47 protein-coding genes and 1 pseudogene (1 of these 48 running past the window's edge) are annotated in these 57,671 nt (G+C 71.5%); 30 read left to right on the top strand and 18 right to left on the bottom strand.

The features are described 5' to 3' along the window. A pseudogene (locus AB0J69_RS05010) lies at positions 1-442 on the top strand (hypothetical protein); the annotation flags it as partial. Positions 443-602: 160 nt separating this feature from the next. Here AB0J69_RS05010 and AB0J69_RS05015 read toward each other — a convergent pair. The 3 genes from AB0J69_RS05015 to AB0J69_RS05025 form a co-directional block, all read right to left on the bottom strand. Next, positions 603-965, bottom strand: a complete 363-nt coding sequence (locus AB0J69_RS05015) for a VOC family protein (RefSeq protein ID WP_364112981.1) — start codon at positions 963-965, stop codon at positions 603-605. A gap of 72 nt (positions 966-1,037) precedes the next feature. After that, a complete protein-coding gene (locus AB0J69_RS05020; RefSeq protein ID WP_364112983.1) occupies positions 1,038-1,766 on the bottom strand; it encodes a YafY family protein in 729 nt (242 codons plus the stop codon). A 201-nt stretch (positions 1,767-1,967) separates the two neighbouring features. Continuing rightward, positions 1,968-2,996 carry a PHP domain-containing protein gene (locus tag AB0J69_RS05025; RefSeq protein ID WP_364112985.1) on the bottom strand — a complete coding sequence of 343 codons (1,029 nt, stop codon included), beginning with the start codon at positions 2,994-2,996 and terminating at the stop codon, positions 1,968-1,970. A 102-nt stretch (positions 2,997-3,098) separates the two neighbouring features. Between AB0J69_RS05025 and AB0J69_RS05030 the strand changes: the two genes are divergently transcribed. The 9 genes from AB0J69_RS05030 (at position 3,099) to AB0J69_RS05070 (ending at position 11,299) form a co-directional block, all read left to right on the top strand. Continuing rightward, a complete protein-coding gene (locus tag AB0J69_RS05030; RefSeq protein WP_364112987.1) occupies positions 3,099-3,485 on the top strand; it encodes a hypothetical protein in 387 nt (128 codons plus the stop codon). Positions 3,486-3,489: 4 nt separating this feature from the next. Continuing rightward, positions 3,490-4,635, top strand: a complete 1,146-nt coding sequence (locus tag AB0J69_RS05035) for a glutathionylspermidine synthase family protein (RefSeq protein WP_364112989.1) — start codon at positions 3,490-3,492, stop codon at positions 4,633-4,635. 39 nt (positions 4,636-4,674) lie between these two features. Beyond that, positions 4,675-5,106, top strand: a complete 432-nt coding sequence (locus tag AB0J69_RS05040) for a DUF350 domain-containing protein (protein WP_364112991.1) — start codon at positions 4,675-4,677, stop codon at positions 5,104-5,106. 103 nt (positions 5,107-5,209) lie between these two features. Next, positions 5,210-6,334: a helix-turn-helix domain-containing protein gene (locus AB0J69_RS05045; protein WP_364113403.1), complete on the top strand. Its 1,125-nt coding sequence runs from the start codon at positions 5,210-5,212 to the stop codon at positions 6,332-6,334. A 103-nt stretch (positions 6,335-6,437) separates the two neighbouring features. Beyond that, positions 6,438-7,334: an ACP S-malonyltransferase gene (locus tag AB0J69_RS05050; RefSeq protein ID WP_364112993.1), complete on the top strand. Its 897-nt coding sequence runs from the start codon at positions 6,438-6,440 to the stop codon at positions 7,332-7,334. Continuing rightward, positions 7,331-8,287 (top strand): beta-ketoacyl-ACP synthase III, encoded by a 957-nt coding sequence (locus AB0J69_RS05055; protein WP_364112995.1) that lies wholly within the window; start codon positions 7,331-7,333, stop codon positions 8,285-8,287. Before AB0J69_RS05050 ends, AB0J69_RS05055 begins: the two co-directional genes overlap by 4 nt. 75 nt (positions 8,288-8,362) lie before the next feature. Then, entirely contained in the window at positions 8,363-8,602 is a 240-nt protein-coding gene (locus tag AB0J69_RS05060) for an acyl carrier protein (protein ID WP_364112997.1), read from the top strand. 40 nt (positions 8,603-8,642) lie between these two features. Then, complete coding sequence (fabF, locus tag AB0J69_RS05065; protein ID WP_364112999.1) at positions 8,643-9,875, top strand: beta-ketoacyl-ACP synthase II; 1,233 nt, start codon at positions 8,643-8,645, stop codon at positions 9,873-9,875. Further along, positions 9,875-11,299 carry a carboxyl transferase domain-containing protein gene (locus AB0J69_RS05070; protein WP_364113001.1) on the top strand — a complete coding sequence of 475 codons (1,425 nt, stop codon included), beginning with the start codon at positions 9,875-9,877 and terminating at the stop codon, positions 11,297-11,299. The genes fabF and AB0J69_RS05070 overlap by 1 nt, the downstream gene beginning before the upstream one ends. 101 nt (positions 11,300-11,400) lie before the next feature. On the opposite strand, the gene AB0J69_RS05075 is transcribed toward AB0J69_RS05070, so the two are convergent. Next, a complete protein-coding gene (locus AB0J69_RS05075) occupies positions 11,401-11,895 on the bottom strand; it encodes a DUF3145 domain-containing protein (RefSeq protein ID WP_346111797.1) in 495 nt (164 codons plus the stop codon). Positions 11,896-12,069: 174 nt separating this feature from the next. Here AB0J69_RS05075 and AB0J69_RS05080 point away from each other — a divergent pair, with 174 nt between their 5' ends. The 4 genes from AB0J69_RS05080 (at position 12,070) to AB0J69_RS05095 (ending at position 16,722) form a co-directional block, all read left to right on the top strand. Next, entirely contained in the window at positions 12,070-13,083 is a 1,014-nt protein-coding gene (locus AB0J69_RS05080; protein ID WP_364113003.1) for a S8/S53 family peptidase, read from the top strand. A gap of 71 nt (positions 13,084-13,154) precedes the next feature. Further along, positions 13,155-13,691: a sigma-70 family RNA polymerase sigma factor gene (locus AB0J69_RS05085; RefSeq protein ID WP_364113005.1), complete on the top strand. Its 537-nt coding sequence runs from the start codon at positions 13,155-13,157 to the stop codon at positions 13,689-13,691. Next, complete coding sequence (locus AB0J69_RS05090; RefSeq protein WP_364113007.1) at positions 13,688-14,134, top strand: hypothetical protein; 447 nt, start codon at positions 13,688-13,690, stop codon at positions 14,132-14,134. The genes AB0J69_RS05085 and AB0J69_RS05090 overlap by 4 nt, the downstream gene beginning before the upstream one ends. 65 nt (positions 14,135-14,199) lie before the next feature. Next, a complete protein-coding gene (locus AB0J69_RS05095) occupies positions 14,200-16,722 on the top strand; it encodes a CHAT domain-containing tetratricopeptide repeat protein (protein WP_364113009.1) in 2,523 nt (840 codons plus the stop codon). A 5-nt stretch (positions 16,723-16,727) separates the two neighbouring features. Here the strand turns inward: AB0J69_RS05095 and AB0J69_RS05100 are convergent, their stop codons facing one another. The 4 genes from AB0J69_RS05100 to AB0J69_RS05115 all read right to left on the bottom strand — a co-directional run bounded on the left by AB0J69_RS05100 (position 16,728) and on the right by AB0J69_RS05115 (position 22,643). Continuing rightward, entirely contained in the window at positions 16,728-17,543 is an 816-nt protein-coding gene (locus AB0J69_RS05100) for a sulfurtransferase (RefSeq protein WP_364113011.1), read from the bottom strand. Beyond that, positions 17,540-18,652 (bottom strand): nucleotide pyrophosphatase/phosphodiesterase family protein, encoded by a 1,113-nt coding sequence (locus tag AB0J69_RS05105; protein ID WP_364113013.1) that lies wholly within the window; start codon positions 18,650-18,652, stop codon positions 17,540-17,542. The genes AB0J69_RS05100 and AB0J69_RS05105 overlap by 4 nt, the downstream gene beginning before the upstream one ends. Before the next feature lie 626 nt (positions 18,653-19,278). Further along, positions 19,279-19,869, bottom strand: a complete 591-nt coding sequence (locus tag AB0J69_RS05110; protein WP_364113015.1) for a DUF5998 family protein — start codon at positions 19,867-19,869, stop codon at positions 19,279-19,281. A 113-nt stretch (positions 19,870-19,982) separates the two neighbouring features. Then, the gene (locus AB0J69_RS05115) at positions 19,983-22,643 is read right to left on the bottom strand and encodes a GNAT family N-acetyltransferase (protein ID WP_364113017.1); all 2,661 of its coding nucleotides are present in this window, start codon (positions 22,641-22,643) and stop codon (positions 19,983-19,985) included. A gap of 182 nt (positions 22,644-22,825) precedes the next feature. Here AB0J69_RS05115 and AB0J69_RS05120 point away from each other — a divergent pair, with 182 nt between their 5' ends. Together AB0J69_RS05120 and AB0J69_RS05125 are read left to right on the top strand one after the other, a co-directional pair. Next, positions 22,826-23,719: a sugar kinase gene (locus AB0J69_RS05120; RefSeq protein ID WP_364113019.1), complete on the top strand. Its 894-nt coding sequence runs from the start codon at positions 22,826-22,828 to the stop codon at positions 23,717-23,719. Positions 23,720-23,730: 11 nt separating this feature from the next. After that, the gene (locus AB0J69_RS05125; protein WP_364113021.1) at positions 23,731-26,442 is read left to right on the top strand and encodes an ABC transporter substrate-binding protein; all 2,712 of its coding nucleotides are present in this window, start codon (positions 23,731-23,733) and stop codon (positions 26,440-26,442) included. On the opposite strand, the gene AB0J69_RS05130 is transcribed toward AB0J69_RS05125, so the two are convergent. Next, positions 26,435-28,549, bottom strand: a complete 2,115-nt coding sequence (locus AB0J69_RS05130; protein ID WP_364113023.1) for a RecQ family ATP-dependent DNA helicase — start codon at positions 28,547-28,549, stop codon at positions 26,435-26,437. The two genes, AB0J69_RS05125 and AB0J69_RS05130, sit on opposite strands and share 8 nt — an antisense overlap. Before the next feature lie 134 nt (positions 28,550-28,683). Between AB0J69_RS05130 and AB0J69_RS05135 the strand changes: the two genes are divergently transcribed. Beyond that, positions 28,684-29,514, top strand: a complete 831-nt coding sequence (locus AB0J69_RS05135; protein WP_364113025.1) for a hypothetical protein — start codon at positions 28,684-28,686, stop codon at positions 29,512-29,514. A 3-nt stretch (positions 29,515-29,517) separates the two neighbouring features. On the opposite strand, the gene AB0J69_RS05140 is transcribed toward AB0J69_RS05135, so the two are convergent. Further along, on the bottom strand, positions 29,518-30,339 hold the full coding sequence (locus tag AB0J69_RS05140; RefSeq protein ID WP_364113027.1) for a TauD/TfdA family dioxygenase: 822 nt from the start codon (positions 30,337-30,339) through the stop codon (positions 29,518-29,520). 344 nt (positions 30,340-30,683) lie between these two features. Between AB0J69_RS05140 and AB0J69_RS05145 the strand changes: the two genes are divergently transcribed. Further along, positions 30,684-33,182 carry a DNA topoisomerase IV subunit A gene (locus AB0J69_RS05145; protein ID WP_364113029.1) on the top strand — a complete coding sequence of 833 codons (2,499 nt, stop codon included), beginning with the start codon at positions 30,684-30,686 and terminating at the stop codon, positions 33,180-33,182. A gap of 107 nt (positions 33,183-33,289) precedes the next feature. Further along, entirely contained in the window at positions 33,290-36,340 is a 3,051-nt protein-coding gene (locus tag AB0J69_RS05150; protein ID WP_364113031.1) for a glycoside hydrolase family 3 N-terminal domain-containing protein, read from the top strand. A 177-nt stretch (positions 36,341-36,517) separates the two neighbouring features. On the opposite strand, the gene AB0J69_RS05155 is transcribed toward AB0J69_RS05150, so the two are convergent. Beyond that, positions 36,518-36,889: a VOC family protein gene (locus AB0J69_RS05155; RefSeq protein ID WP_364113033.1), complete on the bottom strand. Its 372-nt coding sequence runs from the start codon at positions 36,887-36,889 to the stop codon at positions 36,518-36,520. A gap of 34 nt (positions 36,890-36,923) precedes the next feature. On the opposite strand from AB0J69_RS05155, the gene AB0J69_RS05160 reads away from it, so the two are divergent. Next, positions 36,924-37,487 carry a thioredoxin family protein gene (locus AB0J69_RS05160; RefSeq protein WP_364113035.1) on the top strand — a complete coding sequence of 188 codons (564 nt, stop codon included), beginning with the start codon at positions 36,924-36,926 and terminating at the stop codon, positions 37,485-37,487. A 494-nt stretch (positions 37,488-37,981) separates the two neighbouring features. Here AB0J69_RS05160 and AB0J69_RS05165 read toward each other — a convergent pair whose 3' ends face one another. Then, positions 37,982-38,296 carry a hypothetical protein gene (locus tag AB0J69_RS05165; protein ID WP_364113037.1) on the bottom strand — a complete coding sequence of 105 codons (315 nt, stop codon included), beginning with the start codon at positions 38,294-38,296 and terminating at the stop codon, positions 37,982-37,984. A gap of 138 nt (positions 38,297-38,434) precedes the next feature. On the opposite strand from AB0J69_RS05165, the gene AB0J69_RS05170 reads away from it, so the two are divergent. After that, positions 38,435-38,929: a carbonic anhydrase gene (locus tag AB0J69_RS05170; protein ID WP_364113039.1), complete on the top strand. Its 495-nt coding sequence runs from the start codon at positions 38,435-38,437 to the stop codon at positions 38,927-38,929. Between the two features lie 599 nt (positions 38,930-39,528). Here AB0J69_RS05170 and AB0J69_RS05175 read toward each other — a convergent pair. Beyond that, positions 39,529-41,595 (bottom strand): DNA topoisomerase IV subunit B, encoded by a 2,067-nt coding sequence (locus AB0J69_RS05175; RefSeq protein ID WP_364113041.1) that lies wholly within the window; start codon positions 41,593-41,595, stop codon positions 39,529-39,531. Between the two features lie 247 nt (positions 41,596-41,842). Between AB0J69_RS05175 and AB0J69_RS05180 the strand changes: the two genes are divergently transcribed. Both AB0J69_RS05180 and AB0J69_RS05185 read left to right on the top strand, forming a co-directional pair. Then, positions 41,843-42,073 carry a hypothetical protein gene (locus AB0J69_RS05180; RefSeq protein ID WP_349451734.1) on the top strand — a complete coding sequence of 77 codons (231 nt, stop codon included), beginning with the start codon at positions 41,843-41,845 and terminating at the stop codon, positions 42,071-42,073. Between the two features lie 346 nt (positions 42,074-42,419). Continuing rightward, on the top strand, positions 42,420-43,160 hold the full coding sequence (locus tag AB0J69_RS05185; RefSeq protein ID WP_364113043.1) for a peroxide stress protein YaaA: 741 nt from the start codon (positions 42,420-42,422) through the stop codon (positions 43,158-43,160). 563 nt (positions 43,161-43,723) lie between these two features. Here AB0J69_RS05185 and AB0J69_RS05190 read toward each other — a convergent pair. The 3 genes from AB0J69_RS05190 to AB0J69_RS05200 all read right to left on the bottom strand — a co-directional run bounded on the left by AB0J69_RS05190 (position 43,724) and on the right by AB0J69_RS05200 (position 48,567). After that, a complete protein-coding gene (locus AB0J69_RS05190) occupies positions 43,724-45,385 on the bottom strand; it encodes an RNA polymerase sigma factor (RefSeq protein WP_364113405.1) in 1,662 nt (553 codons plus the stop codon). Between the two features lie 242 nt (positions 45,386-45,627). Further along, positions 45,628-47,721 (bottom strand): SpoIIE family protein phosphatase, encoded by a 2,094-nt coding sequence (locus AB0J69_RS05195; RefSeq protein ID WP_364113045.1) that lies wholly within the window; start codon positions 47,719-47,721, stop codon positions 45,628-45,630. Between the two features lie 276 nt (positions 47,722-47,997). Further along, positions 47,998-48,567 (bottom strand): HhH-GPD-type base excision DNA repair protein, encoded by a 570-nt coding sequence (locus tag AB0J69_RS05200; RefSeq protein WP_364113047.1) that lies wholly within the window; start codon positions 48,565-48,567, stop codon positions 47,998-48,000. Between the two features lie 154 nt (positions 48,568-48,721). On the opposite strand from AB0J69_RS05200, the gene AB0J69_RS05205 reads away from it, so the two are divergent. From AB0J69_RS05205 to sthA, 7 genes are all read left to right on the top strand, one after another. After that, on the top strand, positions 48,722-48,946 hold the full coding sequence (locus AB0J69_RS05205) for a hypothetical protein (RefSeq protein ID WP_345387711.1): 225 nt from the start codon (positions 48,722-48,724) through the stop codon (positions 48,944-48,946). 202 nt (positions 48,947-49,148) lie between these two features. After that, positions 49,149-50,639 (top strand): hypothetical protein, encoded by a 1,491-nt coding sequence (locus AB0J69_RS05210; RefSeq protein ID WP_364113407.1) that lies wholly within the window; start codon positions 49,149-49,151, stop codon positions 50,637-50,639. Between the two features lie 19 nt (positions 50,640-50,658). After that, on the top strand, positions 50,659-51,429 hold the full coding sequence (locus AB0J69_RS05215; RefSeq protein ID WP_364113049.1) for a thioesterase family protein: 771 nt from the start codon (positions 50,659-50,661) through the stop codon (positions 51,427-51,429). A 22-nt stretch (positions 51,430-51,451) separates the two neighbouring features. Beyond that, on the top strand, positions 51,452-52,207 hold the full coding sequence (locus AB0J69_RS05220; RefSeq protein ID WP_364113051.1) for a 5-oxoprolinase subunit PxpA: 756 nt from the start codon (positions 51,452-51,454) through the stop codon (positions 52,205-52,207). Next, entirely contained in the window at positions 52,204-52,821 is a 618-nt protein-coding gene (locus tag AB0J69_RS05225; RefSeq protein ID WP_364113053.1) for an allophanate hydrolase subunit 1, read from the top strand. Before AB0J69_RS05220 ends, AB0J69_RS05225 begins: the two co-directional genes overlap by 4 nt. After that, the gene (locus AB0J69_RS05230) at positions 52,818-53,657 is read left to right on the top strand and encodes a biotin-dependent carboxyltransferase family protein (protein ID WP_364113055.1); all 840 of its coding nucleotides are present in this window, start codon (positions 52,818-52,820) and stop codon (positions 53,655-53,657) included. Before AB0J69_RS05225 ends, AB0J69_RS05230 begins: the two co-directional genes overlap by 4 nt. A gap of 70 nt (positions 53,658-53,727) precedes the next feature. Next, positions 53,728-55,143, top strand: a complete 1,416-nt coding sequence (gene sthA, locus AB0J69_RS05235; RefSeq protein ID WP_364113057.1) for a Si-specific NAD(P)(+) transhydrogenase — start codon at positions 53,728-53,730, stop codon at positions 55,141-55,143. Between the two features lie 17 nt (positions 55,144-55,160). Here sthA and AB0J69_RS05240 read toward each other — a convergent pair whose 3' ends face one another. Further along, a complete protein-coding gene (locus tag AB0J69_RS05240) occupies positions 55,161-57,008 on the bottom strand; it encodes a ricin-type beta-trefoil lectin domain protein (RefSeq protein WP_364113059.1) in 1,848 nt (615 codons plus the stop codon). Between the two features lie 127 nt (positions 57,009-57,135). After that, positions 57,136-57,671 carry the 3' portion of a LacI family DNA-binding transcriptional regulator gene (locus tag AB0J69_RS05245; protein WP_364113061.1) on the bottom strand. 532 nt of this gene lie beyond the right edge of the window, so the window shows 536 of its 1,068 coding nt (coding positions 533-1,068); the start codon falls outside the window, past its right edge — the gene reads right to left on this strand; its stop codon occupies positions 57,136-57,138.

Raw genomic sequence — 57,671 nt, forward strand, 5'->3', positions numbered from 1 at the left:
GGTGGGGCGGGGGGCCCCGGCCGGGTGGGCGCCCTGGTGGCCGCGCCGTATGCTCTCCGTGGGGGGGGGGCCCCGGGCCGCCCCCGCGCGGGCGCTCGGCGTCGACCCGGAGATCCCGGCGGGAACGGCGATCGACGGCATCGAGGAGTTCCTGCACAACCTGCCGTACGCCGCCTGGGTCACCCGGCCGCTGGCCGAGCTGGGCGTGGAGGGGGCCACGATCCACCTCCACGCGAGCGACACCGACGGCGAGTGGACGATCACGCAGGGCCCCGCCGGGAAGATCACCTGGACCCGCGGCCACGCCAAGGGCGACGCCGCCGTCCGGGGCCCGGTGAGCGACCTGCTGCTCCTGCTCTACGGCCGCCGCTCCCCCGACGGGCTTACGGTGCACGGCGACCGCGCGCTGCTGGAGCGCTGGCTCGCCACGGCCGCCTTCTGACCCTGTCGTGAAGGTGCCCTGGACGCGCCGCCGCTCGGCGATCGGCGGCGAGTCCAGGGCGAGGGGGTGAACCGCTCCGGGGATCTGCCCTCGGGAGCGGCCCGCTCGCCTGCCGGGGTGTTCGCGGGGAAGGCGCATGCCCCGGCCGGCGAGCGGGTGATCACCTGCGGTGGAATACGCCGAAGACGCTGCCGGAGACGTCGTGGATGTAGGCGAAGTCGGTGCCGGCGCCGTCGTCGATCACCTTCGTGATCACCTTGCCGCCCAGCGACTCGCTCTTGGCGCAGGCCTCCTCGACGTCGGCCACCTGCACGTGGAAGATCGCGTGGTTGGGGAACTCGCCCTTGGTGTTGAAGAGCCCGCCGGCGGGCTGCTCCCCGCCCGGGTAGCCGATCATCCGGTAGTCGAGCGGGCCATCGTCGCCACGGTCGAACGTCCAGCCGAACAGCCCGCCGTAGAAGTGCTGGGCGCCTTCGGGGTCGTCGGTCGCGACCTCGAACCAGGTCACCGTGTTGTCCATCATCGTCTCCTCTTTCTAGAACAAGACAACGATGTATCTCTATGGCGACAACCCTATGTCGGTGTTTCCCCATCATTAATCGAGCAAAGTTCCGTGAACGACCATCTCGGGCACGTCGGTGGCGAAGCCTTCGAGCGGCCGGTCGGGGCAGCGCTCGGCGGTGACGGTGGCGGCCGCGATGCGATCGAGGCGGAAGACGCGCACGTCGTCGCGCAGCCGGCACCACGCCACGAGATACCAGAAACCGCCGCGCCCGCCCAGGAACACCCCGGGCTCCACGTCGCGCGAGGTCAGCGCGCCCTTGGCGTCGGCGTAGTCGAGCCTGAGCACGCGGCGGCGCAGCAGCGCCTCCTCGATCGCCCGCGAGATGCCCTCGCCGCCCAGCGGCCGGATCTCGCCGCCCGGCTCGGGTGGCAGGCGCACGAGCTGCACGCGCCGGGCCAGCTCCCTGGCCAGCTCGCCCTCGGGCCCCGGCATCGCGGCCACGACCTTGCGTAACGCGCTGCGGGCCTGCCGGCCGAACGGCTGGTCGCCGGCCCGGCTGAGCGCCACCGCGATGGCCACGGCCTCGGCGGGGGTGAAGTTGAGCGGGGGCAGCGACATCTTCTTGTCGATCGCGTAACCACCCTTGCGTCCCGGCTCGGCGTAGATCGGCACGCCCGACTCCTGCAGGGCGGTGATGTCGCGCTCGATCGTGCGGACGCTCACCTCGAACCGCTTGGCCAGCTCGCGGGCGGAGCGGCAGCGGGGCGAGATGGCGCGCAGGTCCTCGACTAACGCGTAGAGCCGGTCGGTACGGTTCACAGCCGAGACGCTACGCCGTGCCACCGACAATCGCGGGGCGCCCGGCAGCCCCGGGACACCCAGGTAACCGCGCGGCCACAGGGGTCTCACGCTTCGGTCACTGCCCCAGGGCCCTCTGCCGGGGAGAGTACGCCGAGGCGGGCTTTCCCGCCACGCAACGACGGCCGCTTTTTCCTGACTTGGACGGGAGGTGCCGGGATCTCACCGGGCGGCGCCGATCCAGCCCAGCAGCCGGTCGAGCGGCCAGGTGTTGACGATGCGTTCGGCCTCGATCCCGCACCGGGCGGCGCGCTCGCACCCGAACCGCTGCCAGTCGAGCTGCCCGGGGGCGTGCGCGTCGGAGTCGATCGCGAACACGCACCCCATCTCGTACGCCAGCCGCATCAGCCGCTTGGGCGGGTCCAGCCGGTCCGGCCGGGAGTTGATCTCGACCGCCACCCCGAACCGCCGGCACGCCTCGAACACCAGCTCCGCCTCGAAGTCCGACTCCGGCCGCTTCACCCCGCGCTTCCCGCCGGCCTGCACCACCCGCCCGGTACAGTGGCCGAGCACGTCCACCAGCGGGTTGGCGATGGCGGTGACCATCCGCCGGGTCATGTCCTCCCCGCCCATCCGCAGTTTGGAGTGCACGCTGGCCACCACCACGTCCAGCCGCTCCAGCAGCTCGGGCTCCTGGTCCAGGGAACCGTCCAGGTTGATGTCCACCTCGATCCCGGTCAGGATCCGGAACGGCGCCAGCCGCTCGTTCAGCTTGGCCACCACCTCGAGCTGCCGCTCCAGCCGCTCGGCCGACAGCCCCTTGGCCACGGCCAGGCGCGGCGAGTGGTCGGTCAGCGCCCAGTACTGGTGCCCGAGCCCGATGGCCGCCTCCGCCATCTCCTCGATCGGCGAGCCCCCGTCCGACCAGTCGGAGTGGCTGTGCAGGTCCCCCTTGAGCGCGGCGCGCAGCTCGGCGGTCTCGGCGTCCAGCTCGATGCCGGCAGTTGCCCGCATTCTCCGCAAGTACGTAGGAACCAGCCCATCAAGGCTTTCGTTTATCACAAGGGCGGTGACCTTGCCGATGCCGGGAAGGTCGCCGAGCCCGCCACCGCGGGCCAGCCGGACGAGCTCCTCCTCCGGCAGGTCGTCGACGACCGCGGCGGCGCGGCGGAATGCACGCACGCGGTACGTGGGCTCGCCCGCGCGCTCGAGCAGAAAGGCGATCTCGCGCAGGGCCTCGACCGGTTCCATGCGTCCATTCATACCCAAGAGAACCGCAACCACAGGGGCATACACATTGAACGGGGACAAGGGCCACCGCTAGGCTGATCGGCCCAGGAAAGCAGGAGTTTGATGGCAAATCCGGCGCAGGCGCCCAACGAACCGCCGCGCAAATCGTCGAAGATCGTCCCGTTGGTCGTACTCGGTGTGCTGTCGGTCATGGTGGTCGGCTACTGCGCGGCCGTGCAGGACGACGACGACGTCACCGCCGACTGCGTCGTCCGGCTGGACGACGGCACGTACGAGGTCGTGGACGAGGACTACTGCGACGACGACGGCACCAGGGTCTACTACGCGGGATCCCGGGGAGCCTACTTGTGGTACTACGGCGGGCGGAGAGTGGGCAACCGCGTCGAGGGCGGCACCACGCTGCGCCCGTCCGACACGAACATCACCAGCCGGGGCGGCAAGGAGATCCAGCGGGGCGGCTTCGGCCGCAGCTGGAGCGGCGGGAGCTGACGAGATGCGCCGCGAACACGGCACTCCCAGGAACGACTGGGAGAAGACGATCGAGAGCCAGGGGCTGGCCTACCACCGTGCCGCCCACCCGTCCGGGCTGAGCCGCCCGTACTGGGACGAGTCCGTCCACTACGTCTTCTCGATGGACGAGGTCGAGGAGCTGGAGACGCAGGTCGAGGAGCTGCACGGCATGTGCCTGCGGGCCGTCGAGCACGTGGTCTCCGCCGGGCGCTTCGCCGACTTCGCCATCCCCGAATGGGCGTGGGAGGAGGTGGCGCGCTCCTGGGAGCGCCGTGACCCCTACGTGTACGCCCGCTTCGACCTGCGCTACGACGGCACCGGCCCGGCCAAGCTGCTGGAGTACAACGCCGACACGCCCACGTCGCTGGTGGAGGCGTCGGTCGTGCAGTGGTTCTGGCTGCAGGACGTCTTCCCCGACGACGACCAGTGGAACTCGCTGCACGAGCGGCTCATCGACCGCTGGCGCGAGCTGCGGCTGCCGCCCGGCCCCACGCACTTCGCGTTCACCAACGCGGACGAGACGGGCGAGGAGGCCATGACGGTCGCCTACCTCCAGGAGACCGCCGAGCAGGCGGGCCTGCAGACCGTCGCCGTGGCCATGGAGGACATCGGCTGGGACGCCCTCAACCGCCGCTTCGTCGACGTCGAGGAGCGCGTGATCCGCTCGGCGTTCAAGCTCTACCCGTGGGAGTGGATGCTGACGGACGACTTCGGGCGCCACGCCGTACGGCACGCCACGTGGATCGAGCCGCTGTGGAAGACGCTGCTGTCGAACAAGGCGCTGCTCGCCGTTCTGTGGGAGCTCGACCCGGGCCATCCGAACCTGCTGCCCGCCTACCTCGACGGCCCCCGCGACCTCACCTCCTACATCGCCAAGCCGCTGCTCGGCAGGGAGGGCGCCTCGATGCGTATCGTCACCCCGGAGGGCACCCAGGAGACGCCGGGGATCTACGGCCGGGAGGGCTACGTATTCCAGGGCTTCGAGGCGCTGCCGGCGTTCGAGGGGCAGCGGCCGGTGCTCGGCGCCTGGGTCGTCGCCGACGAGGCCGCCGGGCTGGGCATGAGGGAGACGACCGGCCTCATCACCGACGACACCTCCTCGTTCGTCCCGCATCGCATTGCTCCATGACCCGTTCCCGACACATGCTCTTCCACGAATGGAACTGACGTGACCCTTCTTGAGACCCTCGCCCGCGGCGCGGGTGCCATCGCCTCCTACGCCGCCGTCGGCGTGATCCTGATGATCGTCGGCTTCTACGTGATCGACTGGGCCACGCCCGGCAAACTGAGCGAGATCATCCGCAGCGAGCGCAACCCGAACGCCACCCTGCTCGCCACCTCCGCCCTGGCCGCCGTCGGTCTGATCGTGGCCGCCTCCATCTGGTCCTCCGGCGGCCGGCTCGCGGAGGGGCTCGCCGGCACGGCGGTGTTCGGCCTGGTCGGCATCGTGGTGCAGACGGTGGCGATGCTGGTGTTCGACCGGGTCGTCGGCATCTCCGTACGCGATCTGGTCAAGGAGCAGAAGCTGCAGCCCGGCTCGCGGCTGCTGGCGGTGACCCATGTCGCGATCGGCCTGATCACCGCCGTGGCCGTGATCTAGGACCGGCGCGAACCGCCGTTCCGGTCATCCGAAGGGACCTGGCACTCTAGGAGGCGTGACAGACCGGACCCGGGAGGACACCACGCGCAGGCTCGAGCGGGCCATGGGCTCGCTCGGCACGGCGGCGATGGCGCGCATGGACGAGCAGCTGCCGTGGTTCCGCGCGCTCAGCGCCGAGGACCGGTCGTGGGTGGGGCTCGTGGCCCAGGCCGGGATCGCGGCGTTCGTCGAGTGGTTCCAGCACGCGGGCCAGGACCGGCCCACCCCCAGCATCGAGTTCTTCGGCACCGCCCCGCGCGAGCTCAAGCGGTCCATCTCGCTCCAGCAGACCGTCGACATCGTCAGGGTCGTGGTCGAGGTGGTCGAGGCCCAGACCCACGAGCTGGCCGCCCCCGGCGGCGAGGACCAGCTCCAGCAGGCCATGTTGCGCTACACGCGCGACGTGGCCTTCGCCGCCGCCCACGTCTACGCCCGCGAGGCCGAGGCCAGGGGCTCGTGGGACGCGAGGCTGGAGGCCCTGATCGTGGACGCCCTCGTCCGCGGCGAGGTGGACGACGGCCTGCACTCCTGGGCCGCCGCGCTCGGCTGGACCTCCTCCCCCGTCGTCGTCATCGCCGGCCACGCGCCCGACGACGACCCGCGCGCGGTCATCGACGGGCTGCGCGAGAAGGGCCGCCGCATCGGCATGGACCTGCTGGCCGGGGTGCAGGCGGACCGGCTGATCGTGATCGTGGGCGGCGCCGGCAGCGTCGACGACGCGGCCAAGCAGGTGGTGGCCCGTTTCGGCGTGGGCCCCATCGTCATCGGCCCCGAGGTGCCCGACCTGCACGCCGCCGCCAGGTCCGCCAGGGCGGCGCTGGCCGGGCTGAAGGCGTCCTCCGGCTGGCCCGACGCGCCCAGGCCGGTGCACGCCGAGGACCTGCTGGCCGAGCGGGCGCTCGACGGCGACGCCGACGCCAGGGAACAACTCATCGAGAACGTCTACCTGCCGCTCGCGGGCACGCCGCTGCTGGACACGCTGGCGACGTATCTGGAGCAGGGCACCTCGCTGGAGGCGACGGCCAGGCTGCTGTTCGTGCACCCCAACACCGTGCGCTACCGCCTGAAGAAAATCACGGAGCTGACCGGATATCAGCCCACCGAGGGCAGGTCCGCCTTCACGCTGCAGGTCGGGCTCATCCTCGGCCGGCTCTCGGAGAGCGCCGTAACGTGGGGTGCCCTAACGTAATGGCGCCGAAATCCCCACTGTAGGATTCCTACAAATCACCCAGGACAAAGTTCGTACGGATCTCCATCCGCGTGTCGGAGTTCTACAGGGCAAGGTGGATTTTGTGCTTGTACTCGTCGCCCCGGGCCAAGGTGCCCAAACACCGGGCTTCCTGACTCCCTGGCTCGAGCTGCCCGGTCTGGCCGACAGACTCGGCGCCTGGTCGGACGTCGTCGGGATCGACCTGGTCGCCTACGGCACCACTGCCGACGCCGACGAGATCCGCGACACCGCCGTCGCGCAACCGCTGCTCGTCGCCGCCGCCCTGGCCTCCGCCGAGGCGCTCGGCGTGACCCCCGACGTGCTGGCCGGCCACAGCGTCGGCGAGTTCGCCGCCGCCGCGCTGGCCGGCGTGCTGACCCGCGAGCAGGCGCTCGGCCTGGTCCGGGCCCGCGCCGAGGCCATGGCCAAGGCCGCCGCCGTCACCGAGACCGGCATGACCGCCGTGCTCGGCGGCGTCGAGGAGGAGGTGCTGGCCGGCATCGACAAGCACGGCCTGACCCCCGCCAACATCAACGGCGCCGGACAGGTCGTGGCAGGCGGCACGCTGGAGCAGCTGGCCGCGTTCAAGGAGGACGCGCCCGCCCGCGCCCGCCTCATCCCGCTCTCGGTTGCGGGCGCCTTCCACACCCACCACATGGCCCCGGCCGTGGAGAGCCTGCGAGAGGCGGCCTGGAGCGTCGTCCCCACCGACCCCGGGACCACGCTCCTGTCCAACGCCGACGGGCAGGCGGTCACCACCGGGGCGGAGTTCCTCCAGAGGCTGGTCAAGCAGGTCAGCAACCCCGTCAGGTGGGATGCCTGCATGGAGACCATGGCGGGCCTCGGCGTCACCAAGATGATCGAGTTGCTGCCCGGCGGCACGCTGACCGGGCTGGCCAAGCGCGGCCTGCGCGGCGTGCAGACCGTGGCGCTGAAGACCCCAGACGACCTCGACGCGGCCAGGGAGCTGACCAAGTGAAGATTCCCGACATCGCCCCGGGCGGCAGGGTGCTGGCCCTCGGCCACTACCAGCCGGCCAACATCGTCACCAACGACGACCTGGCCAAGACCATGGACACCAACGACGAGTGGATCCAGTCCAGGGTCGGCATCAAGGAGCGCCGGGTCGCCCCGCCCGGGGAGTCGGTCGAGGACATGGCGACCATCGCCGGCGGCAAGGCGCTGGCCGCCAGCGGCCTGTCCCCCGACGACGTCGACCTGGTCATCGTGGCCACCTGCACGCTCGAGACCCAGATCCCCAACGCCTCCGCGATCGTGGCGCACCGGCTGGGCATCAAGGCCCCCGGCGCGTTCGACGTCAACGCCGCCTGCGCCGGGTTCTGCTACGCGCTCGCCACCGCCGACGCCGCCGTACGCGCCGGATCGGCCAGGAACGTGCTGGTCATCGGAGCGGAGAAGCTGTCGCAGTGGGTGGACTGGACCGACAGGTCCACCGCCGTGATCTTCGCCGACGGCGCCGGCGCCGCGGTCGTCGGCCCGTCCGAGACGCCCGGCATCGGCCCCGTGGTGTGGGGCAGCGCCGGCGACAAGGCCGACGCGATCTCCATCAAGGACCGCGACAACTACCTCTACCAGGAGGGCCAGACGGTCTTCCGGTGGGCCACCACCGCGCTGCACCCGGTGGCCCTCGAGGCCTGCTCCCGCGCGGGCGTGGACCCGTCGGAGCTGGCGGCGTTCGTGCCCCACCAGGCCAACCTGCGCATCATCGAAGCCATCGCCCGCAAGCTGGGCGCCGACAAGGCGGTGATCGCGCGCGATATCGTCAACGCGGGCAACACCTCCGCCGCCTCCATCCCGCTGGCGCTCTCGCGCATGCTGGAACGCGGCGAGGTCCGCTCGGGCGGTCTCGCGCTGGTGCTCGGCTTCGGCGCCGGGCTGACCTACGCGGGCCAAGTGATCGAGATCCCCTAGGGATCCCGGCACACCATCCAAGCTTGTGCGGCAACGTCCGCACAGAACCCAGAAAACCAAAGGAGAACTAGCGACATGGCTGCCACCGAGCAGGACATCCTCGAAGGCCTCGGCAAGATCATCAACGAGATCACCGGCATCCCGGCCGCCGACGTGACCCCCGAGAAGAACTTCGTGGACGACCTCGACATCGACTCCCTGTCCATGGTCGAGATCGCCGTGGCCGCCCAGGACGAGTTCGGCGTCGAGATCCCCGACGACCAGCTCAAGAACCTGAAGACGGTCAAGGACGTCCTCAACTTCATCCAGAACTGACTCCGACAGACCCCGAACTGATCAGTAAGGAGCGCGAAACGTGAGTGCGAACCGGGTACGTGTCGTCGTCACCGGGCTTGGCGCGACGACGCCCGTCGGTGGAGACGTCACCTCGACCTGGTCGGCGCTCCTCGCCGGTCAGTCGGGCGTCGAGACGCTGACCTCGGACTGGATCGACTCCGTCCCCGTGAAGTTCGCGGGGACGGCTGCGGTCGATCCGACCGAGGTGCTGCCGCGGCCCGAGGCCCGCCGCCTCGACCGCAGCGAGCAGTTCGCCCTGGTCGCCTCCAGGGAGGCCTGGCAGGACGCCGGCTCTCCCGAGGTGGCGCCCGAGCGGCTCGGCGTCGTGGTCTCCAGCGGCATCGGCGGCATCTCGACCACGCTCAGCGCATACGACACGTGGAAGGAGCGCGGCTGGAACCGGCTGTCGCCCTTCACCGTGCCGATGCTCATGCCCAACGGCCCGGCCGCCTGGATCGGGCTCGACCTGGGCGCCCAGGCGGGCGTGCACGCCACGGTGTCGGCGTGCGCCTCCGGCGCCGAGGCCATCGGGTACGCGATGGACATGATCAGGGTCGGCCGCGCCGACGTGGTGGTGGCCGGCGGCACCGAAGCCGCCATCCACGGCCTCAACATGGCCGCCTTCGCCGCGGCGCGGGCCATGTCCCAGCGCAACGACGACCCGCAGGGCGCCTCCCGCCCGTGGGACCGCGACCGCGACGGGTTCGTGCTCGGTGAGGGCGCCGGCATCGTCGTGCTGGAGTCGGAGGAGCACGCCAAGGCGCGCGGCGCGCGGATCTACGCGTACTGCGCGGGTGTCGGCTACTCCGCCGACGCCCACCACATCACCCAGCCCGAGCCCGAGGGCCGGGGCATCATCATGGCCATGACGCAGGCGCTCACCGACGCCGGCATCACCGGGCTCGACGTCAAGCACGTCAACGCGCACGCCACCTCGACCCCCGCGGGCGACGTCGGCGAGGTGCAGGCGGTGGCCAAGGCCATCGGCACCCACCCGCTGGTGACCTCGACCAAGTCGATGACCGGGCACCTGCTCGGCGGCGCCGGCGGCATCGAGTCCGTCTTCACGATCAAGGCTCTCCAGGAGCGGATCGTCCCCCGCACCATCAACCTCGACAACATCGACGACGGCATCGAGGTGGACCTCGTCCACGGCGAGAACCGCGCGCTGCCGCAGGGCGACATCGCCGCGGTCAACAACTCGTTCGGATTCGGCGGCCACAACGTGACCGTCGTCTTCAAGGGGGCTTAATGACGGTGCTCGACAACCGGGTGGTGGGCGAGGGCTCCGATCCGGAGCCCGCCGATCCCCGCGACCCGGTCGTCCGCCTGACAGCGCTGCTCGACGAGGGCTCGCTGCGGCTGATCACTCCTGAGGACAAGAGCGGCGTCCTGGCCGCCATGGGCCGCGTCGAAGGCGTTCCCGTCGTCGCCTTCTGCAGCGACGCCCGCTTCCAGGGCGGCGCGATGGGCGGCGAGGGGTGCGAGCACATCGTGCACGCCTACGACGTCGCCGTCCGCGAACGGGTGCCGGTCATCGGAATCTGGCACTCCGGCGGTGCGCGACTCACCGAAGGCGTTGAGTCGCTGCACGCCGTCGGCCGGGTCTTCGCCGCCATGACCAAGGCGTCCGGCGTCGTGCCGCAGCTCTCCGTGGTCGTCGGGCCGGCCGCCGGCGGTGCCGCCTACGGTCCCGCGCTCACCGACCTGGTCATCCTGGCCGACTCCGGCCGCATCTTCGTCACCGGCCCCGACGTGGTCCGCAGCGTGACCGGCGAAGACGTCGACAGCGCCGCCCTGGGCGGTCCCGAGCCGCACAGCAAGCGCAGCGGCGTCGTGCACATCGTGACGAAGACCGAGACCGACGCGTACGTTCAGGCGCGCCGGCTCGCCACGCTCCTCGGCCACCAGGGCCGCGTGCGCACCGGCGCGATCGAGGAGATCGACTTCTCGACACTGCTCCCCGAGTCCGCGCGCCGGGCATACGACGTCAAGCCGCTGGTCAACGGCCTGCTCGACGAGCCCGGAGTCGAGCTGCACCCCAAGTGGGCGCCCAACATCGTCACGTCGCTGGGCCGCCTCGGCGGCCGGACGGTCGGTGTGATCGCCAACAACCCGATGCGGCTCGGCGGCTGCCTCGACGCCACGTCCGCCGAGAAAGCCGCCCGGTTCGTACGTATGTGTGACGCCTTCGGCGTGCCATTGGTTGTCCTCGTCGACGTACCGGGTTACCTGCCCGGTGTCGGGCAGGAGCACGACGGCGTGGTCCGGCGCGGCGCCAAGCTGCTGCACGCCTTCGCCGAGGCCTCGGTGCCCCGGGTCACGCTGGTCACGCGGAAGGCGTACGGCGGGGCGTACATCGCGATGAACTCCCGCGCGCTCGGCGCCACCAAGGTGTTCGCCTGGCCGACCACCGAGGTGGCGGTCATGGGCGCGGTGGCCGCGGTGCGCATCCTCAAGCGGCGCGAGCTCGCGGCTGCTCCCGAGGAGGAGCGGGCCGAGCTGGAGCAGCGCCTGGCCGAGGAGCACAAGGTGCTGGCCGGCGGCCTGAGCAGGGCCCAGGAGCTGGGCGTCATCGACGAGGTGATCAAGCCCGAGGAGACCCGCGGCGCCATCGCCAAGGTCCTCTCCCAGGCCACCCCGGCCAGGGGCGCCCACGGCAACATCCCGCTGTAAGCACGTTTCACGGCCGACGGGCCCGCACCTTCCTCAGGTGCGGGCCCGTCGGTCATTTACGGACTGGCGCCATCTCGCCCGTCACGGGCGGCATTTCCCCATCAAACGGCCGCGTGCAGCCAGCGGACGGGCGCACCGTCCCCGGCGTACCTGAACGGTTCCAGCTCCTCGTCCCACGGCCGGCCAAGCATCTTGTCCAGCTCGTCCTCCAGCACGCACCGCCCCTGCGCGGCCATCATCATCGCGGCGCGCAGCCGGTCTTCCGGGATCATGATGTCGCCGGCGACGCCGATGACCGCCGTGAAGGCACCGAGCGTCGGCGTGTAGGCATGACGGGAGCCGTCCACTCCCGGCGAGGCGTCCTCGGTGATCTCGAACCTGAGGCGCTGCCAGCCCATGAGAGAGGAGGCGATGGCCGCGGCGATGCCGGCGCGGCCCTCCCACTCCGCCTGTGCCCGCACGACATTGGGCGCGGCGGGTTGCGGAGTCCACGTCAGGTCTACGGGCACGCCAAGGACACCCGCGACTGCCCATTCGATGTGAGGGCACAGCGCGGGCTGAGCCGAGTGGACGTAAAGGACGCCACGAGCAGACACCGGACCTCCCGTTCGGTACGAGGTGCGCCTTCCCCAACGGCCTCGCCACGGGATGATCACAAGTGACTAGGGAGAGACTACCGTCGGTCGCAATCCGACACCAGAGGGGGGCCATACCAAGTTGGTGCGGGAGTGGCGGGTGACAGCTCGCCGAGGGCGGAAACATACCCGCTCATGGAAATCCAATCTGTCGGCGAGGCGTTCATCCGCCCAGGTCAGGTGCTGACCGACCGGACCGCGGTCTCCGCCGCGTCGCGCTGGACCCAGGCGGTCTCGGAGGCGGACGGAGTCTGCGTCATCCACCTGTCGCCCGGCGCCGACCCCTGCGAGATCGCCGCCGAGCTCCGCGAGCAGGGCCTGCGGGCATCGCCCAACCACGTGCTCCGCGGGCAGCCCCTGTTCTTCGGCGGTCCCGCGTCCAGACCCTTCCCCGCCCCGCCCATCGGCTTCAAGCCGGGGCGGGCCCGCTCCGGGGTGGTCGTGGGCCTGCTCGACACCGGCATCGCCAAGCATCCGTGGTGGTCCGGCAGCGACTGGTACTCCCGTCTCGGCCCCGAGGAGGCCGACGCCTCCGAGGGCTCCCAGGCCGGCCACGGCACGTTCATCGCGGGCCTGCTGCTGCGCCGCGCGCCCGGCGTGTCGCTGCGCGTGCGCCGGGTCCTCGACGGCGACGGCCTCGGTGACGAGGCGGCCGTCGTACGCGCCCTCCACCGCATGCGGGAGCGGCCCCCGCAGGTGCTCAACCTCTCGTTCGGCTGCCACACCTTCGACGACCGGCCCCCGCCCCTGCTGAGCGACGCCATCGCCGGGCTGACGGACACGGTCACCGTGGCCTGCGCCGGCAACACCGCCTCCGACCGGCCGTTCTGGCCCGCCGCGCTGCCCTGCGTGGTCGGCGTGGCGGCCGTGGACGCCGGCCAGCAGCGCAGGGCGCCCTACTCCGGCTACGGCACCTGGGTCGACGCGTGCGCCCGGGGTGACTGGCTGACCAGCAGCTATCTCGACGCGGCGGACTACTCGGGGTACGCGGCGTGGAGCGGCACGTCGTTCGCCACCGCCCTGGTCGCCGGCGCCGTCGCCGAGGCGGCCAGGGACGAGCCGGCGAAGGAGTGGACCAGGAGGCTCCTTGACTCCGAGGAGACCCGGCAAATTCCCGATCTGGGAGTTCTCTTCCCGGCGAGTCTGTAGAGTTTACGCTCAGTCCCCGGACAATCACGAGGAGGCATGATCGCCTTCCGTGCCGGACGGAAGGAGGCCGTATGCGCGATCCTCGGGATCCTGCGGAGCTGCTCGAAGCCGCGGCCGACGGCGACCGGTCGGCCTGGGACGAGCTCGAGTCGAGATTCGGGCCGCGCATGTGGGCCGTGGCCCGCGCGTGCGGCCTGAGCCCCGCCGACGCGGCGGACGCGGTCCAGGGCTCCTGGCTGCGCCTGCTCCAGCACCTCCAGAGCATCAGGGACCCGGCGGGAGTGGGGGGCTGGCTCATGACGACCGTACGCCGCGAGGCCCTGCTGCTCCAGCGGAAGGAGCGCTCGGGCGGCTCCTCGTTCGAGGTCGTCGAAGACCCTGATCCCGCCTCCGCCGTCCTGGAGGCCGACGGCCGGCGCCGGCTCTGGCAGACGGTCTCCACCCTGCACGAGCCCTGCCGCTCACTCCTCCAGCTGGTGGCGATCGACCTTGGAAACCAGCAGGTGGCATCACGACTGGGGCTGCCCGCGGGCAGCATAGGCCCGACCAAGGCCCGCTGCCTGGAAAAACTGCGCACTCTGATCTCACTACAGGAGACAGCGCAATGATCAACGACGAATACTTCCTGGCGGCCCTCCGGCTGGCCTCCGGGAACGACCCGATCCCGATGCAGGTGTCCGCCGCAGCACGAGACGCCTACCGGTTCCTGGTCCCCCGGGCGGTGACGGCCGCCTATGCCGAGTCCGCCACCATCCGCAGCGTGCGCGACGACGACAGCTCCCACCTGGTGCGCTTCGTCGCGGCCGGCCTCACCTTCGAGCTGGAGGTGACGGAGGGCGACGGGCTCATCGACGTCGCCGGGCACATTTCCCCCTACCCAGGAGAGGGCGCTCTCGTCGATGTAAGATCCCCCCACCTGACGCTGACCAGGCGCATCGCCCACACCGGCCACTTCGTCGCCACGGGCCTGCCACCCGGCTGGCTCAGCGTGGTGTGCCACCGGCCCGGTCACGCACCCATCCAGACGACCTGGGTGCGCATCCGACCCTGAACCACCAGTGACCGGCCGGGAGAGCGCGTCCTTCTCTCCCGGCTGTCTCCCGACCGAGGCCGGCCATGAGCGCAACATCGGACGAACACGACTCGCCCGGCGACCTCCACCCGCTCGTCAAGGCGGCCGAGGCCGCCATGATGCGTTCGCTGATCGACCCGGACCACGCCATGCGCGCGAGCCGCGTCATCCTCGCGGCCGCCCGCCGCGCCAGAGCTGCCGAGGCCACCGCCGTGGCGCTTAGGTCGATGGCGCTGGCCGCCCGCGAGCTGGGCGACCTGGAGGCCGCCGAACACCACCTCCGCGAGGCCATCGGCACGGCCGGAGCGCCGCCCGAGCGGATCGCCCAGGCGCGGCTGTCCCTCGTCACCGTACGCACCGAGCGCGGCCACCCCCTCCAGGCCCTGCGCGTGGCCGCCCTGGCCTGGGCCTACCTCACGCCGCTCGACCGCGCCAAGCTCGACACCCAGCGCGCGGTCGCCCTGGCCCACCTCGGCCGCTACCAGGAGGCCATCGCCTCCTGCGACCGCGCCCTGCGGGCCCTCGTGACCGCGCCCGGCACCATCGACGACCGCAGGTTCCTGGCCGGCGGGCTGCTCAACCGCGGCCTCATCCACTCCTACCGGGGCGACTGGGACGCCGCCATGCGCGACCTCGCCGCGTGCCTGCAGATCTCCCAGCACGCCGGGCTACGGCACCTGGCCCGGCTGTCCGCCGCCAACCTGCCCTTCCTCGCGGTGCGCCGGGGCGACATCGCCGGGGCGTTCAAGCACTACAGCGAGGCCGAGGACACGCTGTTCGGCTTCCCCGAGCGGCTGGCCACGATGCGGGCCGACTTCGCCGGCGCCCTGCTGGCCGCCCATTTGCCCGGCGAGGCCAGGGCCATGCTGAGCCTGGCCGTACCGGACCTGGAGGCGTCGGGGGCGCGCGCCGCGCTGGCCGAGGCGCGGCTGAAGCTGGCCCAGGTGGAGCTGCTGACCGGCGACCCGCACCGGGCCAGGCAGGTGGCCGAGCAGGCGGCGGGCGAGCTGGCCGCGCAGGATCGGCTCTCGTGGCTGCCGCTGGCCCGGGAGGTCCTCCTGCGCTCGCGGCTGGCCCTCGAACCCGTCACGCCCGAGCTGGTGGCCGAGCTGATCGCATGCGCCGACGACCTGGAGGAGGGCTCCCACCAGGCGGGTGCGGCGGCGCTGCGGCTGGCCGCGGCCGAGGCGGCGCTCGCCGTGGACGACCACCCGACGGCCTCGGCGCAGCTGGCCAGGCTCACCCGGCACGCCGAGCAGCGCGAGCGGTGGATGCCGGACGGCACCCGGCTGACCTCGCTCGCCTCCGAACCGCAGGCCAGGCAGTTCGCGCAGGCCGCGCAGATCCCGGTGCCGGTGCGCCAGCACGCGCTCGCGCTGCAGGCCGCGCTCCAGGAGGACGTGACGGGGGCCTTCCGGGCGATACGCGACGGGCTGGCCGAGGTGAGCGGGCGCGTGGAGGCGTTCGAGGACCCGTCGCTGCGCGCCCACGCGGCCCGGGCCGGGGAGCGGCTGGCGGCGTTCGGGCTGGAGGTGGCGGTGCGCGACGGGAGCGCCAGGGAGGTGTTCGAGTGGGCCGAGCGGTGGCGGGCCGTGGCGGCTCCGGCCCACGCGTGCGCCCTGGTGGACCCCGACCGGGTGCGGGCGGAGCTGGGGCGGGGGGCGCTGGTCGAGTACGTGGCGGACGGCGACGCGCTGCTGGCCGTACTCGTGACCGGAGAGCGCATGCTCCTGCGCCGCCTCGCCGGCGTGCGGCAGGTCAAGGAGGCGATCGTCCAGCTCCGGTACGCGCTGCGCCGCCAGGGCCATCCCCGCGACGTCGAGGCCGCGGCCACCGAGGTCGAACGGCTGGTGCTGCGGCCCCTGGCGGCCGACCTGGCCGACCGCCCCCTGGTGGTGGTGCCGGTGGGCGCGCTGCACACGTTGCCGTGGGGGGCGCTGCCGTGCCTGCGGGAGCGGCCGGTCAGCGTGGCGGCCGGCGCGGCGGCCTGGCTGCGGGCGCGCAAGGCCCGGGGCTCGCGCTCCGGCGGGCCGCCTTCGGTGGTGGCGGCGGCCGGACCGGCGCTGGCGCACGCGTACGCCGAGGTGGCGCACGTGGTGGCCTGCCATCCCGGCGGGCGTCAGGTGCCCGGGCGCATCGGGCCGGTGCTGGAGTCGCTGGGGACGGCCGACGTCGTGCACCTGGCGGCGCACGGGGTGTTCCACGCGCGCAGCCCGCTGGTGTCGGGGATCACGCTGGAGGACGGGTCGCTGATGGCGTACGACCTGCTGGACGTCTCGCGCTCGGCCGGGCTGGTGGTGCTGTCCGCGTGCAACTCGGGCATGTCGCGCACGCCGATGGAAGGGGCGCCGCTGGGCCTGCCCGGGACGTTCCTGGCCAAGGGGTCGTCCTGCGTGGTCGCCGGGCTGGTGCCGGTGGAGGACGAGGCGGCCCGGGCGGTGATGAGCACGTTCCACGAGCTCGTGGCGGCGGGGCAACCGCCGGACACGGCCCTGGCGTGCGCGGCGGCCAAGACGGGCGAGACCGGGTTCGCCTGCTTCGGGGCGGGCGACCAGCCGCTCTATTAGGCGGGTCAGCCGGTGGCGACGGGCCTCGACGGGTCGGCCACCCAGTTGGACCAGGAGCCCACGTACAGTGCCGCCGGCAGGCCCGCCACCGCCATGGCCAGCACCTCGTGCGCGGCCGTCACGCCGGAACCGCAGTAGGCGCCCGCCTCGACCCCTTCCCCCACGCCCAGATCGGCGAAGCGCGCCCGCAGCGCCCCGGGGTCGAGGAACCTGCCGTCGGGTCCGACGTTCTCCGTGGTGGGCGCGCTGACGGCACCGGGGACGTGCCCGGCCACCGGATCGACCGGCTCCACCTCGCCCCGGTAGCGCTCCGCGGCCCTGGCGTCGAGCAGCACGCCCCGGCCGGCCAGCGCCGCCGCCTCGTCGGCCGTCAGCACCGGCATCCCGCCCGGTCGCGCGGTGAAGTCGCCCTCGACCGGCTCGGGTGTCTCCTTCGTGGTCGGCAGGCCGGCCTCGATCCAGGCGGGCAGCCCGCCGTCGAGCACGCGTACGTCCTGGTGGCCGAAGTAGCGCAGCGCCCACCAGGCCCGGGCGGCGACGGTGGACCCGGCGTCGTCGTAGACCACCACCGGCCGCCCGTCCGAGACGCCCAGCCGCCGCATCGCGCCCTGGAACGCCGCCGCGTCCGGCAGCGGGTGGCGCCCGCCCTCTCCCGGGGGCGCCGCGAGGTCCGCGTCGAGGTCGCAGTAGACGGCACCCTCGATGTGGCCCTCGCGGTAGAACTCCAGCCCGGGCGGCCCGCCGAGCCGCCAGCGCACGTCGAGCACCGTCGCGCCGTCGAGCGCGGCCAGATCGGCGGGGGTGATCAGCGGGCTGGTCACGTGTGTACCTCCAGGAGCGGGACGTGCTGTTCGGCCGTCGTCAGCGAGCCGTGATAGCCGGTGAAGAGGGCCTCGATGCGTTGCTTGGTGGGGGCGGTGATGGCCAGGTCGGTGTGCGGCACGGCCACGACGTCGCCGATGCGCTCCAGCCACGCGTCGCGTACGACGGGACCGAACCAGCCGGACTCGACCGCCTCCTGCCTGGACACCACCCACGCCTTGCCGCGCAGGGTCTCGCGCCACGCCTCCAGCACCTGCTTCGCGGCCCCCGGGCGGGCGTAGACGTGCCTGGCCCTGGCCTCGCCGCCGAGCAGCGCGACCCCCTCCGTCAGCTCGGGGACGCTCTCCGCGTCGAGCTTCTCGGTGGCGTTGACCATGCCGTGGTCGGCGGTGACATAGAGGGCGGAGCCGGGCGGCAGGCCCTCGGCGATGCGCCGGGCCATGTCGTCGACGATGGTGAGCTGGCGCAGCCACTCCTCGCTGCCCCAGCCCACCATGTGGCCGGTGGCGTCGAGGTCGCCGTAGTAGACGGTGACGTGGGCGCGCCGCCGCTCGCGCAGCGCCTCGCGGACGCGGGCGACGCGGTCGTCGACGGACTCGGCGGGGACATAGCGTACGCCGCGGTAGACGGCCCTGGTCAGGCCGGTGCCCTCGAACTCGGCGGGGGCGACGTAGACGGGCTCGATGCCGGCCCGGGCGGCGCGCTGGTAGACGGTCGTGGCCGGCTGCCACACCTCGGGGTCCATCGTCAGGCCGTCGGGGAGGGTCCAGCGCAGGCAGTTGAACAGGTGACCGGTGCCCGGCACGGCCAGCATCAGGCCCACCATGCCGTGCTCGCCGGGCGTCAGGCCGGTGCCCAGGGAGCACAGGCTCGTGACGGTGGTGGCGGGGAATCCGGCCGTGAGCGTCCTGCCCGCCAGGCCGGACAGGAAGGGGGCGGCCTCGGGGTGGGCACGCAACATCTCGGCGCCCAGGCCGTCGACCAGGAACAGGCAGACGCGGTCGGCCGGCTCCAGGGCCAGCGCGTTGGGCTCGCGCAGGCCGAGGGCGGCCAGCAACGAGCCAGGCAGATCCACCAGCGACGCGCCGCCGTATCCCGGCACCAGCATGCCTCCCAGTCTAGCCCTCCGTGATCTCCTACCGCCGCTCCCGCATCCACCGGCCCTCCGGGTGCACCGCCGTGGCGGGCTAACACGGCCCGCCGCCATGCTGGAGAGCCGACATGCGGGCGGGGTGCGACAGGCCGCTGTGCTGGCCAGGCGCGAGACTCCGCCGTGCTGGAGAGCCGCCGGGCGGGCCCCGGCGACACGCCGCCGACCGGGGTGCCGGCCTGGTGGAGTCGCGGCCGTGTCACCGACACGATCACTGTGCTACGTCAGCGGCGTCGGCGCGTGGCGCCGGAGGGCCGTCATGCGCTGGAGGGACGCCCGGCCAGAAGGGCCGCCACGAGCGGAGGACCGCCCTGTGCGGCGTGCAGCCTGTGGCGCGGCACCGCTCGCATGCGTGCCGTCAAGTCGAGCCGAGGTTTCCGGCGAGCGACAAAGCCACCCGCCGCGCGGGGGCCACCGCGCCGGTCAGCTGCGGTGCAGGCGGCCAGGATGCGCTGGTGCGGCGCCGCCAAGCCGTGCATCGGCACCCCACCGTGTCGGACGGCCGGCGTGTGGGCAACGGCAGGCGCGTGGCGGGCGCCGTGCGGGGGTGCCCGTCTGGGGCGGGGGTGAGGGCTGGGGAAGGGTCAGGAGGTGGCGCGGGCGGTGGCTTCGGAGAGGGCCTTGGCGAAGGAGAGGACGTGGGTGACCGCCTCGGGACCGTCGGCGGCCTCGCTGACCCGCAGCGACAGGTCGTCCGCCGTGATGGCACCCGTGTAACCGTGGTCGGCCTCGCAGTTTTCGTCGCCGCACGTGGCCGGCTCCAGGTCCACGTGGGAGATGGCGCCCCAGCCGATCGTGAGCGTCACCTCCGTGGGAGGGACGCCGGGAACGTAGGAGGCCGGGTCGGGCACCACGCGGGTGACGGCGACCGACTGGACGCGGCTCAGGCGGACGGCCTCCGTGGTCGTGGAGGCATGGGACGCCGAGACGCCCTCCACCGCCGGGTGCTCGTCCGTGTGGCACACCAGCAGCCGGGTCGTCGACAGCACCAGGACGGTGACGTGGCGGCGCACCTCCATCGCGGGATCGAAGGTCGCCTCGTGATGGACCACGAACGCGGTCACGGCCTCCTTGCCCAGCGCGGATTCGACCGCATCGGTGACGAGGTCGGGGTAGTAGCCGCTGCGTTCGATCGCTTCACGCAGGCCCGCGGCTGAGACTCGGGTTTCCCTCATGGCTCCATCCTGCCAGGACCGGGCAGTGCACTCACCCGCCGGACATAACGCTCTATAACGTCTTCCATCCGTGCACCACAGGGCACTTGTTCCCCTTGATTCGCCAAGGGCGATCAGCCCAGCCGGCGGGGACCACCGTCGAGGCGCGGGCCCGCCGGAGTGCGCAGGGTGGCCCGGGCGCCGAGGATCATGACGTCCGACTCCCCCACGAGCACCTGGTCCAGGTCCAGGCGGGCCAGCTCCGGCAGGTCGTGGGCCAGGCGGCCGACGCGTACGAGGAGGTCTTCGAGGGCGTCCACCGCCACGGGCGGGTAGCCGTACTCGCCGAACAGCAGCGGCGCGGCGCGTACGGACCGGACCAGCTCGGAGGCGTCCTCCCCGGTCAGCGGGGCGAGGCGGAAGCCCTGGTCCTGGAGGAGGCGCGCGGTCACCTCGCCGAGCCCGAACGTGACGACGGGCCCGAACGCGGGGTCCTCGATCACGCCCACGACCGTCGGCACGGCGGGCTGCGGCGCCATCCGCTGGACCGCCAGCTCCGCCTGGTCACCGAGCTGCTCGGCGAACTCGGCGTACGCGTGGCGCACCATCTCGGGACCTGTCAGCCCCAGGCGTACGGTCCCGGCGCGCCGGGAGGCCCCCGGATCGGCCACCTTCACCACCACCGGCCAACCCAGCCGCTCGGCGGCGGCCACGGCCTCGTCCGGCGAACGGACGGTCTCGGCGGGCCAGACGGTCATCCCGTAGCAGGACAGCAGCTCGGTGGCGTCGATCTCGACCGGCGGCCCGGCCTGCGCGAAACCGCCCGCGGAGGTGTCGGGACCGGCCGCGCTGCCGGACAGGGTCCGCTCGGCCAGCGCCCTGGCACAGCCGGTGTCGATGCCGTCCAGCTCGGGCGGCGGCGTCGCCGGGTGGGCGCGCCAGGTCGCGTAGCGCACCACGTGGGCCAGGGCCCGGACGGCCTCCTCGGGGGCCGCGTACGAGGGGATGGACCCGCGCGAGGGGCCGGTGCCCGGCACGCGCAGGGCCGGATGCATCCCCAGATGCCCCCGGAACGTCGTGAGCACCGGCTTGGCGGCGTCCTTCGAGACCCGCAACAGCTCGTCGGCCACCTCGTCGTCCCTGCCGGGGATCGGCGGCATGTAGATCACGACGGCCGCGTCCACGTCGGGGGAGGCCAGCTCGCCGGCGAGGGCGGTGCCGTACTCGGAGGGGCCCGCGGCGGGGCCCAGGTTGACCGGCGCGCGCGGCTCCAGGCCGGCCGCGAGGCAGGCGTCGGCGGCGAGCAGGCCCAGCGCGTCGGAGTTGGTCACGAGCGCGACCCTGGGACCGGCCGGCAGCGGTTGGTACGCCAGCAGCTGCCCCACGTCGAAGAGCTGGATGAGGTCGTCCACCCTGATCAGGCCCGCCTGCGCGAACAGCGAGCTGATCGCCGAGTCCGGCAGCCGCAGCTCCTCCGCCGAGTGCCCGGTGGGGGTGCCGCCGCTCTTGACCACCACGATCGGCTTGCTGCGGGCGATCCGCCTGGCCAGCCGGGTGAACTTGCGCGGATTGCCGAGCGACTCCAGGTAGAGCAGGATCACCTCGGTGGAGTCGTCCTCCTCCCAATATTGCAGCAGGTCGTTGCCCGAGACGTCGGCCCTGTTGCCCGCCGAGACGAACGACGAGATGCCCATGCCGCGCTGCGCCACGCGTTGCAGGAGAGCGGTGCCGAGCGCGCCCGACTGGCTGAAGAAGCCCACCTTGCCCCGGCCCGGCACGGTGGCGGCCAGGGTGGCGTTGAGCTTGACGGCGGGGTCGGTGTTGGCGATGCCGAGGCAGTTGGGGCCCACGACGCGCAGGCCGTAGGAGCGGGCGATGCGGGCCAGCTCGTCCTGCCTGGCCCGGCCCTGCGCGCCGGTCTCGCCGAACCCGGAGGAAACCACGACCAGGCCGTGCACGCCCTTCTCGGCGCACTCCTTGACCACGTCGATCACGCCCTCGGCCGGCACGGCGACCACGGCCAGGTCGACGTCGCCGTCGATCGCCCCCACGCTCGCGTACGCCCGCACGCCCGCCACCGCCCGCACCTCCCGGTGCACCGGATAGACGGGCCCGGTGAAGTCGGCGGCCAGCAGGTTGCGCAGGACGGTCTGGCCCACGCCGCCGGGCTCGCGCGAGGCGCCGATGACCGCGACCGACCCGGGGGTGAGCAGCCTGGCGATCGACCGGGACTCGGCCCGGTGCTCGCGCGCGGTCGTCACCTCCGCCGAGGTGTCGGTGGGGGTCAGGTCGAGCGTCATGCGTACGACGCCGTCCTCGAACTGGCTCTGGGCCGTGTAGCCGGCCTGGCGCAGCAGCCCGGTCATGCGCATGTTGGCGGGCAGCACGTCGGCGATGAAGCGCTCGATGCCGCGCTCGCGGGCCGTGGCGGCCAGGTGCTCCAGCAGGACGGAGGCCACTCCCCTGCCCTGGTGGGCGTCCTCGACGAGGAAGGCCACCTCGGCCTCGCCCGGGCCGGTGCGGTCGTAGCGGATCACGGCCACCATCTCGGTGCCGATGGTGGCGATCAGCGCGACCCGGTTGACGTAGTCGACGTTCGTGAACCGCTCGACTTCCCTGTCGGAGAGCCGGGGCCGGGGTCCGAAGAACCGGAAATAGATCGACTCGTCGGACAGCCGGGAGTAGAAGGAGCGGAGACGGTCCGCGTCGGCGGGCCTGATCGGCCGCACGTGCGCGGTCCCGCCGTCGGCCAGGACGACATCGGCCTCCCAGTGGGCCGGATATTGTGCCTCCACAGATTCGAGCGTAAACCCGCATCCCAAATGCCAAGACCCCGGGCCCTGTTGGGCAACGCTTGTGCATCGACTCAGGCCCGGTGTCCGAGGTAAGCCCCACGGGCGGGCCGGAAGCTGTTAGTTTTGCCGTGGCGTTTCAGCCGTGGCCAGGCTCGATCTGAAGGCAGCAAGGTGGTGACATCATGACGCGGGTCGTCGTGGTGGGCGATCTCATGACCGACGCGGTCGCGCGCGCCCGTTATGCGCTCGCCCGGGCGAGCGACACCCCGGCGATCGTGACCATGCACGGCGGTGGCTCGGGGGCCAACATCTCCTCCTGGCTTGCCGTCGAGGGCGCCGAGGTGGCCTTCATCGGCCGCAGGGGCGCCGACATCACGGGCCGCAACCGCGACATGGAGCTCATGGGCTATGGCGTGGACGCACGGCTCGTCATGGATCCCGAGCGGCCGACCGGCACCTGCGTGGTGCTCGTCACCCACAAGGGCGAGCGCACGATGCTGTCCGACCCGGGTGCCAACGCCGCCCTGTCGCCGGAGGATCTGCCGCGCGACCTGTTCACCTCGGGCACGCACCTGCACCTGTCGGGCTACACGCTGATCAACGAGGGCTCGCGCGACGCCGGGCTCGCGGCGCTCGACATGGCCAGGCGCGGCGGGATGTCGATCTCCGTCGACTGCGCGTCGTCGGCGCCGCTGGAGCGCACCGGTGCCGAGCCGTTCCTCGAGTGGACCGACGGGGCCAAGCTGCTGTTCGCCAACGTCGACCAGGCGAAGGTGCTGACCGGCCGCGACGACGCCGAGGCCGCCGCCAAGGTGCTCGCCGCGTGGTTCCCGCAGGTCGTCATCAAGATGAGCGCCGAAGGCGCGCTGTGGTACGGCAACGGCCGCCCCGATCCCGTACGCGTGGCCGCCGACCCGGTCGACAAGATCGTCGACGGCACGGGCGCGGGTGACGCCTTCTGCGCCGGATTCCTGCCGCCGTGGCTGGAGGGCAAGCCCCCGGCCGAGGCGCTGGCGTCGGGCAGCCGGCTGGCGGCCAAGGCGATCATGCACCTGGGCGCGCGGCCGCCGTTCTAGGCGACCACGGCGTGCGTCCCTTACGACCGGGCGATCCCCCATCGGTCGGCTCCTACGAGATCATCGGATTTCTCGGCGAGGGCGGCCAGGGCAGCGTCTATCTCGGCGTCTCGCCGTCCGGCGAGCGGGTCGCGATCAAGCTGCTGCACGCCAGGTTCGCCGGTGACGCGACCGAGGTACGCCGCTTCCGCCGCGAGGCCGAGGCGGCCCGGCGGGTGGCGGAGTTCTGCACCGCACGGGTGCTCGAGGTCGGGACCGTGCACGACCAGCCGTACATCGTGGGCGAGTACGTCGACGGCCCCTCGCTGCAGCACCACGTCACCGCGGAAGGGCCGGTGCGCGGGCCGGCACTGATGCGGCTGGCGGTCACCACGGCCACCGCGCTGGTCGCCATCCACGGGGCCGGGGTGGTGCACCGGGACTTCAAGCCGAGCAACGTGCTGCTGGGCCCCGACGGGCCCCGCGTGATCGACTTCGGCATCGCGCGGGCGCTGGACGCCAGCCACAGCATGACGACCGGGATCGTCGGGACGCCCGCCTTCATGGCGCCCGAGCAGTTCCTCGGGGAGGCCGCTCCGGCGAGCGACGTGTTCGCGTGGGCGGGGACGATGGTGTTCGCGGCCACGGGGCGGGCGGCGTTCGGGGTCGGGGCGCTGCCGGTGGTGATGCACCGGATCCTCAACCTGGATCCGGATCTGTCCGGGGTGCCCGGGGAGCTGGCTCCGCTGCTGTGGGCCTGCCTGTCCAAGGACGCCCGGTGCCGGCCGACGGCCGAGCAGCTGGTCCGGGACCTCATCCGGGCCGGCACCACCGTACCCGCCGCCCAGACTTCCCCGCCGATCCCCCTCCGGCCATCGCCGCCTCCGGCCGGGGGTCCGGTCGGGCGCCCGAGGGAAGGCCCGGCTGGGGGCACGGCTGGGGGCACGGCTGGGGGCACGGGGCCGCCCCCGCCGGTTGCCGCCACCGCGCCGCTCCGGCGGGTCCGCAAGGCGCTGATCCCCATCGGCGCGGCGGTCACCACCCTGGCGGTGACCGCCGCCATCTGGCTGGTCCGCCAGGCGGACCAGCCGAGCGGAACGGGCGGGACGGCCGCCTCCGCCGCACCGTCGCCGGCGGCGTTCGGGGCGGCCGTGGGGAACGTCGCGAACCCCTCCACGAAGACCGGCGGCACGCTGCGCGTCGTCTCGACCTCCACCATCGAGTCCACCGACCCCGGCAACATGTACGCTCCCCACTCGCTGAACCTGGTGCGGCTCTACGGCCGGTCGCTGACGATGTTCAAGCCGGTGCCCGGGGCCGCCGGCACGCAGATCGTGCCGGATCTGGCCGAGTCGCTGGGCGTGCCGAGCGATGGCGGCAAGACGTGGACCTACAAACTACGAGACGGCCTGAAATATCAGGACGGCTCGCCGATCCTGGCCAAGGACGTCAAGCACGCCGTGCTGCGCAGCATGGACCCCGACTTCGCCAACGGCTCCGCCCATCTGGACCTCCTGCTCAACCTCCCCACCGGCTACCAGGGGGCCTACAAGTCGCCCGGGGTGTCCACCGACACGGCCGTCGAGACGCCCGACGACCGCACGATCATCTTCCGCCTGAAGGCCCCGTACTCCACGTTCGACCAGGTCGTGCAGCTCCCCGAGACCGTCCCGGTGCCCGCCGCCAAGGACACGGGGGCCCGGTACGGCAAGAGCGTCCTCGCCTCCGGCCCGTACCGGCTGGAGAGCGTGACGGACAACAAGGTCGTCCTGGCGCGCAACGAGCACTGGTCCGCCGCGACCGACCCCAACCGGCGACCGCTCCCCGACTCGTACGAGCTCGACTACGGCGTCCTCCCCGAGGACGCCGACCGGCGGCTCCGGGACGGCACCGCCGACGTCGGCCCGAGCGTCGCGCGGGACGACGTGCCCGGGGTGCTCGCCGACCCGGCGCTCAAGGCGCGGGCCGACGCGCCCGTCACCACCGGCGTCCGGCTCCTGGCGATCAACCCGGAGGTCCCGCCGTTCGACAGGCCGGACTGCCGCCGGGCGGTCGTCCAGGCGCTCGACCTGAGCGCGCTTCGCCTGGCGTACGGCGTCGAGCAGGCGCCCGTGCCCACGTCGCTGCTGCCGCCCACGATCAGCGGCCGCCGCCACGCCGACCCGGACCTCCACCCGGAGGGCGACCCGGGGGCCGCCCGGCAGTCGCTGGTCAAGTGCGGGCAGCCGAACGGGTTCAAGGCCAAGTACGTCTACCGCGACCTGCCCGCCGAGGCCCGCGCCGCCGAGGCCGTCCAGAAGGCGCTGGCCGAGGTGGACATCGACGTCAGCCTGGAGCGCGTCCCCATCGCGGAGTTCCACGAGAAGAAGGGCGGCAGCCCCGACTACCTCAAGGAGCACGGGATCGGGCTGATCGCCAAGGGCTGGTCCCCGGACTGGCCCGACCCCGAGTCGTTCCTGTCGCTGGTGGCGGACAGCAGGCAGATCAACGAGGAGTCGTACTCGATCAACGTGAGCGTCCGCGTCCGGAGCATCGACGACCTCATCGACCAGGCCAGGAAGGAGCTGGACAGCTCAGAGCGGGCCGAGCTGTGGTCTCGGGTCGAACGGTCGCTGGCCGACGAGCACGTGCTCGTGCCGATGGCCTGGCAGGTGCCGCTGCTGCTGCGCGGCCGGAACGCCGCGAACGTCCACGTGAGCCCGGTGTACGGGGACTACGACCTGCTCACCATGGGCGTCAGCTGACGGTCGCCAGGGCCAGGGGGAGCACGGCCGGCGCGCCGGCGTGGCGGACGAGGGCCGCGCCCAGCGTCATCGTCCACCCCGTGTCGACGCGGTCGTCCACGAGCAGGACGGGCCCGCCGCACTGGGCGATGGCGACGCCCAGGTCCTTCGGCATGGCCAGCGTGCCCCTGATCGCCTGCACCCGCTTGGCGCTGTTGAACTGCTGCCCGGGCGAGCCCGCGCGGTAGCCCAGCTCACCCAGGTAGGACAGCCGCCCGACCTGCGCCAGCCGCTCGGCGAAGCCGCGCACCAGCTTGGGCCGCGTCGCGGACGGCACGCTGACCACCGCGACCGGGCGCTCGCGCCAGTCCCACGCCGACAGGACCTTGATCACGGCCGCGAACATGTCGTCGGCCATCGGCCCGTCCTCGCGGGCGAACAGCTCCCGCAGGCGGTTGCCCCACCCGATGTCGGTCAGCCGCCCGAGCGCCCTGCCCGGCTCGGCACCCAGCTCGGGCTTGATCCGCCCGGACAGGTCGGACAGGCCGGTCGGCCACTGCTTGCGGGCCTCGATCTCCACGCCGGGCCTGCTCAGCCGCTCGCGCGCGCTCTCCACGGCCTGCGCGCCGATCTCGGGCGAGCGGTGCCGCCCGGTGCAGTTGTCGCAGCGCCCGCACGGTGTGGCGCTGTCGTCGTCGAGGTGCCTGCGCAGGAACTGCTCGCGGCACTCGGTCGTCGTCAGGTAGGCGAGCATGGCGTCCTGCTCGGCCCGGCGCTCGGCGGCGATGCGGGAGTAGCGCTCGCCGTCGTACGCCCACGGCTCCCCGGTGGCCTCCCAGCCGCCCTTCACCCGGCGGACGGCGCCGTCCACGTCGAGCACCTTGAGCATCATCTCCAGGCGGCTGCGGCTCAGGTCGACGGCGCTCTCGAGGGCCGGGGTGGACATGAGGCCGCGCTCCTCCAGGGTCTGGAGCGTGGTGCGGACGACGGGCTCGGGCGGGAAGGCCAGCGAGGCGAAGTAGGCCCAGATGTCGCGGTCTTCGACGCCGGGCAGCAGGATCACCTCGGCCCGCTCGACACCGCGCCCGGCCCGGCCGACCTGCTGGTAGTAGGCGACCGGCGACTGCGGCGCCCCCACATGCACCACGAACCCCAGGTCGGGCTTGTCGAACCCCATCCCGAGCGCGCTCGTGGCCACCAGTGCCTTGATCTTGTTGTTGAGCAGCGCGTCCTCGGCCGCCAGCCGCTCGGCCGGCTCGGTCTGGCCTGAGTAGGCGGCCACCTCCAGCCCCTGCTCGCGCAGGTAGCCGGAGATCTCGTGGGCGGCGGCCACGGTGAGGGTGTAGACGATGCCGGAGCCGGGCAGCTCGCGCAGCGTCTGGGCCAGCCAGGCCAGGCGCTGCTCGGCGGTGGGCAGGCGGACGACGCCCAGGTGCAGGCTCTCACGCTCCAGCGGCCCGCGCAGGACGAGCGTGTCGTCCCCGTCGGGCCGCAGCTCGGCGGGCAGGCGGAGCTGCTCGGCCACGTCGCGGGTGACGCGGGCGTTGGCGGTGGCGGTGGTGGCCAGGACGGGGATGCCCGGCGGCAGGTCCGCGAACAGCGTGGACAGCCTGCGGTAGTCGGGCCTGAAGTCGTGGCCCCAGTCGGAGATGCAGTGGGCCTCGTCGACCACCACGAGCCCGGCGCTCTCGGCCAACTCGGGCAGGACGTTGTCGCGGAAGTCGGGGTTGTTGAGCCGCTCGGGGCTGACCAGCAGCACGTCGACCATGCCGTCGGCGACCTGGCCGTAGATCTCCTCCCACGCCTCCGGGTTGGCGGAGTTGATCGTGACGGCTCGGATGCCCGCGCGCTCGGCGGCGGCGATCTGGTTGCGCATGAGGGCCAGCAGCGGCGAGACGATGACCGTGGGGCCCTCGCCGAGCTCGCGCAGCAGCGAGGTGGCCACGAAGTAGACGGCCGACTTGCCCCAGCCGGTGCGCTGCACGACGAGCACCCTGCGGCGATCGACCACGAGCGCCTCGATGGCGGCCCACTGGTCTTCTCGGAGCACGGCGTGCTCGCCCGCCAGCGCCCGCAGGCGCTCCTCGGCCTCTTCACGCAGCATCGCGGCATCGGGGGCGTCAATCATGCCTCCTTGTTACCAGCTCCGGCCGACGGAATGCGCCCGCTGTGCCCATACCGGGTGCCCATTCTCCGGAACTGTGGGGTTCGACGGGACGTTGGAGCAGACACACCACCGGATCGCCGCCCGCAGGAGGGCTGATGACGGGGCTGGCCAGCGCGCCGGTAGCCCCGGCGACGAACGCGCGCCGCCGGGAGAGCAACGCAGTCGACCATTTACGAATCTTCGCCCGGGTGCTCCTGGCGGCCATGGTCCTGGCCACGGCCGGCTGTGCGGGCACCAACGTCAAGGCGTCGTACCACCCGGCCTTCCTGCCGGTGAAGCTCGAATGGGCCAACGGCGAGGTGAAGCTCGCGGGAGAGACCTCGCTCGTCACGCCGATCGGGGTCTTCTCCATCGGGGCCGAGTACAGCCTGCCCGACAAAGAGGCGGACTCCCTCTACGTCATCATCCGCGACGGCCTCGGGAGCGCCGACCATCCGGAGATCGCCGGATTCGACCACATCTACAAGATCAAGAGCGGCTCGGGCCAGTTCACGGCCGTGGTCAACGGCACGGCCGTGATCCAGGTCGTCGACCGGCAGGTGCTCATCGACGTGACCGACGGCAGCGTCCAGACCATCGAGTTCAAGGGCGCCCAGCCCGTCGTCCAGGAGCGCGGCTCGACCATCGGCGACCGGTGGCAGGCGTACTGGGACGGCTCCTTCTACTCGCCCATGGCGCTGTCCCGGTGGGCGTACGACGACTCCACCATGACCAGCTGGCTCGGCCTCGGGTTCCTGTGGTTCCTGGTCCGCCTGGCGCTGGCGATCGTCCTGGGCCTGGTCGACCTGCTGCTCACCGTCGGCTGCACGGTGGCGGCCGCCGCCTTCGTGCTCTTCGGCCCGACCGGACGCAACATCGCGTACGGCGTGGAGGCCCTGACGTTCCTGATCTGCACGTGGATCGCCTGGGCCTACTTCAGGCTGTGAAAGTTACCGGTCGGCGTGCTCCGGGAAGGCGTTGATGGTGACGCGGTGCATGCGCCGGCGCTCGGTGTAGTCGGCCACCGCGTAGTGCTGCGTCGGCCGGTTGTCCCAGAAGGCCAGGGTGCCGGGCCGCCAGCGCAGGCGGAGCTGGAACTCCGGGGAGCGGATGTGGTCGATCAGGTACGGCAGCAGCGCCTCGTTCTCCCGGTCGCTCAGCCCGACGAGGCGGGTGGTGGAGGCCCGGTTGACGAAGAGCGCCTTGCGGCCGGTCTCGGCGTGCACGCGTACCACCGGGCGCTCGATCGGCGGCCACTTGGCCTGGATCTCCGCCAGGTCGAACGGGTGCCCCTTCGAGATCGCCTTCGTCATCGACATGGTGATGTCGTGCACGGCGGTCAGCTCGTCGCACAGGCGCTGGATCGGCGGCGAGAGCGTCTCGTACGCCAGGTACGTGTTCGCCCAGCAGGTGTCCCCGCCCACGCTCGGGAGCTGCACGCAGCGCAGCAGCGAGCCCATCGGCGGGGTCGGCTCGAAGGTGTTGTCGCTGTGCCACTCGTCGCCGCCCTCACCCTTGGGCGAGGTCTGGTCGAGCACGTGGATGGGGCTGGTGGCGTCCTTCTTGAAGGCGGGGTGGTTCAGCGTGCCGAAGTTCAGGGCGAACTGCAGGTGCTGCTCGTCGTCGATGGGCTGGTCGCGGAAGAAGAGGACGAGGTGCTCGAGCCACCCCGCCCGCAGGGTCGCGACCTCCTCCTGCGACAGCGGCTTGCGCAGATCGACCCCGGTGACCTCGGCGCCGATGTGCTTGGTCACGGGATGGAACTCGATCATGACGCCTCCGTATCCAGGTGGGAACCCTCGACCCGAACGTACGACCCAAGCAATTGCTTGGTCAAGGCCGTTCCACCGGATCGAACATGTCTGCGATAAGTGGCGGACATCGAGTAGCATCGGGGCTCTGGAGCCCGCAGGAGGCGAGACGTGATCAACGCCATCGATACGCCACAGGAGACGCGGCTCGTGTCATCATCTCCAGGGGCGCCCGGGTTACGTCGACGCCTCGCACGCCGATCTGACGCTTCTCCAGCGGGCTGACGGCTACGGTTTAAGCACAAGAGCAGAAGGAGGATGCGCTTCCCCTCGGCGCGACGGCCGAGGCAGCCGCGCAGCACAAGATGGCCCGACGCACGACTGCACCCCCACCTGACGACTTCGAGGAGCGGATCGTCGATATCGACGTCTCCTCCGAGATGCGCGCGAGCTACCTCGAGTACGCATACTCAGTGATCTACCAGCGGGCGCTGCCCGACGCTCGTGACGGTCTCAAGCCGGTGCAGCGGCGCATCCTCTACTCGATGAGCGAGATGGGCCTGCGCCCCGAGCGGGGGCACGTCAAGTCCTCCCGCGTCGTCGGCGACGTCATGGGCAAGCTGCACCCCCACGGTGACAGCGCCATCTACGACGCCCTGGTGCGCCTGGCGCAGCCGTTCTCGATGCGCCTGCCGCTGGTCGACGGGCACGGCAACTTCGGCTCGCCCGACGACCTGCCGGCCGCCATGCGTTACACCGAGGCCAGGCTGGCCCCGGCGGCGATGTTGATGGTGGAGTCGCTCGACGAGGACACCGTCAACTTCAAGCCCAACTACGACGGCCAGGAGACCGAGCCCACGGTCATGCCGTCGGCGTTCCCCAACCTGCTGGTCAACGGCACCAGCGGCATCGCGGTCGGCATGGCCACCAACATGGCCCCGCACAACCTCACCGAGGTCGTGGCCGCCGCCCGGCACCTGATCAAGAAGCCGGACGCGACGCTCGACGAGCTGATGAGGTTCGTGCCGGGTCCCGACCTGCCGACGGGCGGCACGATCATCGGGCTGCAGGGCGTGCGCGACGCCTACGAGACCGGGCGTGGCACGTTCCGCATGCGGGCCAAGTGCACGGTCGAGCAGATCACGCCGCGCCGCAAGGGCATCATCGTCACCGAGCTGCCCTACAACGTGGGCCCCGAACGCGTGGTCACCAAGATCAAGGAGCTGGTGACCAGCAAGAAGCTCCAGGGCATCGCCGACCTCAAAGACCTCACCGACCGGCACAAGGGCCTGCGGCTGGTCATCGAGATCAAGAACGGCTTCATCCCCGAGGCGGTCCTCGAGGAGCTCTACCGGCTGACGCCGATGGAGGAGTCGTTCGGCATCAACAACGTCGCCCTGGTCGACGGCGAGCCGCGCACCCTCGGCCTGCGCGAGATGCTCCAGGTCTACGTCGACCACCGGATCGAGGTCGTGCGCCGCCGGTCGGAGTTCCGGCGCCGCAAGCGCGAGGAGCGCCTGCACCTCGTCGACGGCCTGATCATCGCGTTGCTCAACATCGACGAGGTCATCCAGGTCATCCGCTCCTCCGACGACTCGGCGCAGGCGCGGACGCGGTTGATGGACGTGTTCAGCCTGACCGACATCCAGGCCGCCTACATCCTCGAGACGCCGCTGCGCCGCCTGACCCGATACGACAAGCTCGAGCTCGATCGGGAGAAGGAGACGCTCACCGACGAGATCGCCAAGCTGACGGAGATCCTGTCCTCGGAGACGAAGCTGCGGGGGGTGGTCTCGGGCGAGCTGGCCGACGTGGCGAAGAAATACGGCACGCCGCGCCGCACGGTCCTGCTGGAGGCGCCCGGCGTCACCCGCACCCCGGTCGTGTCGCTGCAGGTGGCCGACGACCCGTGCCTGGCCATGCTGTCCTCGACCGGCCTGCTGGCGCGCACCTCCGACGCCACGCCGCTGGCCGGCGAGGGCGAGCGTGCGGCGCACGACGTGCTGGTCAGCGTCGTACGCACGTCCGTACGCGGGGAGGTCGGCGTGGTCACGTCGCTGGGCCGGCTGATCCGCGTCCAGGTCGTCGACCTGCCGACGCTGCCGCCCTCGGCCAACCCGCCGTCGCTGTCGGGCGGGCACCCGGTGGCCGAATACGTGTCGCTGCAACCCGACGAGAAGGTGGTCGGCCTCGGCTCCCTCGATCCCGATGGCCCCGGGCTGGCCCTCGGCACGGCGCAGGGCGTGGTCAAACGGGTGGTGCCCGACTATCCGGCCAACCGCGACGACTTCGAAGTGATCACGTTGAAGGACGGCGACAGCGTGGTGGGCGCCGTCGAGCTGGTGTCCGAGTCCCACGACCTGGTGTTCATCTCCTCCGACGCCCAGATGTTGCGCTACCAGGCCGCGCTGGTGCGGCCGCAGGGCCGCCCGGCCGGCGGCATGGCCGGCATCCGGCTCGACGACGGGGCCAAGGTGATCTGGTTCGGCGTGGTCGATCCCGCGCTGCCCTCGGTGGTCGTCACCGTCGCGGGCTCCTCCACGGCGCTGCCCGGCACGCAGGTGGGCGGCGGCAAGGTGTCCGACTATGCCGAGTTCCCCGCCAAGGGGCGGGCCACGGGCGGGGTGCGGGCCCAGCGCTTCCTCAAGGGCGAGGACGAGCTGCTGCTGGCCTGGGCCGGCCCGGCGCCCGCCAAGGCGGTCTCGGCGGTGGGCAAGCCGGTGCCGCTGCCGGAGGAGGTGGGCCGCCGCGACGGGTCGGGCGTGCGCCTGACGCACACCATCGGCGCGGTCGGCGGCGCCCTGGCCTCAGGGCCCGAGGCCCTGCCGAGCGGGCCCTCGGAGCAGCCGCCGGCGGACGAATAGCCGGGCGCCGGGGCCGGTGGTTCACATCGGCCCCGCCGATCCTGTTATGAAACGCGGGCCACGGCCGATCTCATCAGGGAGAGCGCTCTCTCCCTGATGGAGGTACCGTGTTCCGAGCCAGACGCCCGTTATGGGTGGCCCTCACCCTCCTCGCCTCACTCATCGTGGCCCCGCCCGCCCTGGCGGCCGCCGAACCGCTCACGATCACCGACTTCGAGTCGGACGGCGTGCCCGCCGGTGTGTACGCCTGGGGCAACGACGCGGCCTCGACCCCCACGCTCACGATCGAGCCCGGCGCGGACCGGCCCGGCGCGTCCGCGACGAACCGGGTGCTCAAGTCCGTCTACACCATCAGCCAGTGGGGCGGCTGGTCCCATGACCTGCCGGCCACGCAGGACTGGTCCCCGTACGAGGGCTTCTCCTTCTGGGTGAACGGCACCGGCTCGGGACAGCGGATCTTCTTCGAGCTCAAGGACGGCGGCGGCGGGCCGGGCAACGCGGAGCTGTTCGAGTCGTCGTTCACCGACGACGCGGCGGGCTGGCGCAAGGTCGAGGTGCCGTTCGCGAGCTTCACCCGCCGCACCGACTACCAGCCCGGCGGCGCGCCGACCGACGGCGAGCTGGACCTGGTCGCCGTGTGGGGCTACTCGATGCGCCTGCCCACCACGTCGGGCACGCTGACGTGGGACGAGGTCCAGCTGTACGGGACCGCGCCCCCGCGACCGGTGCGCCTGTCCGCCGACGCGCCGGTCTACCCGGTGAACGAGAAGGGTGAGGTGCGGGTCGGCGTCACGATCACGACCGCCGGCGACGCCCCGCTCGCGGCCGACCTGGCCGTGGACTACCGGACCGGTACGGGCACCGCGACCCCCGGCGCCGACTACACCGCCGCCCAGGGCACGCTGACGTTCCCGGCCGGCACGGCTTCGGGCTCGCAGAAGACGTTCACGGTCAGGACGCTGCGCGACGGGCAGGACGAGTTGGCCGAGACCATCCCGATCGAGCTGTCGGGCACGGGCACCAGGCCGCCGGCCGAGGCGCCGGTCATCGTGATCAACGCCCACGGCCTGCCGTACCTGAACGCCCGCAAGCCCGTCAGGGAGCGCGTCGCCGACCTGCTGGGCAGGATGACGCTGGACGAGAAGATCGGGCAGATGACGCAGGCCGAGCGCGGGGCGCTGGCCAAGCAGAGCGACATCGCCACGTACCGGCTCGGCTCGCTGCTGTCCGGCGGCGGCTCGACACCCGCGCAGAACACGCCGCGGGCGTGGGCCGACATGATCGACGGCTTCCAGCTCCAGGCCCGGCAGACGCGCCTGCAGGTGCCGCTGATCTACGGTGTGGACGCGGTGCACGGCCACAACAACGTGGTCGGTGCGACGATCTTCCCGCACAACGTCGGGCTGGGCGCCGCCCGCGACCCGGCGCTGGTCGAGCAGGCGGGCAAGATCACCGCCAGGGAGGTCAAGGCCACCGGCATCCCGTGGAACTTCGCGCCGTGCCTGTGCGTGTCGCGCGACGACCGCTGGGGGCGGGCGTACGAGTCGTTCGGCGAGGACCCGGCGCTGGTGTCCAGGATGGCCACGGTCATCGACGGGCTGCAGGACAACGGGGTGCTGGCCACCGCCAAGCACTACGTCGGCGACGGCGGCACCGCGTACGGCTCCTCGACGACCGGCGACTACACGATCGACCAGGGCGTCACCCGGACGAGCCGCGAGGAGCTGGCGGCGATCCACCTGGCGCCGTTCGAGGAGGCGGTCGGGCGCGGCGTCGCCACCGTGATGCCGTCGTTCTCCAGCGTGGACTTCGGCGACGGGCCGCTGAAGATGCACGCCCACGACGAGCTGATCAACGGGACGCTGAAGGGACGGCTCGGGTTCAAGGGGTTCGTGATCAGCGACTGGCAGGCCATCGACCAGATCCCCGGCGACTACCCGGCCGACGTGCGCACGTCGGTCAACGCCGGGCTCGACATGATCATGGTGCCGTACGCGTACCCGCAGTTCACCGGCACGCTCAAGGCCGAGGTCGAGGCCGGGCGGGTGCCGGTGTCGCGGGTGGACGACGCGGTGGCCAGGATCCTGACCCAGAAGTTCCGGCTGGGGCTGTTCGAGCGCCCGTACGCCGACCGCTCCCGCATCGGCGACGTCGGCTCGGCGCCGCACCGCGCGGTCGCCCGCACCGCCGCGGCCAGGTCGCAGGTGCTGCTGAAGAACGACGGCGGCCTGCTGCCGCTGCGCGGCGACGCCAAGGTGTACGTGGCCGGCTCCAACGCCGACGACATCGGCAACCAGTCCGGCGGCTGGACGATCACCTGGCAGGGCTCCTCCGGGCCGATCACGCCCGGCACCACCATCCTGCAGGCCGTCCGCTCCCGCGCCGCCTCCGTGACCTACTCCCGCGACGCCTCCGCCGACCTGGCCGGGCACGACGTGGGTGTCGTGGTGGTGGGCGAGACGCCGTACGCCGAGGGGCAGGGCGACGTGGGCCGCGCCGGGCGCACACTGGACCTGTCGGCGGCCGACCGGGCGGCGGTCGACAAGGTGTGCGGGGCCATGAAGTGCGCCGTCCTGGTGGTCTCCGGGCGGCCGATGCTGCTGGGCGACCTGTCGGGTGTCGAGGCCGTGGTGGCGTCCTGGCTGCCGGGCACCGAGGGCGACGGGGTGGCCGACCCGCTGTTCGGGGCGGTGCCGTACACCGGGCGGCTGCCGTTCACCTGGTTCCGGTCGGTCGAGCAGTTGCCGATCAACGTGGGCGACGCCTCGTACGATCCGCTGTTCCCGTACGGGTGGGGCCTGCGCACCGATCCCGCCCGCGACCGGCTCAAGGCCGCGCGGGACGAGCTGGCCCGCGGTGACGGCGCGTCCAAGGCCGCCGCCGCGGCGCTGACCCTCGCCCTGTCCGGCCGTCTCTGGAACGCCGACGGCTCCATCCGCGACCCGCGGGCGGTCCTGGGGGCGCTGGGAGCGGCCGCAGCGCTGCTCGAACGCTCGAAGAGCGACTCGTACGCCGTCGGCGACGCCGTCGTCTCGGTGGCCAGGGACGTGGCGCAGAAGGCCGGCAAGCGAGCCGACCTGCAGGCGTCGGCCGACCACGAGCTCGCGGCGGGCAACCCGAAGAAGGCGGTGGACCTGCTGGCCCAGGCGAGCCGCTGACCGTCGGGAGGGCCTGCCCGCCGCCGGGCCTGCCCTCCCGACCATCACGAGAAACGGCCCTCGCTTGGGGCCGGACCATCACGAAGGGCCGGCCCCGCTCGGGGGCCGGCCCCTCCTCCCGGGCCGGGAGCAGTCCCCATCGCCCGGCCCGGTCGCCGCGTCAGTCGTGGCGGGCTTTCAGACCCGGCAGAGGCAGAACGTGTGCCCCGCCGGGTCGAGGAACACCCGGAAGCTGTCATCCTCGCTTGGCTGGTGGTGGTGCTTGGTCGCGCCGATCTTGATCGCCTGCTGCTCGGCCTCGTCGAGGTCGGGGACTCGCAGGTCGAGGTGGAACTGCTGCGGCCGGTCGGGGCTCGGCCACACGGGCGGCTGGTAGTCGGGCGCGAGCTGGAAGGCCAGCCTCTTGGGCGGGCCGCCGTCGCTGACGACCACCCACTCGTCCTCGACCGACGTGACCGGCCAGCCCAGCAGGTTGGAGTAGAACTCGGCCAGTCCCTTGGGATCAGGGCAATCCAGCACGACGCTCCTGAACTCGGCGATGCCGCCCATCGATCTCCACCCTTCTCAGACGACAATGGATGCCATGGCTGCCAACTCGTTCATGGTTCCGCTCGGCACTCCCGCACCCGCCTTCGACCTGACCGCCATCGACGGCGGCAGCGTTTCGCTCGAAGACCTGAAGGACTCTCCCGCCACCCTCGTGGCCTTCCTCTCGAACCACTGCCCGTACGTGCGGCACATCGAATCCGGTCTCGGCGCCCTGGCCGGTGACTACGGCGCGAGGTTGTCGATCGTGGCCATCTGCAGCAACGACAGCGTGAACTACCCCGACGACGACCCCACACACCTGGCGGAGCAGGCCCGCCGGGCCGGGTTCACGTTCCCGTACCTGCTGGACGACACCCAGGACGTGGCCAAGGCCTACCGGGCGGCCTGCACGCCCGACTTCTTCCTGTACGACGCCCATTTCCGGCTCGTCTACCGGGGCGAGTTCGACGGCGCCCGGCCGGGCAACTCCGTACCGGTGACCGGCGAGTCGCTACGAGCCGCCATCGACGCCCTGCTCGACGGGGAGCCGGTGGCCGAGGAGCAGAATCCGTCACTCGGGTGCGGCATCAAGTGGAAGCCGGGGAACGAACCCACCTGAACCGACGACGACGTGGGCGTGGCGCCCGCCCAGCACGACATCCATTGAGGCCGCCACCTTCGCCCCTCGACGCCTTGGAGACGGGAAGCCGGCTGATCGACCTCAGCCGGCCGCTGGGCACCGCACTCCACCCCTCACCCACCGGCGAGCACAGCACTCCACGGCGCCTCCCCGCCGGTGGGCGGCGGGGGCGGCCGCGCCTCACACACTGGCGAGCGTTGAAGGTGGCGGCGCCTCACCACCAGCGGACCGCCACCTCCCCACCGGCGGGCGCAGCGCTCCACGGCCCCCCATCCCCACCAGTGGGCCCGGGGGCTTCCACGAGCGTCCACGAGCGCATGACAGCGCTGTGCCGATGGCGGCAGGCAGCGCTGTGCCGGTCGCCACCCACCTCCCGGCACCCGCCCGAATGTGCGAGTGGACGACGCCCATCCGGACGCGTGGGCCAACGCCGGCCCGGAAGGGCGGGCGCCCGCTTCGGCGGCGTCCGCCCCTCAGGTCGACGCGGCGATCGCCGCCGGCAGGGCCAGCAGCAGTTCGTGCGGTTCCCCGCCCTCCCAGTGCCGGATCAGCTTGGTGCCCGCCTCTCCCGGATCGAAGCCCTCGCACCCCAGCGGACCGAAGCAACCCGCCTGATCCAGCATCAGGATGAGCGGGTCGTCCTCGGGGAGGCCGGCCGCGTAGGCGGCGGTGTCGAGGAGCGCCAGGGCGCATTTGGCGTTGCGGCCGTCGTCCCTGGACTCCACGCGGTCGAGGCGGCGCCAGGCTTGAGCACGGAGATACGCGGCAAGCGATTCTGACCTACTCACGACTAACCTTCTTTGATCACGTACATACGGCTACGACATCATCACTCAAGGTGACGTCGTTTCGTGGGAGGTTTGCCAAGTCCGGGCATTCGCCACCCCGCCGTCAACAGCTTTGAGGCGTGCGGGATTATTTGTGGCATGAGTGCGTTCGACGACCTGTATGCCGCCAACGCGAAGTTTGCCAAGAGGTTCGGGAGCTCTGGACTGACCGGCCGCGCAGCCCGTGGGCTGGCTGTCGTGACCTGCATGGATTCGCGTATCGACCCGCTGGGGCTGCTCGGGCTGAAGCCCGGCGACGCCAAGATCCTGCGCAACGCCGGTGCCCGGGTGACGGACGACGTCCTGCGTACCCTGGTGCTGGCCGTTTACGTGCTCGGGGTGGAGCGGGTGCTCGTCATGCCGCACACCGACTGCGGGATGTCCAAGGTGTCGGACTCGGACGTACACGCTTTGACCCAGGAGCGGGGAGTGGACACCCGCAGCCTGGAGTTCCACACGGTCCCCGACCAGAACGAGGCTCTGCGGCACGACCTCACGCGCATCCGCAGCACCCCGTTCCTACCGGAGGGCATGCCGGTGGCCGGCGCCATCTACGACGTCCACACAGGCCGCCTGACCCCCATCCACGCCTGACGGAACGTGGGCGAAGCACTCACAACGCCGCTCCGCCCACCCCTGCGCCGCGACATGACCCCTCAGCCCCACTCCGGCGCTCTCCCGGCAACGGTGTCCACCCCTGGCCACGGGCCAACTCGTGGCCGGCTGACCCAGCTCCGGACCATGGGACCCGCTGCCGGCCAGGAGACGCCACACTCACGTCCTGCCACAGCGCCCCTCGCGGGTACTTCCTGCCCCACACGCCCCCACACGCCCGCGTAGGCGCCCCCCAGAGGCCCCACAGCGCCTCACAAGCGTGCCACCGGCGCCCCCAGGGCCACGGAGTCCAGGAAGCCAAGCCAACCCATCCTGAGCCCTTGGAGGCGAACCCGGCCCGAACCCTTGAAGGGCGGCTTCGGCCAGGTCATCTCCCCTCGCACCCCTTGCTGGACTCAACAGGCGCCCGGCCTGTCCCGGAGACGTACGTGCGCCCAAGACGGCATCGCTGCCCGGCCCGCTCAAGGCCGCGTCACTCCCCGACCGCGAGCACACGCATGCGTACGCGCCACTGGGATTCCCGGACACGCCCGGGGACACCCATGCCACACCCAGCGGAGGGACGTCGGCAACCTCACCTAGGCGTCGATGTGGTCGCGATCCACTTCGGCCGCGCTGTTGACGATGAACTCCCGCCGCGGCGCGACCTCACTGCCCATCAGCAGGTTGAAGATGCCATCGGCACCCTCGGCGTCCTCGATCCGGACCCGGCGCAGGATGCGGTGACGCGGGTCCATCGTCGTCTCGGCGAGCTGGTCGGCGTCCATCTCACCCAGACCCTTGTAGCGCTGCACCGGGTCCTTCCACCGCTTGCCGCGCCGTTCCAGGTCGCGCAGCACCCTCTGCAGCTCGGCGTCGGAGTAGCAGTAGATGTACTTCTCCTTGCCCCGCCCCGGGTTGGTCAGCTCGATGCGGTGCAGCGGCGGCACGGCGGCGAACACCCGGCCGGCCTCCACCATCGGCCGCATGTAGCGGTGGAACAGGGTCAGGAGCAGGCAGCGGATGTGGGCGCCGTCCACGTCGGCGTCGGCCATGAGGATGACCTTGCCGTAGCGGGCGGCCTCGATGTCGAACGAACGCCCCGACCCGGCCCCGACCACCTGGATGATGGCGGCGCACTCGGCGTTCTTGAGCATGTCGCTCACGGACGCCTTCTGGACGTTGAGGATCTTGCCCCGGATCGGCAGCAACGCCTGGAACTCCGAGTCGCGGGCCAGCTTGGCCGTGCCCAGCGCCGAGTCTCCCTCGACGATGAACAGCTCGCTGCGATCGACCGCGTCGCTGCGGCAGTCGACCAGCTTGGCGGGAAGCGCGGAGTTCTCCAGCGCGCTCTTGCGGCGCTGGTTGTCACGGTGCTCGCGGGCCGCGATGCGCGCCTTCGCGGCGGCGACGATCTTCTCCAGCACGGCCCGGAGCTGCTGCTTGTAGCCGCGCGGCGGGTTGGTGAACAGCTCCTTGAGCTCGCGCGAGACCACGTGGGAGACGATGCGGGTGGCCGCGGAGGTGCCGAGCACCTCCTTGGTCTGCCCCTCGAACTGCGGCTCCGGCACCCTGACCGTCACCACGCCGGTGAGCCCCTCGGAGATGTCGTCCTTGGTGACCGGGTCGTCGCCGTTCTTCAGCAGGCGGGTCTCACGCAGCAGCTCGTTGATCGTGCGTACGAGGCCGCGCTCGAACCCGGTCAGGTGGGTGCCGCCCTTGGGCGTGGAGATCACGTTGACGAACGAGCGCACGGTGGACTCGTAGCCCTTGCCCCAGCGGACCGCCACGTCCACGGTCAGCTCGCGCTGCACCTCGGTGGGCGTCATGTGGCCCTGGTCGTCGAGCACCGGCACGGTCTCGTGGAAGTGGCCCACGCCCTGCAGGCGCAGCACCTCGCAGACGGCCTCGTCACGGGCCAGGAACTCGGTGAACTCGGAGATGCCGCCGTCGAAGCGGAACTCCTCCTCGACGCGCTCCTCGTGCCTGCTGTCGAAGACGGCCAGGGTCAGGCCGGGCACCAGGAACGCGGTCTGCCGCAGGCGCACGTGGATCTCGTCGAGCGAGACCTCCGCGTCGGGCAGGAAGATCTGCTTGTCGGCCCAGAAGCGCACGCGGGTGCCGGTGACGTTCTTGGGGAGCTTGGCACCGAGGCGCAGGCCGGACTTCTTCTTGAACTTGGCCGTGGGCCCTTCACCGTCGAAGACGCCCGGGACGCCGCGGCGGAAACTGATCTCGTGTACGAGGCCGTCGCGATCGACCTCCACGTCCACCCGCGCGGACAGGGCGTTGACCACGGAGGCGCCGACGCCGTGCAGGCCGCCGGAGGCACCGTAGGAGCCGCCGCCGAACTTGCCGCCCGCGTGCAGCTTGGTGTAGACGAGCTCGACACCGGCCAGGCCGCTCTTGGGCTCGACGTCGACAGGGATGCCCCGGCCGTTGTCGCGGACCTCGATCGAGCCGTCGGCGTAGAGCTCGACCTCGATCCGGTCGCAGTGCCCCGCCAGCGCCTCGTCCACGCCGTTGTCCACGATCTCCCAGAGGCAGTGCATCAGCCCGCGACTGTCGGTGGACCCGATATACATGCCCGGGCGCTTGCGAACGGCCTCGAGGCCCTCAAGCACCGACAGGTGACGAGCTGTGTAACCCGCCTCCACTAGCGTCACTCCAGCTCCCCTGGTCTAGGCATCGAACACGTGTGCGTAGCCTACCGTTCTTCCCTTGCGCACGCGTACAAGCTTGCCATGGCGGCACGTTTGCCGTTACCAACCGGCTGATCGTCATTACTTTGGGACACATTCTGCTCTGGGCGTAGCGAGGGGGCGGTTGGGAACGTCCACGTCCGGTTAGATGTTGTTCCAAGTGACTGACGCCAGATCCTCGCTTCGGCGGGGGTGACCCGAAAGGCGATACGTGACTGGAGCTCTCGCCCCCGTTAAGCCGCTGACGGCCCTCGACCGCTGCGACCGCTGCGGTGCCCAGGCCTACATTCGCGCAACCCTGCCTGTGGGTGGGGAGTTGCTGTTCTGCGCTCACCATGGGCGTCAGCACGTCGCAGCGTTGCGTGAAAAGGGCGCCGACATCCTGGACGAGTCGGCTCGACTCAGCGAAACCCCTTCAATTGCCCCCAACGACGAGCGCTGACGGCGCTGGTCGTGTGAGATAACCACATATTGCGTGACCAGAACGGCGACCCCGGCACCGTCCGGGGTCGCCGTTCTGCATAAATCCACCCCCTGACGCCGCCCCGACCGGCCGGAATGCCGCCCCCAGCCGACGCTCCGCCGCGCGGGGTGCCGGTTGTTTCGGGCCTATGGGGTGTGGGTGGGCGAGGGGTTCCGTCGGCGCGGATGGCGCCTTGGACGCCTGCTGTCAGGCAGCGCACCGACTCCCGGCGCGGTGCCGGTGGTGCGGGTGCCGACGGATGCGAGAGGCCCTGCCGGTCGGGCTGGTAAAGCGGCACGGACCAGGGCCAATAAGGTAGTGAGCTGTGTTGATCCTGTTGCCGCCGTCCGAGGGCAAGGCGCCAGAAGGCAACGGGCCGCCCGTCGGCGAGTTGTCCTTCCCCGCCCTCGACAAAGCCCGCAAACGCGTCCTGAACGGGCTCGTCCGCGCCTCCAAGCGCCGCGACGCCCTCGACGTACTCGGCCTGACCCCGGGGCTGGCGGGCGAGCTGGCCAAGAACACGGAGCTGAAGACCGCCCCCACGCTCCCCGCCGCCGAGCTCTACACCGGCGTGCTCTACGACAACCTCGGGCTGGCCACCCTGGACGAGGAGTCCCGGAGGCGGGCGGAGGAGAGATTGGTGATTTTCTCCGGACTTTGGGGTGTGGTCAAAATCACAGACCGAATTCCGCCGTACCGCCTGTCGATGGGCGTCAACATGCCGGCGCTCGGCGGGCTGGCCGCTTTCTGGCGTCCGCTCGTCACCAAGGAGCTGGAACGGGTTCCGGGGCTCGTGGTGGATCTCCGGTCGAGCACCTACGCGGGCGCCTGGCAGCCGGGCGAGCGATCGGTGACGGTGCGGGTGTTCCGGGACGGCAAGGTCGTCAGCCACATGGCCAAGGCGACCCGGGGTGAGATCGCCCGGGCGCTGCTGCGGCAGGACGCGGAGCCGGCCGGTCCGGACGAACTGGCCAAGACCCTCGACGCCCTGGGCTACACGGTCGACCTCGCCGAACCCACCCGCCCCCGCCGCCCCTGGACCCTGGACGTCCACGTCACGGACTAGCTTCTGTTCCGCACGCGGCACCGCCGTGCCCGTCCTTCCCACCGAACTTCGGTGGAGGTTTCGGGAGAGGAGCGGCGAGTGCTCCACAGCCGTATGGTGGCCGACCTGCGACGGAACGCCACGTGGAGAACGGCGCCCAGGCACGGACGACTGCCGAACGCCGCTGTGGACCTGCGGCTGGAGCGCTGCAGGCATCGCCGTGCCGGGGCACCGTCTGGCCGGGCGCTGGTGGCTGCTGCCGAGAAGCGCGCCCGGGTCCGACGTTAGCCCGGCGGGCGAAGAGCCGACTCCGACGCGTGCACGCAGACGCGGTAGCGGGGACCGGAACCCGGGGGCTCAGGAACCCAGGGGCGCGGAAGCGGAAGCGAAAGCGGAAGCGAAAGCGGAAGCGAAAGCGGAAGCGAAAGCGGAAGCCAGGGCGGAGCGAAAGCCAGGGCGGAGCGAAAGCCAGCGCGGAAGCGGAAGCGGAAGGCCAGCGCGGAAAAGGCGCGCGCCCCGCCGGGAGAATCCCCCGGCGGGGCGCGCGTTCCGTATGGATCAGCCCGAGCGACCCGTCACATCCCTCAGTCCAGGTAGTCCCGCAGCACCTGGGACCGGGACGGGTGACGCAGCTTGGACATGGTCTTCGACTCGATCTGGCGGATGCGCTCACGGGTCACCCCGTAAACCTTGCCGATCTCGTCCAGCGTCTTCGGCTGACCGTCCGTGAGGCCGAATCGCATCGACACGACGCCCGCCTCTCGCTCCGACAACGTGTCGAGAACGGAGTGCAGCTGCTCCTGCAGCAGCGTGAAGCTGACGGCGTCGGCCGGGACGATGGCCTCGGAGTCCTCGATGAGGTCACCGAACTCGCTGTCTCCCTCCTCACCCAGCGGGGTGTGGAGCGAGATGGGCTCGCGCCCGTACTTCTGGACCTCGACGACCTTCTCGGGCGTCATGTCCAGCTCACGGGCGAGCTCTTCCGGCGTGGGCTCGCGGCCGAGGTCCTGCAGCATCTGCCGCTGGACGCGGGCCAGCTTGTTGATCACTTCGACCATGTGGACCGGGATGCGGATGGTCCGCGCCTGGTCGGCCATGGCACGCGTGATCGCCTGCCGGATCCACCACGTGGCGTAGGTGGAGAACTTGTAGCCCTTGGTGTAGTCGAACTTCTCGACGGCCCTGATCAGACCCAGGTTGCCTTCCTGGATCAGGTCGAGGAACAGCATGCCGCGCCCGGTGTAGCGCTTGGCCAGCGAGACCACGAGCCGGAGGTTGGCCTCCAGCAGGTGGTTCTTGGCGCGGCGGCCGTCTTCGGCGATCCACTCCAGCTCGGCCTTGACGTCGACGGGCAGCCCGTCGGTCTCGCCGCCGCCCAGCTGCTCCTCGGCGAACAGACCCGCCTCGATGCGCTTGGCCAGCTCGACCTCCTGCTCGGCGTTGAGCAGGGGGACCTTGCCGATCTGCTTGAGGTAGTCCTTGACCGGGTCGGCGGTGGCACCGGCGGCGGCGACCTGCGCGACCGGGGCGTCATCGTCGTCGTCGGAGAGGATGAGGACCTCGTCCTCGCTCTTCTCCGGCACGACGACCTCGGCGGCCTTGGGCTCCTCTTCGGAGTCGGATTCGGAGTCGTCGTCACCCTCGGAGTCGGTGTCGGCCTCGGCGACGATCTCGTCGTCGTCGACGACGATGTCCTCGAGGTCCTCCAGCTCCACGTCGCCGTCGAGCTCGATGTCCTCGTCGTCGTCCGAGTCGGCCCGCGGGGCCTCGGGCGCCTTCGGCTTGGTCTCGGCAGGCCCAGCGTTCTTCTGCTCGGCCTTCTTGGCGGCGGCGGGAGCCGCGGCCTTCTTCGCCGCCGGAGCGGCCTTCTTGGCAGGGGCCGCCTTCTTGGCGGCCGGCTCGGCTTCAGCGGTGCCCACGACCGCGGTCACGGTCTCGGGCTGCTGCTCTTTGGCGGCCGCCGCCGTCTTGGTCTTGACGGGGGCGGCGGTGCGGCGCTTTGCTGGACCACGAGACTTCTTCGGCGCAGCCGAATCCGCGGCGGTCACCACCACGGTCACGCCCTCTTTGCTGAGGTTCCGCAAGAACGCGGCGGCGTGCGACATGGGGATGTCCGCCTCCTCGAAGGCCTGACGGACATCCTCAGACTCGAGGAAACCCTGCGAGCGCCCACGCTCGAGCAGTCGCTGAATGACGGGCTCGTTCAGCTCTTGTGGCTTCGAGCGAGTCGAACTTGCAGGCGACACGAACACCTCTCGAACGAACGCGTGGCGACAATGGACCCAGATGCCCGCTGGGGGGCTGTTGCCTCTCTCGGAGATCGGTGAGGCCGTGCGGACCGCGACGGACCTGCACAGCATTGTGGCACGACCCCGCACTCCATACGGCCACCTCCCGGCGGTTGACCTCCACCCTAGGCCGACCAAGACAGTAGTGCGTACGTAAGCGGGGCACTGATACCCGAAAGCAACCGTTATGACTGTTTCATTCAGTCACTCTTCGTGGCTGGTGGGACGTGAATTGCGAGCGCGGTAACGTCATCATCTTGTTCATATCCAGACAACATCCGGTCAACCAGGAAGTCCAGCAGCATGTGTGGACTACTCACCACCTCAGGTGGCGCTTCGGTCACAACACTGCAAATCTCTGCGAGTCCGGCATCCAGCCCGCGCTTCCTGTTCTCCACGAGACCGTCGGAGTAGAGCACGGCGGTATGGCCGGGCGGCACCACGAACCGGAACTGCCTTCGGCTGGTCGGCCAGCCTAGCGGAGTGCCGGGCTCGGCGTCGCACAGGATCGCCGTGCCCTGCGGCGAGACGAGGACGGGTGGCGGGTGACCGGCCAGGGCCAGAGTGCCCTCACCGGTGACCGGCTCGACGACCATGTAGGCCAGGGTCGTGACCTGCTCCTCTTCCTCGGTGGCCTCGAAGACCCGGTCGAGGCCGGTGAGGACGGCCGCGGGCGGCGGGTTGGTCAGCGCCAGCGCCCGCATGGCGTTGCGGATGCGGCCCATGCCCGCCGCGGCCTTGACGCCCTTGCCCATGACGTCGCCGACGACGGCCGCGACCCGCCCGTCCTGCAGGACGAACGCGTCGTACCAGTCGCCGCCGACCTGCACGTGGCGGCTGCCCGAGCGGAAGCGCTGGGCCAGCACCAGGCCCTTGACCACCGGCAGGCGATCGGGCAGCAGGCTGCGCTGCAGCGTCTCGGCGGTGCGGTGCTCGCGCTCGAAGAGCGTGGCCCGCTCGACCGCCAGCGCGCACTGACCGGCCAGCGCCTCCAGGAAGACGCCGTCCTCCTGGGAGATCTTCTGCGGCCGGGTGAAGGAGAATCGGAGCGCTCCCAAGGCGCGTCCCGCGGCGAGCAGCGGCAGGCCCACCCAGGCCCGCTCGTCGCCGTGGGCGAGGAACCCGGCCAGGACCTCCTCGTCGCCGCCCGCCTCGAGCAGCTGCGCCTTCAGCGACTCCGGGGACTCGGCGAAGACGGGCCGGCGGCTGTTGACCGCCATGGTCATCACGTTGGAGTGGGACAGCGGGATCTCATCGCCCGTGGCGCCCGAGGCCTCCAGGATGCCCTCACCGTTGATCAGCTTGAGCGCGGCGCGGTCGGTGTCGAGCAGCGCGACCGCCGAGCGGTCGGCGGCCAATGCCGTACGGCCCACGTCGATGATGACCTGCACCACCTGCTCGACCGTCAGCGCCTCGGCCAGCATGGCGGTGGCGCCCTGGAGCCGGGCGGTGCGCAGGGCGGCGGCGCCGAGCTGGTCGGTCAGCCTGCCGCGCATCTCCTCGGCCTCGCGCTGCGGGGTCACGTCGGTGTTGGCGCCGACCCACTCGACCACCCTGCCGTGGCGGATGATCGGCACGGCCCGCACCTCGAAGTGGCGGTAACCGCTGGCCCGGGTGCGCACCCGGTAGTTCCACTCGAACATGGTGCGCCCGCGCAGCGCCTCGCGCCACGCCTCCTCGGTCTGCTGGCGCTCCTCGGGGTGCACGACCTCCAGCCAGCCGCTGGCGAGGTATTCCTCCAGGCCCTGGCCGGTGATGGCGCGCCACTGCGGGGCGTCCTCGACCACCGCGCCGGTGGGCGAGGTGATCCAGACGAGCTGGGACTGCGCCTCGACCAGCGAGCGGTAGCGCTCCTCGCTGCGGCGCAGCGCCTCCTCTGTCTGGCGGCTCTCGGTCACGTCGAGCCCGACCAGCGCGACCGCGTGCAGCTCGCCGCCCTCGTCGTGGACCGGCGAGAACGACAGCGACCAGTGCCGGGTGTCGCCCTCGGCGGAGCGCACGCGCACGCGGCCCTCGGTGACCGGCGCGTCGCTCTCGATGACGGCCTGCACCGCGTGGGTGATGATCTGGCTGAGGTCGGCGGCGAGCACCTCGACGGGCTGCTTGCCGGCCATGCGCTCCGCAGGCACGTTGACGACATCGCTGAACACGTCGTTGACCCGCTGGATGCGGCTGTCGCCGTCGAAGAACGCGAAGGCGAACTCGGCCTCCGACAGCATGCCCTTGAAGAGGGCGGAGTCTGAGATGTCCACATCCGACTCCCGGGGACGGGGAACGGAGGTCTCGGCGCTCATGGTCCGCACCTCCGTCGCGTGCCAGGGTCTCCCACGCGGCACATCTCCATAACTGTGTATCGGCGTAGCGCAGCTCCGGGCGACCGGATCCTGCAGTACATCATCGACGATGGGCATGTACGGACGGAAGCCCCCGCCGCGGCCCGGTCGCCTCTAGGGTCTACGCATCCTGTCAAAGTCGCTCCACATTGCGCAGCAAGATCAGGTTACAGCGCCGGATTACCGCGCCCGGTTACGGGCCCGACGACGGGGACCGGTCCCGGCCACGGCACCTGACTATTGGGCCTTGGCCGCCCGCTTGGCCTCCTGCTTGGCGGACCGTACGCGGGCCAGGCTGTCGGCGTCGACCACGTCGGCGACCGACCTGTTCGACCCCTCCTCGCCGTAGAGTCCGGCAGCCTCACGCCAGCCTGATGGCTGGACCCCCATCTGCTTCCCCAGCAATGCCAAAAAAATCTGGGCCTTCTGCTTGCCGTATCCCGGGAGGGCCATGAGTCGTTTCAACAACTCTTGACCGTCCGCGGCGTCGGCCCAGATCCGCTCCGGCTGACCGTCGTAGTGCTCGACGAGATAGGCCGCGAGCTGCTGGACCCGGGCGGCCATAGACTTGGGGTAGCGGTGCACGGCCGGCTTGTCCGCCAGCAGCGCGGTGAACGCCTCCGGATCGTAGGAGGCGATCTCCTCGGCGGTGAGATCGTGCCCGAGCCGCTGGGAGATGGTGTAGGGCCCCGTGAACGCCCACTCCATGGGGATCTGCTGGTCGAGCAGCATGCCGACGAGCAGGGCGAGCGGGCTGCGGCCGAGGAGCTCGTCTGCCTCGCTCCGCTGGGCGAGCTGGATGCGCATGGAGACAGCTTCGCACGAATGGGCGGCCGGTGAAGTGAACACAGTCGCCGCGGAGCCTTGACAGTCGCCCGAGAAAAGGTGAAATGAGAGCGCAAGTCGCCCTGCAGACATTCCTGGGGGTTTGCCCCCGGGTCTCCAGAGGAATCTCACATCTATGCTCGCTCTGGCCACACGGTTCCTGCGGGAGCCGGTCAGTCTCAGGCTGGCCGAAGAGTTCCTGACCGTACCCGTGGACACGATCGACCGCTGCGTAGCCGATGTGTGTGCGTGCGCACAGCATCTGGGCATCTCGGCGACGCCCGAGATCGTGGAACGGATCGCTCGCGAGCACCTGCTCGCGATCGTGAATTCCGCACCTCCTCCCCGTGGCGTCCGCTAGGGCGTCCGCGGGACGAAGGGCGGGCGGCGCGGGAAGCGCCCGGATCGGCGTGCCCGCCGAAAACGCCTTCCCCGGATAACATCGGGGTCACCGGGCCGAGTTCTACGCACCGTTTGCGCCTGGAATACGAGAGAGTGAGGGCGTGCGCCGACACCGACGAGATCCCCGGGAGAGCACCCCGCCAGACGACGTGTTCAAGGAGATGGTGCAGGCGGCTCGCGAGCTGCTGGCCGTACGCACTCCCCTCGACGCGGAGCTGATGGTCTCCGACATGATCGGTGCCTGGTGGGGCAGGCGGGTCAGGGGCGGCGACGTCGAGCAGGTGCTCGGGGAGGGGCTGGTCGACTACGCCGCCAAGGCCGGCACTCCGGCCTCGCTGACCCTGCTGATCTGCCTGGCCTATCTGGGCACCGCCCGCCAGGGCGCCAAGGCCGAGGGCGCGGCGCTGGCGATGATGGAGTCGGGGGTGGCCCGGCCGGGCTGGGCCGACCGGGTGGGCGCGGTGAAGCCGGCCGGCTGCTACGTCTCCCGCGACGCCTACGGCGACCAGGACACGGTGATCTGCACCTTCGCCTACCGCTGGAACGAGAGCGAGCTCCCGGTCGAACGGCACGCGCTGGTCATGGTCGTCGACTACAACATGAGCGGCATGGCGCGCGACGCCTGGGTGTCCTCCCAGGTCGACAAGCTGCTGGAGTCGGCCAGGGCCGAGGCGGCGGGCAATCCGCTGCTGCTGTTCGAGGAGATCCAGCCCGAGCAGGCCAGGGCGCTGCTGGAGTCGGCGATGAAGGCGACCAGGGAGCCGAAGACGCCGCCGCCGGTGAGCGACAGCTACAGCGCCTACCACGCCTTCGCCCGCGCCCGGCTCAAGGCGCTGCCGCCCGGGCGCAAGCGGCCGGCGCCGCTGCACATCGAGGCCCCGTACAGCAGGGAGCGGCGTGCCATGCTGGCGGCGGAGTTCCTGGCCTCCGACGCGGCCGAGCACCTGTCCGACCCGTCGGCGGCCTCGCGCTGCGCCGACCACATCATCGACTACGGGTGCGAGCAGGACTTCAACCGGCCGCTGCGGGTGAGCCCGACCAAGTGCGAGACGTTCCTGCTCGACTGGCTGCCGCGCAAGGTGATGCTGAGCGTGGCCGAGCAGGAGGCGATGCCGCACGTGATGTCGGCGTGGGTGCGCTTCGCCGCCCGCCGCACGGGGCTGCCCGAGCAGGGGCTCAAGGCCACGCTCGACGCGGTGTGGGGGGCCATCGGGAAGTTCCCCGAGGCGTACCGGGACCCGACGTCGTTCGGGCTCGACCGGCCGCTGCTGGAGCGGCTGCTGCCGGACGGCGACCTGTCGGCGCTGGCCAGGCGGGCCTTCGCGTTCCCCTATCTGCAGGGCACGCACAACGGGATCGACCTCGACCGGCTCGACCCGGCCGACCAGGCGGACCGGCGTACGTTACTCGAGATCGACCACGGCGGCGTGATCGACCAGGAGCACCTGGCCTGGCACGAGGAGATCGCCACCCGGCTGTGGGACGGCGACCCGCCGCAGCTCTGGGAGGCCGCGCAGCGCCTGCTCGACCTCGGGCACGACCGCCACGACGTGCTCCACGTGCTGATCGAGATCGCCGAGCGGATCGGGGGCGACCCCGAGGAGCTGGCGGCGGCCCTCGACGACATCGCCGACATCCCGGACGAGATCTGAGCCACTAGAATAACGTTCTATGGCGATGTACAGCCGGCTCGGCCAGGGCCGCTACCTGGCGTCCGAGCACACGCAGGGGCCGTGGGATCCCCGCACCCAGCACATGGGCCCCGTCACCGCCCTGATCGCGCACGAGCTGGCGCAGACCGCACCGCGGCCGGGGCTGGAGCTGTCCAGGCTGGTGGTGGACGTGTTCGCGCCGGTGCCGGTGGCCGAGCTGGCGGTCGCGACGGACGTGACCCGCGACGGCAAGCGCGTGCAGTGCCTGTCGGCGAGCGTGTCGTCGGGCGGCCGCGAATACGTCAGGGCGAGCGCCTGGCGCGTCCGCACGGCCGGCACGCCGCCCACGCCGGTCGCCGGGCCGCCCGCGCCGGTCCCGCCGCGCTCCGAGGAGCAGGCACGCTCGTGGCTGGGCTCCGGCTTCGGGTACGGCAGGGCGCTCGACTGGCGTTTCGTCGCCGGCGGCCCCATGGAGATCGGCCCCGCCACGGTCTGGGGCAGGCTCACGATGCCGCTGGTCGAGGGCGAGGAGATGACCCCGGTGGAGCGGGTGGCGGTGTTCGCCGACAGCGGCAACGGCGTCAGCTTCGCCCTCGACTTCGACACCCACGTGTTCGTGAACGTGGATCTGACGATCTCGCTGTTCCGCGCCCCGGTGGGCGAGTGGGTCTGCATGGACGCCGCCACGGTCATCGGCCCGGCCGGCCGCGGCCTGACCCGGTCCACGTTGTACGACGAGTCCGGCGAGATCGGCACGGCCACACAGACGCTGTTCGTCGCGCCGAGGTAGCCGATGCCGCCATGATGGTCCCATGGTGATCGACCTCAACGCGGACCTGGGCGAGGGTTTCGGCATCTGGCGGCTCGGCGACGACCTCGCGCTGCTCGACATCGTCACGAGCGCCAACGTGGCCTGCGGCTTCCACGCCGGCGACCCCGTGACGATCAGGCGCACGTGCGCCGCCGCCGTCGACCGCGGCGTGGCGATCGGGGCGCAGGTGTCCTATCGCGACCTGGCCCACTTCGGGCGCAGGGAGATGGACGTCGAGCCGGAGGAGCTGTGCGCCGAGGTGCTCTACCAGCTCGCCGCGGTCGACGGCATCGCCAGGGCGATGGGCGGCCGGGTGTCCTACGTCAAGCCGCACGGCGCCCTGTACAACCGGATCTGCCGCGACGAGGTCCAGGCGGCGGCGGTGATCGACGCGGTGGCCGACTACGACCCCTCGCTGCCGGTGCTCACGCTGCCCGGCTCGGTCGTGCACAAGGTGGCGGCGGCCGAGGGCGTGCCGACGGTGAGCGAGGCGTTCGCCGACCGCGCGTACACCCCTCAGGGGATGCTCGTCCCGCGGCGCGAGCCCGGCGCGGTCATCCACGACGCCGCCGCCGTGTCCGCCCGTGCCCGCCAGATGGCTGTGGAAGGCTCTGTGACGGCCGCTGACGGGAGTTCCGTACCGATTTCCGCGCGTTCCATCTGCGTCCACGGAGACACGCCTGACGCCGTCCGTCTGGCGCAGGGGGTGCGCGACACGTTGCTGGCGGCCGGAGTGGTCCTGCAGGCGTTCGCGTGATCCGGACGGCCGGGGAGCACGGGCTGCTCGTGGAGACCGGCTCGCTGGAGCTGTCGCACCGGCTGGACGCGGCGCTGCGGGCCGAGCGGCCCGCGGGCGTCGTGGAGATCGTGCCGGGGCCGGAGACGGTGCTGGTGGTGGCCCCGAGGGTGGACCAGGCGCGGTTGCGGGCGCGGCTGGAGGAGGTCGCGGCACGCGAGCGCGGCAGGGCCGGCGCGCGGGCGGCCGGGGGGCGGCCGGTCGTGACGATCCCCGTGATCTACGACGGCGCTGACCTCGATTCCGTGGCGGCGCTGGCGGGGATCTCCGTGGACGAGGTGATCTCCCGGCACTCCGGGCGGGAGCTGGTGGTGGGGTGGCTGGGGTTCGCGCCCGGGTTCGCCTATCTCACCGGGCTGGATCCGGTGCTGGAGACCCCCAGGCTGGACACGCCGCGCACGTCGGTGCCCGCCGGGTCGGTCGCGGTGGCGGGGCCCTATTCGGCGGTGTACCCGACGGCCTCGCCGGGCGGGTGGCGGCTCATCGGGCGCACGTCGGTGCGGGTGTGGGACGTGGCGGGCGATCCGCCCTCGCTGTTCAGTCCGGGCATGCGCGTGCGGTTCGAGCCGGCATGATCGAGGTTCTGGCGCCGGGGCCGTACGCGACCGTCCAGGACCTGGGGCGGCCCGGCCTGGCCCATCTGGGTGTGCCGTGCTCGGGAGCGGCCGACGCGCCGAGCCTGCGGCTGGCCAACCGGCTGGTCGGCAACGCCGAGGGGCTGGCCGGGATCGAGCTGACGTTCGGGATGGCGCGGCTGCGGTTCCTGGACGCGGCGTGGGTGGCGCTGGCGGGCGCGCCGCTGGCGTCGGGGGCGGACATGGGGGTGCCGTTCTGGGTGCCGGCGGGCGGCGAGCTGCGGCTGGGGGCTCCGGTGCGGGGGTTGCGCACCTACCTGGCCGTGCGCGGCGGGATCGCGGTCGAGCCGGTGCTCGGCAGCCGGTCCACCGACTCGCTGTCCGGGCTCGGGCCCGAGCCGCTGCGGGCGGGCACGCTGCTGCCGGTCGGCCCGCCCGAGGGCGTCATCTCCGTCGATCTGGCGCCGATGCCGGGACCGCGGCCGGCCGTGCTGCGCGTGCTGCCGGGGCCGCGCGACGACTGGTTCGTCCCGGAGGCACTGGCCGCGCTGTGCGGGGGGCCGTACACGGTGACGCAGGACAGCAACCGCGTCGGGGTGCGCCTGAGCGGGCCGGAGCTGGCGCGGGCCAAGGAGGGCGAGCTGCCGAGCGAGGGCATGGTCACCGGGGCCGTGCAGGTGCCGCCGAGCGGGCAGCCCATCGTGTTCCTCGCCGACCATCCGCCGACGGGCGGTTATCCGGTGATCGGCGTCGTACGCGGTGCGGACCTGCCGGTCGCCGCCCAGCTCAGGCCGGGCGACGAGGTGCGCTTCAGCACCCGGCCCGGCCGGGCGTGACGGGAGCCCGCACTCCGGCGTTCCCCGGCGGGTCTTTCGCCGTTGACCTGCCGCCCGCAGACTGGACCGTGTGGCGGACTTTGATGTTGTGGTCCTGGGTTCCGGACCAGGTGGTCAGAAGGCCGCGATCGCGGCCGCCAAACTCGGCAGACGCGTCGCGGTGGTCGAGAAACGACACATGCTCGGAGGCGTCTGCATCAACACGGGGACGATCCCGTCGAAGACCCTGCGCGAGGCCGTCCTCTACCTCACCGGCCTCAACCAGCGGGAGCTGTACGGCGCCAGCTACCGCGTCAAGGACGAGATCACGGTCGCCGACCTCGGGATGCGCACCCAGCACGTGATCGGCCGCGAGATCCAGGTGATCCGCAGCCAGCTCGCCCGCAACCACGTCACGGTGTTACAGGGCACCGGCCGGTTCCTCGACCCGCACACCATCGGCATCGTCCACGACGAGGGCAAGACCGAGGAGACCAAGGTCACCGCCGAGAAGATCGTGATCGCCACCGGCACCTCGCCCGCGCGGCCGTCCAGCGTCGAGTTCGACGACCGGACCGTGATCGACTCCGACGCCATCCTGCACCTCGACCGGGTCCCCGAGACGCTGGTCGTGGTGGGTGCCGGGGTGATCGGCATCGAGTACGCCTCCATGTTCGCCGCCCTCGGCACCAAGGTGACGGTGGTGGAGCGGCGCGACCGGATGCTGGAGTTCTGCGACCTGGAGATCGTGGAGGCGCTCAAATACCACCTGCGCGACCTGGCGGTGACCTTCAGGTTCGGCGAGAACGTCGCGGCCGTCGAGCGCCGCCCGCGCGGGGCGCTGACCCTGCTGGAGAGCGGCAAGAAGATCCCCGCCGACTGCGTGATGTACTCGGCCGGGCGCCAGGGCAAGACCACCGAGCTGTGCCTGGAGGCCGCCGGCCTGGCCGCCGACGGGCGGGGGCGGATCTCGGTGGATGCGAACTTCGCCACCGAGGTGCCGCACATCTACGCCGTTGGCGACGTGATCGGCTTTCCCGCGCTGGCGGCCACGTCGATGGAGCAGGGCCGGCTGGCCGCGCAGCACGCCTGCGACGAGCCGGCGGGCGGGATGAACGAGCTGTCGCCCATCGGCATCTACACCATCCCGGAGATCAGCTTCGTCGGGAAGTCCGAGGACGAGCTCACCCGGGACAAGGTGCCGTTCGAGGTGGGCATCTCGCGCTACCGGGAGCTGGCCAGGGGGCAGATCATCGGCGACTCCTACGGGATGCTCAAACTGCTGGTGTCCTCCGAGGACCGGCGACTGCTCGGCGTGCACGTGTTCGGCACGGGGGCGACGGAGCTGGTGCACATCGGGCAGACGGTCATGGGGTGCGGCGGGACGATCGACTACCTGGTCAACGCCGTGTTCAACTATCCGACGCTGGCGGAGTCGTACAAGGTGGCGGCGCTGGACGCGATGAACAAGATGCGGACGATCGCCCGGCTCACCGCTGACATGTGAGCCGGGCGGCCTTCAGGTCAGGACAGCGTCCACTTCTGGTTGGCGGCGCCCGTGCAGGTCCAGATCTGCAGGCGGGTGCCGTCGGCGCTGGAGTTGCCGGTGACGTCGGCGCACTTGTTCGCGGCGGGGTTGACCAGGTCGCGCCCGGCGGTGTGGGTCCACTGCTGGTTGGCGGCGCCCGTGCACGACCAGAGCTGCAACCGGCTGCCGTCGGCGGTGCCGTGGTCGACGACGTCCAGGCACTTGCCCAGGGCCCGCAGCGTGCCGTCGCCGGGGCGCGTCCACTGCTGGGCGGCGGTGCCGTTGCAGGTGTGGAGCTGTACGGCGGTGCCGTCGGCGCTGCTGCCGCCGGCCACGTCGACGCACTTGCCGGCCAGCCCCGTGATCGGGCCGCCCCCGCCGGAGCCCGGCGTGCCCGACCAGGTGAAGGTGGCCGTGGTGCGGGCGGGCAGCGAGTACACGAAGGACTGGTTGCCCCAGTCGACCCGGACGGACTGCGCCGAGGTCCCGCCGTTGTGGGCGATCAGCGCCTTGGAGCCGTCGGGGTTGCGGTAGGCCACGTTCTGGACGGTGCCGTTGGCGGTGGAGTCGATCCGGTACGCCCCCGGCTTGACGAACTTGGTCAGGTGGCCGGTCGTGTAGTACTCGATCGTGTAGTCGACCTGGCCGGCCCGCGAGCCGCCCTCCTGGACGGTGATCAGCCCGGTGCAGGTGCCGCAGCCGCCGTTGTGCGGGCCCATGTTCTGGTTGAGGGCCAGGCTCCACTTGACCAGGCTGCGGCTCCAGTTGCGGGCGTAGGTGACGATGTCGGCCATGTCCTCGTTGTGCTGGTTGGCGATCCAGGTGCCGCCCGAGTGCTCGGTGCTGAACTGCGGCACCGACGGGTACTGGTTGCGCACCTGCGTGCCGACGGCCGGGTCACCCCCGTAGCCGTGCCAGGCGATGCCGCCGAACAGCGGGTCGTTGCGCAACGCCGAGTCGGCCAGGATGGGGGCGCCGATCTGGCCGTAGTCGCCGTAGTTCCAGTCGTGCACGAGCACCTTCGTGTTGAGGCCCGCCGCCCGGAAGGCCGGGTAGACGAAGTTCTTGGTGAGCTCGATCAGGCCGGAGGCGTTCCAGGACATGCCCGGGTAGTTCATGGCGGTCGGGTTGCCGGCCTGGCAGCAGTTGGGCTCGTTCTGGACCGACACGTAGTCCACGGGGACGCCGGCCGCCTGGTAGCTCTGGACGTACTTGACCAGGTACTGGGCGTACATGCCGTAGTACTCCCACTTGAGCCAGCCCATCTGGTCCATCCGGCCGTTGTCCTTCATCCAGCCGGGCGCGCTCCACGGCACGCCCTTGACCCGCAGCGCCGGGTTGAGCTGCTTGGCCTGCGCGGTCAGGAGGCGGACGTTCGTGTCGTAGCCGTTGGCGCCGAAGTCGTTCAGGTCGCAGCAGGTGTCGTCGAGCGAGACCATGCCGGGACGGGACAGGTCGGAGGCGCCGATCGGGTTGCGTACGAAGGACAGGCCGATCCCGTCCGTGGGCGAGAACAGCCTGCGCATCACCGCGTCCCGCGTGGCGGCGCTGACGGGGCCGCCACGTAGCAGGTACGCGGTCGTGTCGGTGATCGACGCCCCGCCGCCCTCGAACGGCTGGTACGTCGTGCCCTCGTTGACGGTGATCGTGTGGCCGGCGGTGCCGCCCGCCGGGCCGAAGGCGATGGGGGCCTGCTGCTGGAGGCCCCGGGTGACGTTGCGGCCGCCGGAGTCGGAGGTGGTGGTCAGCCAGACGTTCACGGGCTCGTCGGCGGCGAGGGCCGGGGCCGGCGCGGCCAGGAATAAGGCGGCGGCGCAGGCGAGCGCGAGAAGGATTCTGGACACGGCTGGAGTCCTTTCAGGGCGGGGGGTGATGCCCTTGTAACAAATGAAACAAATGTGTAACGCTGCTTGCAATGAGCAGCAGAACACGAGTCAACATGGCAGTCAACCGATGTAACAAATGAAACAGTCAGCTCGGGACCGGACCTGTCGAGCCGCGCACGACCAGCTCGGTGCCCAGCGAGACGTGCAGCGCCTCCAGGGTGTGCCTGCTGAGCAGCCGCATCAGCAGCGTGACCGCCATCCGGCCCATCTCCTCCAGCGGCTGGCGCACCGTGGTGAGGGCGGGCGAGGCCGCCCTGCTCACGTCGATGTCGTCGAAGCCCGCCACCGACAGGTCGCCGGGCACGCTCAGCCCCCGCTCGGCCGCCGCCCGCAGCGCCCCGACCGCCATCTTGTCGTTGAACGCCACCAGCGCCGTCGGCCGCCGCGGCAGGTCCAGCAGCTCGCAGGCCGCCCGGTAGCCGTGCTCCATGCTCGGCTCGGGCACGCTGCGCAGCAGCTCGGGCGCCGGGAGCACCCCGGCGTCGGCCAGCGAGGCGGTGTAGCCGGCCAGCCTGGCCTCGCTGGGCAGCCAGCGCACCGGGCCGCCGATGATCCCCACCCGGCGGTGGCCCAGCTCCACCACGTGCGCCATCAGCTTGCGACCGCCCGCGAAGTGCGCGG

It is taken from the genome of Nonomuraea sp. NPDC049709 (assembly GCF_040674815.1).
Lineage (GTDB): Bacteria > Actinomycetota > Actinomycetes > Streptosporangiales > Streptosporangiaceae > Nonomuraea.

Excerpts from the sequence above, each read along its gene's own strand:
- AB0J69_RS05220 (WP_364113051.1), top strand. The coding sequence starts at position 51,452 with ATGGTGATCGACCTCAACGCGGACCTGGGCGAGGGTTTCGGCATCTGG.
- AB0J69_RS05210 (WP_364113407.1), top strand. The coding sequence starts at position 49,149 with ATGGTGCAGGCGGCTCGCGAGCTGCTGGCCGTACGCACTCCCCTCGAC.
- AB0J69_RS05195 (WP_364113045.1), bottom strand. The coding sequence starts at position 47,721 with ATGAGCGCCGAGACCTCCGTTCCCCGTCCCCGGGAGTCGGATGTGGAC.
- AB0J69_RS05060 (WP_364112997.1), top strand. The coding sequence starts at position 8,363 with ATGGCTGCCACCGAGCAGGACATCCTCGAAGGCCTCGGCAAGATCATC.
- AB0J69_RS05155 (WP_364113033.1), bottom strand. The coding sequence starts at position 36,889 with ATGGGCGGCATCGCCGAGTTCAGGAGCGTCGTGCTGGATTGCCCTGAT.
- AB0J69_RS05170 (WP_364113039.1), top strand. The coding sequence starts at position 38,435 with ATGAGTGCGTTCGACGACCTGTATGCCGCCAACGCGAAGTTTGCCAAG.
- AB0J69_RS05015 (WP_364112981.1), bottom strand. The coding sequence starts at position 965 with ATGATGGACAACACGGTGACCTGGTTCGAGGTCGCGACCGACGACCCC.
- AB0J69_RS05140 (WP_364113027.1), bottom strand. The coding sequence starts at position 30,339 with ATGATCGAGTTCCATCCCGTGACCAAGCACATCGGCGCCGAGGTCACC.
- AB0J69_RS05080 (WP_364113003.1), top strand. The coding sequence starts at position 12,070 with ATGGAAATCCAATCTGTCGGCGAGGCGTTCATCCGCCCAGGTCAGGTG.
- AB0J69_RS05130 (WP_364113023.1), bottom strand. The coding sequence starts at position 28,549 with ATGATTGACGCCCCCGATGCCGCGATGCTGCGTGAAGAGGCCGAGGAG.
- AB0J69_RS05145 (WP_364113029.1), top strand. The coding sequence starts at position 30,684 with ATGGCCCGACGCACGACTGCACCCCCACCTGACGACTTCGAGGAGCGG.
- AB0J69_RS05045 (WP_364113403.1), top strand. The coding sequence starts at position 5,210 with ATGGGCTCGCTCGGCACGGCGGCGATGGCGCGCATGGACGAGCAGCTG.
- AB0J69_RS05110 (WP_364113015.1), bottom strand. The coding sequence starts at position 19,869 with ATGAGGGAAACCCGAGTCTCAGCCGCGGGCCTGCGTGAAGCGATCGAA.
- AB0J69_RS05085 (WP_364113005.1), top strand. The coding sequence starts at position 13,155 with ATGCGCGATCCTCGGGATCCTGCGGAGCTGCTCGAAGCCGCGGCCGAC.
- AB0J69_RS05120 (WP_364113019.1), top strand. The coding sequence starts at position 22,826 with ATGACGCGGGTCGTCGTGGTGGGCGATCTCATGACCGACGCGGTCGCG.
- AB0J69_RS05030 (WP_364112987.1), top strand. The coding sequence starts at position 3,099 with ATGGCAAATCCGGCGCAGGCGCCCAACGAACCGCCGCGCAAATCGTCG.
- AB0J69_RS05035 (WP_364112989.1), top strand. The coding sequence starts at position 3,490 with ATGCGCCGCGAACACGGCACTCCCAGGAACGACTGGGAGAAGACGATC.
- AB0J69_RS05070 (WP_364113001.1), top strand. The coding sequence starts at position 9,875 with ATGACGGTGCTCGACAACCGGGTGGTGGGCGAGGGCTCCGATCCGGAG.
- AB0J69_RS05090 (WP_364113007.1), top strand. The coding sequence starts at position 13,688 with ATGATCAACGACGAATACTTCCTGGCGGCCCTCCGGCTGGCCTCCGGG.
- AB0J69_RS05215 (WP_364113049.1), top strand. The coding sequence starts at position 50,659 with ATGGCGATGTACAGCCGGCTCGGCCAGGGCCGCTACCTGGCGTCCGAG.
- AB0J69_RS05160 (WP_364113035.1), top strand. The coding sequence starts at position 36,924 with ATGGCTGCCAACTCGTTCATGGTTCCGCTCGGCACTCCCGCACCCGCC.
- AB0J69_RS05205 (WP_345387711.1), top strand. The coding sequence starts at position 48,722 with ATGCTCGCTCTGGCCACACGGTTCCTGCGGGAGCCGGTCAGTCTCAGG.
- AB0J69_RS05135 (WP_364113025.1), top strand. The coding sequence starts at position 28,684 with ATGACGGGGCTGGCCAGCGCGCCGGTAGCCCCGGCGACGAACGCGCGC.
- AB0J69_RS05095 (WP_364113009.1), top strand. The coding sequence starts at position 14,200 with ATGAGCGCAACATCGGACGAACACGACTCGCCCGGCGACCTCCACCCG.
- AB0J69_RS05025 (WP_364112985.1), bottom strand. The coding sequence starts at position 2,996 with ATGGAACCGGTCGAGGCCCTGCGCGAGATCGCCTTTCTGCTCGAGCGC.
- AB0J69_RS05230 (WP_364113055.1), top strand. The coding sequence starts at position 52,818 with ATGATCGAGGTTCTGGCGCCGGGGCCGTACGCGACCGTCCAGGACCTG.
- AB0J69_RS05105 (WP_364113013.1), bottom strand. The coding sequence starts at position 18,652 with ATGCTGGTGCCGGGATACGGCGGCGCGTCGCTGGTGGATCTGCCTGGC.
- AB0J69_RS05200 (WP_364113047.1), bottom strand. The coding sequence starts at position 48,567 with ATGCGCATCCAGCTCGCCCAGCGGAGCGAGGCAGACGAGCTCCTCGGC.